The 55,855-nt window shown below is 63.2% G+C and carries 55 protein-coding genes; 24 read left to right on the plus strand and 31 right to left on the minus strand.

Features of this window, described 5'->3' with window-relative positions; genetic code table 11:
- Positions 1-349: 349 nt before the first annotated feature.
- The 4 genes from A3AU_RS0123455 to A3AU_RS0123470 form a co-directional block, all read right to left on the minus strand.
- Positions 350-1,372: a glycosyltransferase family 4 protein gene (locus tag A3AU_RS0123455; RefSeq protein WP_027055056.1), complete on the minus strand. Its 1,023-nt coding sequence runs from the start codon at positions 1,370-1,372 to the stop codon at positions 350-352.
- A gap of 209 nt (positions 1,373-1,581) precedes the next feature.
- Positions 1,582-2,997, minus strand: coding sequence for an ATP-binding protein (locus A3AU_RS0123460; RefSeq protein WP_027055057.1), 1,416 nt, complete (start codon positions 2,995-2,997; stop codon positions 1,582-1,584).
- A 101-nt stretch (positions 2,998-3,098) separates the two neighbouring features.
- Positions 3,099-3,818 carry a response regulator gene (locus A3AU_RS0123465; RefSeq protein ID WP_027055058.1) on the minus strand — a complete coding sequence of 240 codons (720 nt, stop codon included), beginning with the start codon at positions 3,816-3,818 and terminating at the stop codon, positions 3,099-3,101.
- Positions 3,805-4,338, minus strand: coding sequence for a MarR family winged helix-turn-helix transcriptional regulator (locus A3AU_RS0123470; protein WP_027055059.1), 534 nt, complete (start codon positions 4,336-4,338; stop codon positions 3,805-3,807). The genes A3AU_RS0123465 and A3AU_RS0123470 overlap by 14 nt, the downstream gene beginning before the upstream one ends.
- 259 nt (positions 4,339-4,597) lie before the next feature.
- Between A3AU_RS0123470 and A3AU_RS0123475 the strand changes: the two genes are divergently transcribed.
- The 3 genes from A3AU_RS0123475 (at position 4,598) to A3AU_RS0123485 (ending at position 6,732) form a co-directional block, all read left to right on the plus strand.
- Complete coding sequence (locus A3AU_RS0123475; protein ID WP_027055060.1) at positions 4,598-5,491, plus strand: branched-chain amino acid aminotransferase; 894 nt, start codon at positions 4,598-4,600, stop codon at positions 5,489-5,491.
- A gap of 145 nt (positions 5,492-5,636) precedes the next feature.
- Positions 5,637-5,951, plus strand: coding sequence for a hypothetical protein (locus A3AU_RS0123480; RefSeq protein ID WP_027055061.1), 315 nt, complete (start codon positions 5,637-5,639; stop codon positions 5,949-5,951).
- A 142-nt stretch (positions 5,952-6,093) separates the two neighbouring features.
- Positions 6,094-6,732, plus strand: a complete 639-nt coding sequence (locus tag A3AU_RS0123485; RefSeq protein WP_027055062.1) for an MBL fold metallo-hydrolase — start codon at positions 6,094-6,096, stop codon at positions 6,730-6,732.
- Positions 6,733-6,839: 107 nt separating this feature from the next.
- Here A3AU_RS0123485 and A3AU_RS0123490 read toward each other — a convergent pair whose 3' ends face one another.
- The 3 genes from A3AU_RS0123490 to A3AU_RS0123505 form a co-directional block, all read right to left on the minus strand.
- On the minus strand, positions 6,840-7,265 hold the full coding sequence (locus A3AU_RS0123490; protein ID WP_027055063.1) for a BA14K family protein: 426 nt from the start codon (positions 7,263-7,265) through the stop codon (positions 6,840-6,842).
- Between the two features lie 194 nt (positions 7,266-7,459).
- Positions 7,460-7,672: a cold-shock protein gene (locus tag A3AU_RS0123495; RefSeq protein WP_008877668.1), complete on the minus strand. Its 213-nt coding sequence runs from the start codon at positions 7,670-7,672 to the stop codon at positions 7,460-7,462.
- A gap of 322 nt (positions 7,673-7,994) precedes the next feature.
- Positions 7,995-8,207, minus strand: a complete 213-nt coding sequence (locus tag A3AU_RS0123505) for a cold-shock protein (RefSeq protein ID WP_006202520.1) — start codon at positions 8,205-8,207, stop codon at positions 7,995-7,997.
- Between the two features lie 585 nt (positions 8,208-8,792).
- Between A3AU_RS0123505 and A3AU_RS0123510 the strand changes: the two genes are divergently transcribed.
- A complete protein-coding gene (locus tag A3AU_RS0123510) occupies positions 8,793-9,215 on the plus strand; it encodes a Kazal-type serine protease inhibitor domain-containing protein (protein ID WP_027055064.1) in 423 nt (140 codons plus the stop codon).
- Positions 9,216-9,222: 7 nt separating this feature from the next.
- On the opposite strand, the gene A3AU_RS0123515 is transcribed toward A3AU_RS0123510, so the two are convergent.
- The gene (locus tag A3AU_RS0123515) at positions 9,223-9,840 is read right to left on the minus strand and encodes a flavodoxin family protein (protein ID WP_027055065.1); all 618 of its coding nucleotides are present in this window, start codon (positions 9,838-9,840) and stop codon (positions 9,223-9,225) included.
- 244 nt (positions 9,841-10,084) lie between these two features.
- On the opposite strand from A3AU_RS0123515, the gene A3AU_RS0123520 reads away from it, so the two are divergent.
- Both A3AU_RS0123520 and A3AU_RS1000000139070 read left to right on the plus strand, forming a co-directional pair.
- Positions 10,085-11,719, plus strand: a complete 1,635-nt coding sequence (locus A3AU_RS0123520) for a tetratricopeptide repeat-containing sulfotransferase family protein (protein ID WP_027055066.1) — start codon at positions 10,085-10,087, stop codon at positions 11,717-11,719.
- Positions 11,720-11,813: 94 nt separating this feature from the next.
- Entirely contained in the window at positions 11,814-11,969 is a 156-nt protein-coding gene (locus A3AU_RS1000000139070; protein WP_154674646.1) for a hypothetical protein, read from the plus strand.
- On the opposite strand, the gene A3AU_RS0123525 is transcribed toward A3AU_RS1000000139070, so the two are convergent.
- The 9 genes from A3AU_RS0123525 to A3AU_RS1000000139075 form a co-directional block, all read right to left on the minus strand.
- Positions 11,956-12,309 (minus strand): DUF1428 domain-containing protein, encoded by a 354-nt coding sequence (locus tag A3AU_RS0123525; RefSeq protein WP_027055067.1) that lies wholly within the window; start codon positions 12,307-12,309, stop codon positions 11,956-11,958. The two genes, A3AU_RS1000000139070 and A3AU_RS0123525, sit on opposite strands and share 14 nt — an antisense overlap.
- 110 nt (positions 12,310-12,419) lie before the next feature.
- Positions 12,420-12,842: a VOC family protein gene (locus A3AU_RS0123530; RefSeq protein WP_027055068.1), complete on the minus strand. Its 423-nt coding sequence runs from the start codon at positions 12,840-12,842 to the stop codon at positions 12,420-12,422.
- A 154-nt stretch (positions 12,843-12,996) separates the two neighbouring features.
- Entirely contained in the window at positions 12,997-13,179 is a 183-nt protein-coding gene (locus tag A3AU_RS0123535) for a hypothetical protein (protein WP_032917983.1), read from the minus strand.
- A gap of 93 nt (positions 13,180-13,272) precedes the next feature.
- Positions 13,273-13,659, minus strand: coding sequence for a nuclear transport factor 2 family protein (locus A3AU_RS0123540; protein WP_027055070.1), 387 nt, complete (start codon positions 13,657-13,659; stop codon positions 13,273-13,275).
- 135 nt (positions 13,660-13,794) lie between these two features.
- A complete protein-coding gene (locus tag A3AU_RS0123545) occupies positions 13,795-15,321 on the minus strand; it encodes an ABC-F family ATP-binding cassette domain-containing protein (protein ID WP_027055071.1) in 1,527 nt (508 codons plus the stop codon).
- A gap of 241 nt (positions 15,322-15,562) precedes the next feature.
- Positions 15,563-16,468: a DMT family transporter gene (locus A3AU_RS0123550; RefSeq protein WP_027055072.1), complete on the minus strand. Its 906-nt coding sequence runs from the start codon at positions 16,466-16,468 to the stop codon at positions 15,563-15,565.
- Positions 16,469-16,637: 169 nt separating this feature from the next.
- Complete coding sequence (gene uvrB, locus A3AU_RS0123555; RefSeq protein ID WP_027055073.1) at positions 16,638-19,805, minus strand: excinuclease ABC subunit UvrB; 3,168 nt, start codon at positions 19,803-19,805, stop codon at positions 16,638-16,640.
- Positions 19,806-19,921: 116 nt separating this feature from the next.
- On the minus strand, positions 19,922-21,550 hold the full coding sequence (locus A3AU_RS0123560; RefSeq protein ID WP_027055074.1) for a DUF2778 domain-containing protein: 1,629 nt from the start codon (positions 21,548-21,550) through the stop codon (positions 19,922-19,924).
- Positions 21,551-21,763: 213 nt separating this feature from the next.
- Positions 21,764-22,051 (minus strand): hypothetical protein, encoded by a 288-nt coding sequence (locus tag A3AU_RS1000000139075; protein ID WP_154674647.1) that lies wholly within the window; start codon positions 22,049-22,051, stop codon positions 21,764-21,766.
- A gap of 17 nt (positions 22,052-22,068) precedes the next feature.
- On the opposite strand from A3AU_RS1000000139075, the gene A3AU_RS0123570 reads away from it, so the two are divergent.
- Genes A3AU_RS0123570 through A3AU_RS0123585 form a run of 4 tightly spaced genes read left to right on the plus strand, consistent with a single transcriptional unit; the run spans position 22,069 to position 26,939 of the window.
- A complete protein-coding gene (locus A3AU_RS0123570; protein WP_027055076.1) occupies positions 22,069-22,938 on the plus strand; it encodes a protein-L-isoaspartate O-methyltransferase family protein in 870 nt (289 codons plus the stop codon).
- Between the two features lie 54 nt (positions 22,939-22,992).
- Positions 22,993-25,701: a spermidine synthase family protein gene (locus A3AU_RS0123575; protein ID WP_027055077.1), complete on the plus strand. Its 2,709-nt coding sequence runs from the start codon at positions 22,993-22,995 to the stop codon at positions 25,699-25,701.
- Positions 25,701-26,636, plus strand: a complete 936-nt coding sequence (locus A3AU_RS0123580) for a hypothetical protein (RefSeq protein ID WP_027055078.1) — start codon at positions 25,701-25,703, stop codon at positions 26,634-26,636. The genes A3AU_RS0123575 and A3AU_RS0123580 overlap by 1 nt, the downstream gene beginning before the upstream one ends.
- A 24-nt stretch (positions 26,637-26,660) precedes the next feature.
- Positions 26,661-26,939 carry a hypothetical protein gene (locus A3AU_RS0123585; RefSeq protein ID WP_027055079.1) on the plus strand — a complete coding sequence of 93 codons (279 nt, stop codon included), beginning with the start codon at positions 26,661-26,663 and terminating at the stop codon, positions 26,937-26,939.
- A 28-nt stretch (positions 26,940-26,967) separates the two neighbouring features.
- Here the strand turns inward: A3AU_RS0123585 and A3AU_RS01000000135915 are convergent, their stop codons facing one another.
- Positions 26,968-27,897, minus strand: coding sequence for a LysR substrate-binding domain-containing protein (locus tag A3AU_RS01000000135915; protein ID WP_081709640.1), 930 nt, complete (start codon positions 27,895-27,897; stop codon positions 26,968-26,970).
- A gap of 99 nt (positions 27,898-27,996) precedes the next feature.
- Between A3AU_RS01000000135915 and A3AU_RS0123595 the strand changes: the two genes are divergently transcribed.
- Positions 27,997-29,202, plus strand: a complete 1,206-nt coding sequence (locus tag A3AU_RS0123595) for a clavaminate synthase family protein (protein WP_027055080.1) — start codon at positions 27,997-27,999, stop codon at positions 29,200-29,202.
- Between the two features lie 193 nt (positions 29,203-29,395).
- Here A3AU_RS0123595 and A3AU_RS0123600 read toward each other — a convergent pair whose 3' ends face one another.
- The gene (locus tag A3AU_RS0123600) at positions 29,396-30,667 is read right to left on the minus strand and encodes a hypothetical protein (RefSeq protein WP_027055081.1); all 1,272 of its coding nucleotides are present in this window, start codon (positions 30,665-30,667) and stop codon (positions 29,396-29,398) included.
- Positions 30,668-30,825: 158 nt separating this feature from the next.
- Between A3AU_RS0123600 and A3AU_RS0123605 the strand changes: the two genes are divergently transcribed.
- Together A3AU_RS0123605 and A3AU_RS0123610 are read left to right on the plus strand one after the other, a co-directional pair.
- A complete protein-coding gene (locus tag A3AU_RS0123605) occupies positions 30,826-31,851 on the plus strand; it encodes a CapA family protein (protein WP_027055082.1) in 1,026 nt (341 codons plus the stop codon).
- A gap of 134 nt (positions 31,852-31,985) precedes the next feature.
- A complete protein-coding gene (locus A3AU_RS0123610; RefSeq protein WP_027055083.1) occupies positions 31,986-32,960 on the plus strand; it encodes a DUF3137 domain-containing protein in 975 nt (324 codons plus the stop codon).
- 16 nt (positions 32,961-32,976) lie between these two features.
- On the opposite strand, the gene A3AU_RS0123615 is transcribed toward A3AU_RS0123610, so the two are convergent.
- Complete coding sequence (locus tag A3AU_RS0123615; protein ID WP_027055084.1) at positions 32,977-33,471, minus strand: YegJ family protein; 495 nt, start codon at positions 33,469-33,471, stop codon at positions 32,977-32,979.
- Between A3AU_RS0123615 and A3AU_RS1000000139080 the strand changes: the two genes are divergently transcribed.
- The 4 genes from A3AU_RS1000000139080 (at position 33,470) to A3AU_RS0123630 (ending at position 36,690) form a co-directional block, all read left to right on the plus strand.
- Complete coding sequence (locus tag A3AU_RS1000000139080) at positions 33,470-33,811, plus strand: hypothetical protein (protein ID WP_154674648.1); 342 nt, start codon at positions 33,470-33,472, stop codon at positions 33,809-33,811. The genes A3AU_RS0123615 and A3AU_RS1000000139080 overlap by 2 nt on opposite strands.
- A 96-nt stretch (positions 33,812-33,907) precedes the next feature.
- A complete protein-coding gene (locus A3AU_RS0123620; protein WP_027055085.1) occupies positions 33,908-34,150 on the plus strand; it encodes a DUF1344 domain-containing protein in 243 nt (80 codons plus the stop codon).
- A 202-nt stretch (positions 34,151-34,352) separates the two neighbouring features.
- Positions 34,353-35,975 carry an FAD-binding oxidoreductase gene (locus A3AU_RS0123625; protein ID WP_027055086.1) on the plus strand — a complete coding sequence of 541 codons (1,623 nt, stop codon included), beginning with the start codon at positions 34,353-34,355 and terminating at the stop codon, positions 35,973-35,975.
- Positions 35,976-36,066: 91 nt separating this feature from the next.
- Entirely contained in the window at positions 36,067-36,690 is a 624-nt protein-coding gene (locus tag A3AU_RS0123630) for a hypothetical protein (protein WP_027055087.1), read from the plus strand.
- A 415-nt stretch (positions 36,691-37,105) separates the two neighbouring features.
- On the opposite strand, the gene A3AU_RS0123635 is transcribed toward A3AU_RS0123630, so the two are convergent.
- The 3 genes from A3AU_RS0123635 to A3AU_RS0123645 all read right to left on the minus strand — a co-directional run bounded on the left by A3AU_RS0123635 (position 37,106) and on the right by A3AU_RS0123645 (position 39,346).
- A complete protein-coding gene (locus A3AU_RS0123635; protein ID WP_027055088.1) occupies positions 37,106-37,627 on the minus strand; it encodes a hypothetical protein in 522 nt (173 codons plus the stop codon).
- Positions 37,628-37,774: 147 nt separating this feature from the next.
- Positions 37,775-38,905, minus strand: coding sequence for a hypothetical protein (locus A3AU_RS0123640; RefSeq protein ID WP_027055089.1), 1,131 nt, complete (start codon positions 38,903-38,905; stop codon positions 37,775-37,777).
- Positions 38,906-38,911: 6 nt separating this feature from the next.
- Positions 38,912-39,346 carry a hypothetical protein gene (locus tag A3AU_RS0123645; protein ID WP_027055090.1) on the minus strand — a complete coding sequence of 145 codons (435 nt, stop codon included), beginning with the start codon at positions 39,344-39,346 and terminating at the stop codon, positions 38,912-38,914.
- Between the two features lie 872 nt (positions 39,347-40,218).
- Here A3AU_RS0123645 and A3AU_RS0123650 point away from each other — a divergent pair.
- A complete protein-coding gene (locus A3AU_RS0123650) occupies positions 40,219-41,157 on the plus strand; it encodes a diacylglycerol/lipid kinase family protein (protein ID WP_027055091.1) in 939 nt (312 codons plus the stop codon).
- 336 nt (positions 41,158-41,493) lie between these two features.
- Here the strand turns inward: A3AU_RS0123650 and A3AU_RS0123655 are convergent, their stop codons facing one another.
- The 3 genes from A3AU_RS0123655 to A3AU_RS0123665 are packed head-to-tail and all read right to left on the minus strand — an operon-like array spanning position 41,494 to position 45,235.
- Complete coding sequence (locus tag A3AU_RS0123655) at positions 41,494-42,411, minus strand: NAD(P)-dependent oxidoreductase (RefSeq protein WP_027055092.1); 918 nt, start codon at positions 42,409-42,411, stop codon at positions 41,494-41,496.
- Entirely contained in the window at positions 42,408-43,622 is a 1,215-nt protein-coding gene (locus tag A3AU_RS0123660; protein WP_027055093.1) for a mandelate racemase/muconate lactonizing enzyme family protein, read from the minus strand. Before A3AU_RS0123660 ends, A3AU_RS0123655 begins: the two co-directional genes overlap by 4 nt.
- The gene (locus tag A3AU_RS0123665) at positions 43,619-45,235 is read right to left on the minus strand and encodes a GMC family oxidoreductase (RefSeq protein WP_027055094.1); all 1,617 of its coding nucleotides are present in this window, start codon (positions 45,233-45,235) and stop codon (positions 43,619-43,621) included. The genes A3AU_RS0123660 and A3AU_RS0123665 overlap by 4 nt, the downstream gene beginning before the upstream one ends.
- Before the next feature lie 224 nt (positions 45,236-45,459).
- On the opposite strand from A3AU_RS0123665, the gene A3AU_RS0123670 reads away from it, so the two are divergent.
- From A3AU_RS0123670 to A3AU_RS0123680, 3 genes are all read left to right on the plus strand, one after another.
- A complete protein-coding gene (locus A3AU_RS0123670; protein ID WP_027055095.1) occupies positions 45,460-46,401 on the plus strand; it encodes a phosphoribosylaminoimidazolesuccinocarboxamide synthase in 942 nt (313 codons plus the stop codon).
- A 147-nt stretch (positions 46,402-46,548) separates the two neighbouring features.
- The gene (locus tag A3AU_RS0123675) at positions 46,549-47,766 is read left to right on the plus strand and encodes a hypothetical protein (protein WP_027055096.1); all 1,218 of its coding nucleotides are present in this window, start codon (positions 46,549-46,551) and stop codon (positions 47,764-47,766) included.
- A 133-nt stretch (positions 47,767-47,899) separates the two neighbouring features.
- On the plus strand, positions 47,900-48,295 hold the full coding sequence (locus A3AU_RS0123680) for an acyl-CoA thioesterase (protein WP_027044112.1): 396 nt from the start codon (positions 47,900-47,902) through the stop codon (positions 48,293-48,295).
- 501 nt (positions 48,296-48,796) lie between these two features.
- On the opposite strand, the gene A3AU_RS0123690 is transcribed toward A3AU_RS0123680, so the two are convergent.
- Positions 48,797-49,165, minus strand: coding sequence for a winged helix-turn-helix transcriptional regulator (locus A3AU_RS0123690; RefSeq protein ID WP_027055098.1), 369 nt, complete (start codon positions 49,163-49,165; stop codon positions 48,797-48,799).
- Positions 49,166-49,256: 91 nt separating this feature from the next.
- On the opposite strand from A3AU_RS0123690, the gene A3AU_RS0123695 reads away from it, so the two are divergent.
- Positions 49,257-49,862: an NADPH-dependent FMN reductase gene (locus A3AU_RS0123695; protein ID WP_027055099.1), complete on the plus strand. Its 606-nt coding sequence runs from the start codon at positions 49,257-49,259 to the stop codon at positions 49,860-49,862.
- Positions 49,863-50,164: 302 nt separating this feature from the next.
- On the opposite strand, the gene A3AU_RS0123705 is transcribed toward A3AU_RS0123695, so the two are convergent.
- Complete coding sequence (locus A3AU_RS0123705; RefSeq protein ID WP_154674649.1) at positions 50,165-50,851, minus strand: hypothetical protein; 687 nt, start codon at positions 50,849-50,851, stop codon at positions 50,165-50,167.
- 225 nt (positions 50,852-51,076) lie between these two features.
- Positions 51,077-52,075 carry an AraC family transcriptional regulator gene (locus A3AU_RS0123710; protein ID WP_245235554.1) on the minus strand — a complete coding sequence of 333 codons (999 nt, stop codon included), beginning with the start codon at positions 52,073-52,075 and terminating at the stop codon, positions 51,077-51,079.
- On the opposite strand from A3AU_RS0123710, the gene A3AU_RS0123715 reads away from it, so the two are divergent.
- Complete coding sequence (locus A3AU_RS0123715) at positions 52,053-52,787, plus strand: SDR family oxidoreductase (RefSeq protein ID WP_027055102.1); 735 nt, start codon at positions 52,053-52,055, stop codon at positions 52,785-52,787. The genes A3AU_RS0123710 and A3AU_RS0123715 overlap by 23 nt on opposite strands.
- A 144-nt stretch (positions 52,788-52,931) precedes the next feature.
- On the opposite strand, the gene A3AU_RS0123720 is transcribed toward A3AU_RS0123715, so the two are convergent.
- The gene (locus A3AU_RS0123720; protein ID WP_027055103.1) at positions 52,932-54,188 is read right to left on the minus strand and encodes an RNA polymerase sigma factor; all 1,257 of its coding nucleotides are present in this window, start codon (positions 54,186-54,188) and stop codon (positions 52,932-52,934) included.
- The gene (locus tag A3AU_RS0123725; protein WP_027055104.1) at positions 54,185-54,589 is read right to left on the minus strand and encodes a YciI family protein; all 405 of its coding nucleotides are present in this window, start codon (positions 54,587-54,589) and stop codon (positions 54,185-54,187) included. The genes A3AU_RS0123720 and A3AU_RS0123725 overlap by 4 nt, the downstream gene beginning before the upstream one ends.
- A 197-nt stretch (positions 54,590-54,786) precedes the next feature.
- Here A3AU_RS0123725 and A3AU_RS0123730 point away from each other — a divergent pair, with 197 nt between their 5' ends.
- Positions 54,787-55,701: a DMT family transporter gene (locus A3AU_RS0123730; protein WP_027055105.1), complete on the plus strand. Its 915-nt coding sequence runs from the start codon at positions 54,787-54,789 to the stop codon at positions 55,699-55,701.
- Positions 55,702-55,855: the final 154 nt, after the last annotated feature.

Consider the following 55,855-nt stretch of genomic DNA (forward strand, 5'->3'; position numbering starts at 1 on the left):
CGATGCGCTGGCACCGACTGCTTGTCTCATCAAAAAAATCGAGCCACTGCTTTGAGATATCGCAGCCGACATAGTTCTGCATTATCATGTCCCACGCCTCTTCCTGTGGTGCGGGGTCTGCTTGGAACAGCCCCGTGCAACTGTTCAGGTTGATGGTTCACCGGTGGGAAGGGACCGAGCCATGCCGCGGCCTGTCCTCAAAAAGACGACCAGGATCCTCTCGGTCTCCTTCCCACTTCAATCATAGCATGGGAACAACACACAGGATCCTCGGGTCTGCGCGCCGGCTTCGCCGACGCTCCGCCCGTGGATGACGAAGGAGGGAGGCCCGCCATCCTGCACGTCAGGCCTAGGCCGCCAGCTTGCGCGTCCTGCCGAGCGCTTCCTCGACTGTGTCGAGGAACATCTCGGCGCAGGCCTTCCAGCTGTAGCGCATGGCACGCTCGCGAGCCTGGGTGCGGTCGACATTGAGCGCCGCCAGCGCCGCCTCGCGCAGGTCGTTTGACACCGCGCCGCCAAAGCCGTCGCCGACAATGTCGATCGGCCCGGTCACCGGATAGGCGGCGACCGGCGTGCCGCTGGCCAGCGCCTCGATGATGACGTTACCGAACGTGTCGGTGCGGCTGGGGAAGACGAAGACATCGGCCGAGGCATAGATCTCCGCCAGTTCGTCATTCGGACGGTGGCCGAGGAAATTCGCCTTGGGATATTTTGCCTTGAGCTTGGCAAGCTCGGGCCCTTCGCCGACGATCACCTTGCTGCCGGGCAGGTCGAGGTCGAGGAAGGCGGGAAGGTTCTTTTCAATGGCGACGCGGCCGACACAGAGGAACACCGGGCCGGGGAAGCCGAGGTCCTTTCTCTTGTCCGGGCGGAAATGGTCGGTGTCGACGCCGCGCGTCCATGGCCGCAATTTGTTGAAGCCACGCGCCGAAAGATCGTCGGCGAGCGACTGGGTGGCGACCAGCGTGCCCTGGCCGGAATTGTGGAAATCGCGCAGCCAGCGATAGGCCCAGCTTTCCGGCACCGGCAGGCGGGCGCTCAGATATTCGGGAAAGCGCGTGTGATAGCTGGTGGTGAACGGCCGGCCGGCATTGCGGCAATAGCGCCGCGCCATGATGCCGAGCGGGCCTTCGGTGACGATGTGCACGTGGTTGGCCTTGTAGCCGTCGATCAGCCGCGCGACATGGCCGGGCGTGGTCAGCGCCAGGCGGATGTCGGGGTAGGTCGGCAGGGGCAGCGTGCGAAAGATATTGGGGGTCAGGAAATCCACCGCGACGTCGAAGGATTTCAGCGTTTCGGTGAGCCGCTCCAGCGTGTGGACGACGCCATTGACCTGCGGGCGCCAGGCGTCGGTGACCATCAATATGCGCATGGCGGCCCTTTGCTCCGGAGGTCGACGGTTGCGTTGAGGCGATGCCGGAACGGCGACCACCCGGATGCCCTCGCTTCGCTCCAGCGCACCCGGGCGGGTACGGCGTCGAAGTGAGGCGGCAAGGCCGAATCAACTGTAGTCGCGCGTTTCATGCGCGCTCTTCACCATGATTTCATGACGAGCGGATGAAGCTTGATATCTGGCCTTGCCTAGGCCGGAACCTTGATGATGGCCCGCAGGCCACCGAGCGGGCTGTCGTCGAGGGTGATGTCGCCGCCATGGCTGCGGGCGATGTCGCGGGCAATCGACAGGCCGAGCCCGGTGCCGCTGGCATCGAGGTTGCGGGCCTCGTCGAGCCGCACGAACGGCTTGAACACATCCTCGCGTTTGTCGTCCGGGATGCCGGGACCGTTATCGTCGACGGTGACCACCAGCGATCCGCGGCCATGATTGGCGCTGACCTCCACGGTCCTGGCGTAGCGGAAAGCATTGCCGATGACGTTGGACAGCAGGCGGGCGAAGGCGTTCGGCCTGACATGCACGGTCGGATCGCCGGAAAGCGTCGTCGACAGCTTGCATTTGCGCAAGGCCGCTTCTTCGCCGAGCTTCTGGAAATAGGCTTCGAGGTCGAAACGCCCCGGATCTTCCGAGGCCTCGCCGCGAGCAAAGGCGAGATATCCCTCGAGCATCGACTGCATGTCGTCGATGTCCTGGTTGAGCGCCGCCTTGGTCTCGGTCTTGCCGCCGGCCAGTGCCAGCTGCAGCTTGAAGCGGGTGAGGATGGTTCTCAGATCATGGCTGACGCCAGTCAGCATGGCGGTGCGCTGTTCGATCTGGCGCTCGATGCGCTCGCGCATCTGGATGAAGGCAAAGCCGGCGCGGCGAACCTCCTCGGCGCCGCGCGGGCGAAAATCGCGCGGCATCGGCCGGCCCTTGCCGAAGCTTTCGGCGGCCTCGGCCAGCGTCAGGATCGGCCGGATCTGGTTGCGCAGGAAAGGGATGGCGATCATCAGGAGCACCAGCGAGGTGCCGACCATCCAGATCAGGAAGATGTGGGTGTTCGAGGCATAGGCCTGACTGCGGCGTACGAAGACGCGGAGCACCTTGTTCTCGAGCTGGACGCGCACCTCGACGATGTTGGAATTGCCGACCGTGTCGATCCAGAAAGGCCGGTTGATCTGGCGGGTGATCTCGGCAGACAGAACGTCGTCGAGGATCGAGAAGAACGGTTTTGGACCCGGTGGCGGCAAGGGGTCCGGCGGCAGCAGATCGACCTTCAGCTGCATGCGGTCCTGGGCGATGCGGATGATGTTGGCGTAGTCGGCGTCGTGCGGGTAGGTCTCGATCAGGTCGATGATGGCGGCGATGTCGCGCACGGTGGCTTGCGACAGGCGCTGCGTCACCGTCGCCCAATGGCGTTCCATGAAGACGAAGGCGACGACCGATTGCAAAAGGATCATCGGCGCGATGACGATGATCAGCGAGCGCGCATAGAGGCGCTTTGGCATATAGAGCGAAACGAGGCGCCAGAACCGGTTCCAGATGCGCGACACTGCCTTGAGCGTTCGCGTGGCGCGTGCGCTCAAGCCGTCATTTCCCGGCTGTTCCAGTTCCGTGGTCGCCATTTGGCTCTTTTCATTTCGTCCGCGGCACTAGATGGAGCATGACTTTTTCGAAAGCCGGTTTCCGCTTTTCGGGATCATGCTCTAGCGCCGCGTCCGCTACTCTATTCCACGCTGAGCCGATACCCAATACCGCGCACCGTCTGCAGCCAGACGGGGTTGGACGGATCGCGCTCGATCTTGCGGCGCAGCCGGTTGATCTGGACGTCGATGGTGCGCTCGCCGACCTCCGAATCGTCGCCGACCAGCTCGTGACGTGGGATGGTCTCGCCGGCGCGCGCGGCAAAGATCGCCAGGATCTCCTGCTCGCGGTCGGTCAGCTTCAGCGCCTCGCCGCCACGCTTCAGTTCGCGCCTGGCGATCTGGAAGGTGTAGGGGCCGAAGACCAGCTGTTCGACCTTGGGCGTTGTCGCTGGGCCGCCGCGGCGCAGAATGTTGTTGATGCGCAGGATCAGCTCGCGCGGGTCGAAGGGTTTGGGCAGATAGTCGTCGGCGCCGGCCTCGAGCCCCGAGATGCGGCTGTCGGTTTCCGACAGCGCGGTCAGCATCAGGATCGGTACGTTCTTTTCGGCGCGCAGCGATTTGGTGAGGTCGACGCCGCTTTCGCCAGGCATCATGACATCGAGCACGAGGAGGTCGAAATCGAGGCCGATGAGCTTGCGCCTAGCCTCGCCGGCATTGCCGGCGACCGTGACGCGAAAACCGTTCTCGGTCAGATACTGTTTGAGAAGATTACGGATGCGGGTGTCGTCATCGACCACGAGCAGATGCGGCGCGTCGTCGTCCGGTGCGGCTGCCTGATCGACCCTCTCAGTGCTCTCCATGGCTTTTCCCTGACATTTTCGCGGACCCAACGTCGATTTGAGCTCTCAGTTCCGGATTGACCATCGCTTCGAGGAAGCGTTCCACCAAGGTCCGTTCGGTGGCGCCGGAATCCTCCAATGCAGCACGGATGCGGCGCGACTGTGGCCGTGCCAGGGCCAAGGCCAGCGCGCGGCCCTTGGCCGTCGGGTAGAGTTCGCGCTGGCGACGGTCGCGCGGACCTTGCAACTGCACGACATGGTCGGTGTCGATCAGCTGCTTGAGCACGCGCGCCAGGCTCTGCTTGGTGATCTTCAGCACGTCGAGCAATTCGGCAACTGTCAGTCCCGGCCGGCGGTTGACGAAATGCAGCACCCGGTGGTGGGCACGGCCGAAGCCATAATCGGCCAGCATCTGGTCGGGATCGGAGGTGAAGTCGCGGTAGGCGAAGAAAAACAGTTCGATGATGGCGAAGTCGATGCCGTCCTCGACTGACATCGCGGTCCTGATCGGTTTTCCGGCGGCTGAGCTTCGATCCGTCATCATTTCTCCATGGGAACGGGAGATTATGTCAGTACTATTGACGTAATTTCCCCGCAATGGTAATTTTTGACAAGCTTTTGGGCGGATTGCGAACGAAAAGGCAAGGCAGGCCGGTTTTTCCGGAACTTCCTGAGTTTGCCAGAGCGCGATCATCCGCTTACGCTTTGCAACCCGGCCGGCGTCGCCAATCATCCGGCGCGGTCAAAAAGAACAAGCAACGACACAAGGACATGCGGGCCGCGGCCCGCGGGAGGTTACCATGGCATCCGTTCCCTTCGATCAACTGGACGGCTTCATCTGGATGAATGGCGAGTTCGTTCCATGGGGCGATGCCAAGGTCCATGTGCTGACGCACGGTCTGCACTACGCCAGCGCGGTCTTCGAGGGTGAGCGCGCCTATGGCGGCGAGATCTTCAAGCTCAACGAGCATACCGAGCGCCTGCATGAGTCGGCGCGCCTGCTCGGCTTCAAGATTCCCTATTCGGTGGCCGAGCTCAACGACGCCTCGACCACGTTGTTGAAGAAGCAGGGTTTCCAGGATGCGTATGTCAGGCCGATCGCCTGGCGCGGCAGCGAGCAGATGGGTGTTTCGGCGCAGAACAACCGCATCAACTGCGCCATCGCCATCTGGCAGTGGCCGAGCTATTTCGACCCGGCACAGAAGCTGAAGGGCATCCGCCTCGACATCGCCGAATGGCGCCGGCCCGACCCGCGCACGGCGCCATCACGGTCGAAGGCCGCCGGCCTCTACATGATCTGCACCATGTCCAAGCACGCCGCCGAAGCGAAAGGCTATGCCGACGCCATGATGCTAGACTGGCGCGGGCAAGTGGCGGAGGCTACGGGCGCCAACATCTTCTTCGTCAAGGACGGCAAGATCCACACGCCGAAGCCCGACTGCTTCCTCGACGGCATCACCCGCCGCACGGTTATCGGGCTGGCCAGGGATCGCGGCCTGGAAGTCATCGAACGTGCCATCCTGCCGGAAGAACTCGAAGGCTTCGAACAATGCTTCCTGACCGGGACGGCAGCGGAAGTAACGCCGGTGTCGGAGATCGGCCCTTACCGATTCGAGGTCGGCGAGATCGCCAAGAACCTTATGAACGACTATTCTGCCGCGGTTCAACCCAAGCACGCCATCGCCGCAGAATAACGATAGTCACAGCTTTTCACGCAAGCAGGGGCGGTTTTCGAACCGCCCCTTTTATTTAAGCGTTTCTGCATTTGACTTTCATCCAATTCGGCGTCTCATGATCGTGTCGGCCCGGGAGGCTGGCAGCTATGGAGGGACTCATCATATGGACATGAACACGCTTCTTCCGATCATCATTCAGATCATTACAGGCATCATCGGTGGTCAGGCGGTCGGCGCGGCAATCAAGACGGCGGCGATGGGGCAGCTTCCCAAAATCCTGGGTGGAGCCGTTGGCGGCGTCGGCGGCGCGGCGATCCTGGGCAGCCTGCTCGGCCACGGGATCGATCCGGCCGCGGCCGCGGCGGCAACGAGCGGCCTCGGCAGTTCGCTCAACCTGCAGAACATCGTCGGTGGTGCCGGCGGCGGCGCGATTCTGACCGGCATCATTGGCGCGGTCATGGGTGCCATGAAGAAGTAGACCTGGACGGTCCAAGGTTGTTCAAATGGGCGGCTTCGGCCGCCCATTTCCATTTCTGGGATGACTGACTGTTCGTCTTTCGGGGGGTGGACGCGTTTCGCCCGCGCCTCTACATCACCGCGTGAACATCGAAAGGACGATCATGGGTCAGCTCAATGCAGGCATCGTGCCGGTCACTCCGTTTCAGCAGAACTGCACCATCCTGTTCGACATGGACGACAAGCATGGCGTCGTCGTCGATCCCGGTGGCGATATCGACAAGGTGCTGGCAGCGCTGAAGGACAATGCGATCACGGCCGGGGCAATCTGGATCACCCATGGCCATATCGACCATGCCGGCGGCGCGATGGATTTGAAGGAGGCACTCGGCATCGAGATTGTCGGCCCGCATGAGGCCGACAAATTCCTGCTCGACAATCTGGAGAACCAGGGCAGGCGCTACGGCATTGCCGGCTCGCGGGACTGCGTGCCCGACCGGTTCCTCACCGAAGGCGAGACCGTGTCGTTCGGCGCGCATGTCTTCGAGGTTCTGCATTGCCCCGGCCATGCGCCGGGCCACGTCGTCTACTACAACCGCGCGGCCAAGTTCGCCCATGTCGGCGACGTGCTGTTTCGCGGCTCGGTCGGCCGCACCGACCTGCCGGGCGGCGACCACGCGACGCTGATCGCCTCGATCAAGGAAAAGCTTTTACCGCTCGGCGACGATATCGGCTTCATCTGCGGCCACGGCCCTGGCAGCCGTTTCGGCGATGAGCGCAGGACCAATCCGTTTCTGACCTGATTCCGGGATCGTGTGGTGCCGGTCTGTGAAAAGTCCGGAGGCTGTCGCTCAAAACAAAAAAGCGCTGGCCTCGCGGTCAGCGCTTTTTCGTATGGGGCAGGGAAGCCTCAGTTCGCGGTGCAGAAATGCTGCTCGCCGTCATTGCCGGTGAACGTGCCGGTGCGGCTGTTGAAGGTGCGGTAGCGGTCCGAGCAGTAGTTGTACCAGTCACGGGTCCACGGCTCGGCATAGCGATCGGCATAGACGACCTGCGGCTCGGCGTAATAGCGACGGACCGGGGCCGGGCGCACCACGACCTCACGGTCGTAGCTGTCATCGTAGTAGCGGTCAGCGTAGGCCGGGGGCTGGTCATTGGCCAACGCGCCACCGATCAGCGCGCCGGCCGCGAGGCCGAGGACGCCGGCGGCAATGGCGTCGCCATTGTGGTGGCGGCGGTGATGACCCCAGTCATCGGCGTTGGCCGCGGGCAAGGCCGCAAGCATGGTGCCGGCCACGGCGGCGGACAGCACGGCAGTCTTGAAAATTCTGTTCATCTTGGTCTCCTTCGTACCGGGCCGTGCGGTTTTGCAGGGGATGCGGTCCGGCTTTACCCAAGACTAATATGCGACCGTGGCTGAACGGGGGCTGAACGGATTTCGACGTGTCTATCTAAAAAAGGCACCGAGAAATCGCACGCCGCTCAATGAGCGGAAGTGCCGGCCGGTGGCCTGCCTTGTCTGAAGCCGGCTCAGCCGACCGACAGGTTGACGGCCTTGGGTCCCTTGCCGCGCTTGTCCGGCTCGGTGTCGAACGTTACTTTCTGCCCATCTTCGAGACCGGGAAGACCCGACGCCTGCACGGCCGAAATGTGGACGAAGACATCCTTCGCGCCATCGTCCGGCGTGATGAAGCCGAAGCCCTTGGCATGGTTGAAGAATTTCACGGTGCCGGTCTGCGGCATGGGAAGCTCCTTTGATCCCACAGAGTCCAGTCTCGGGTCGGCAAATGCCCGAGAGGAAATTTGTCCTTTATTTTAGCGTCATCGGCAAGAGAAAGTTTTGCGGGCACTTAAAGCGCGTTGCGCTTTAAGCCCTTGTTATGATGCGTGTCGTTGACCTGGAACCGGATCCACTTTTGGACGACATGCATTCATGCCGCGCCGCGCACATGAAAAAGGCGCGACGAAAATCGCCGCGCCCTTTTAAAAATCTGTCGGCGTGCCCGGAGACTGGGCAAGCTCGCAACCTCGTTCGCGCGCGTCAGGAACGCGGCGCGTCGACGGTTCAGGCCGCGCGGAGGTTGACCGCCTTCGGGCCCTTGCCCATGCGGTCCGGCTCGACGTCGAAGGTGACCTTCTGGCCATCGACGAGCGTACGCAGGCCCGATGCCTCGATCGCGGAAATATGGACGAACACGTCCTTGGCGCCGCCGTCGGGCGTGATGAAACCGAAGCCTTTGGTCGCGTTGAAGAATTTAACGGTGCCGGTCTGGGCCATTGGGGAAACTCCTTCACCCGTTCAGTCTTTGGTGGTCCTGCCCGCCACCTGGCGTCGAGGGCAGTTCCCGGTGGTTGCTTCGGCAGTCATGCATTGGCGCATGGTCAAACCCCCCGCCGAAAACGGGGCCGTCAGAGATTCACAGTATCGGGGAAAGGTCGTCCAAAACGTTCCGCTCTCCGGGTCGCAAATGCCCGAACACGGAATTTATCGCACGGAAACGTGAAGGTTGCAAGATAGCGCCGCGGGCGGCCACACGGGGCGCATCCCGACGCAAGAATCGACCGATCTGAGCGTCGACCGGCCGCAAATAGGCCTCGTTGCCTGGGGGGTCATCGGCCCACGGGGCAGGTCACGCATGGGCCAGAGGCGATGATTGCCCGCCGACCCGCCTGGCGTCGCGGCAGATCCATCTGTCATCTTCCCGCCGCTCCCGCGAACGGGGATTGCAATTGGCGGTGGAATGGCGAGGATCGCACCGCAGGGTGCTGATCTAAGCTTTGTTTTTGATTGATTTCATTGTCCGCGACCACTGCACTCTCTTGAGCGAGATGCATGGCGAAAGACATCGAGGGAGAGATGACCATGAAATTTCTCGGGGCGGTCTTTTCACGGCAAATTTTTACAATCCTGTTCCTGTCGGCACTTCTGGCCGCCTGCACCGTTGTCGTCGATGACGGACCGGGGCCGCGCCCGCGTCCGCCGCGCCCTGAACCGCAATATTGCGCCAGGCAATACGAGCCGGTCTGCGCCCGGCGTGGCGGCGACCGCCAGACCTTCGCCAATGCCTGCCTTGCCGACCGTGCCGGCTACCGCATCGTGCGCGACGGCCCTTGCCGCGACAGTGGTGGCGGTGGCGGTGGCGGCGGCGGCGGGGAAGAGCAGACGTTCTGCACCCGCGAATACGCGCCCGTCTGCGCCCGCCGGCACGGTGAGGAGCGCACTTTCTCCAACGCCTGCGAAGCCCGCGCCGCGGATTATCGCATCGTTGGCGATGGGCCGTGCTGAGAAGGCGTTACTTGGCCACGCCGGTATAGGCCCTGGCCTTCAGCAACCCAGCCAGATGGGCGGCGTTTGATGCGGCCATCTCGATCATGCCGGCGACCTTTTCGGGGGGGCTCTGCAGGTCGACATAGTTGATGTCGCCCATGGCCTCACCGACCCAGTAGACGCCGCCATTGGCCGGGATGGTAAAGCCGACGTCGTTGAGCGCCTGGAAGCATTCGGCATGGCAATGGTGGGCGCCGTCCTCATTGCCGACGATCGCCACCAGCGCCACCTTGCCGGCGGCCGGCATGCGGCGCTTGTCGTCAGCCTCATCGAGGAAGGCATCCATGCGCTCCATGACGCGCTTGGCGACGCTGGAGGGCTGACCCATCCAGATCGGCAGGCCAAGGATGAAGATATCGGCGGCAACGATCTTTTCGCGCAGCTTTGGCCAGTGGTCGCCCTTGCCCATGTCGGAGAGCACACCGGGCTTGATGTCATGATCGAGTGCGCGCACGACCTCGCCCTTCACGCCATGCGGTTTGAGCGCCGAGAGCAGATCGGCGATGATCTTGTCCGTGGAGGATTTTTCCTTGTCACCGGAGGCTTTCAGGGAACAGTTGATGGCAAAGGCGGTGAGGGGCATGGGTCGACTCCTGCATTTGGCTGTGCGGGCTCAACGTCGCGAGATGCTTCTGGTTGCGCACTTCCCGGGCGGCCTTGACCGTTCGCCTCCGGTCCACACTCTTGAATCTCTCCTCGCCATGGCTTAGGTCCCGCAGGCGCACAAACACGGCAGGTGTCCCATCAACAGAGATCAGAGAAGAGCAGCGGGTGCTGGAGCCAGGTCTGGCGCGGGGGGACAGCCGCCGCTGGGCCTCGACCAGTATGTGCAGCAGGCACTGCAGCTGCACCAGGCCGGACGCCGGCAAGAGGCAGAGGCGATCTACCGGCAAGTCCTGGCGCGCCAGCCCAAACACGCGGCGGCTGCCCATTTCCTGGGGCTGCTGCTGCATCAGACCGGACGCAGCGAAGAAGGGCTGGACCTCCTCGAGCAGTCGGTGAGCCTGCAGCCGTCGAACGCCGATTTCCTCAACAATTTCGGCACGGTGATGCGCGACCTCGGCCGTGTCGCGGCGGCAATCGACTTCTTCCGTGGCGCGGTGGATCTGCGGCCGGAGCAACTCGCCGCGCGCGACAATCTTGGCTCGTCGTTGAAGCAACTCGGCCAGTTCGAGGAGGCCGAAGAGATCTATCGCGGCACGGTCGCGCGCAATCCCTTTCACGTGCGCGCCCGCACCGGGCTTGCCGAGACCCTGCAGGAAGCCGGACGGCTGGACGAGGCGCTGGCGGTTTTTCGCGAGGCGCTGGGCATTCGGCCGAAGGATGCCGACCTGTTGCACGGGCTCGGCGTCGGGCTGATGGAAAAGGGCAAGCTCGACGAGGCAGCCGATCTGTTCCGGCAGGCGCTGGCGATCAATCCCGGCATGGCCACGGCCTGGCTGATGCTGACACAGGTTAAGCGCCAGAAGGAGCGCGACACGGAATTGGCCGGCATGGAAGCCCAGCATGCCAAGGCGCCGCAGGACAGCCTGGCCCGCATGCAGCTGTCCTTCGGCCTCGGCAAGGCCAATGACGATTTGAAGGATTACAACAGGGCTTTCGACTATTTCGCCGAAGGCAACGCCATCCGCCGCAAGTGGATCAACTATGATCCCGTCCGGACACGCGCGGAATTCGAGGCGATGAAGACGGTGTTCGATGCCGGCTTTTTCGAAAGGCACCGGCCTAGCCCGATCACCGATGACGCTCCGATCTTCGTCGTCGGCATGCCGCGTTCGGGCACGACTCTGGTCGAGCAGATCATCGCCAGCCATCCCAAGGTCTATGGCGCCGGCGAGCTCAGCATCCTGAAGAAGGTAGTCGGCAAGCAGTTTCCGGCCAACATGCCTGGCGGCTTTCCCTGGGGCGTATCGGATACGGACGATGGGGATTTTGCCGAGGCAGGCCAGGCCTATCTCGACATGCTGCATGCCCGCTATCCGCATATCAGCCACGTCACCGACAAGATGCCGGGCAACTTCCTGCTTGTCGGCTTCATCCACATGATGATGCCCAAGGCAAAGATCATCCACTGCGCCCGCGACGCGGCGGCAACCTGCCTGTCGATCTACAAGGTGCATTTCCGCGGCGACAGCCACCGCTATGGCTATGATCTCGGCGAACTCGCAGACTTCCACAATCTCTACACCGACATCATGGCGCATTGGCACAAGGTGCTGCCCGGCGTCGTGCACGACGTGCGCTACGAGGATTTCGTCGCCGATCAGGAAGGCCAGAGCCGGGCGCTCATCGATTATCTAGGCCTGCCGTGGGACGATGCCGTGCTGTCCTTCCACCAGACCGACCGGCCGGTGCGCACGGCGTCCGCCGCGCAGGTGCGCCAGCCGATGTATCAAGGCTCGGTCGATTTGTGGAAGCGCTATGGAGACCGGTTGAAGCCGCTGCTGGATAGGCTGGATTAGCATAGAGGTCGCGGATAGCCGAGGCCTCTCAGCTTCGTCATCCTAGGGCGGAGCAGTCGCGCAGCGACGTCGCGGAGACCCTAGGATCCATGCCGTGACCTTGATCGAAGGATGCAGCGGAGCAGAATTCGTCACCGTTATCAACACTTTAAAGTCGCGGCATGGATCCTATGGTCTGCGCCGCGTCGCTTCGCTCCTTGCTTCGCCATGGGATGACGAAGCGATGGACCAGCGGTTCAAAGTTCGATGAAGGGCTGGAAGCCGCCGAAGATCATGCGCTTCATATCGAAGGGCATGGGTCCCCAATCGGGTGTCAGTCTCGGGTCGGCCAACACCTTGGCCATCACCGCGTCGCGGCTTTGTCTGGATTCGTAGACCGCCCAGGCGAAGACGACGGTCTCGTCGTCCTTGGCCTGAACGGCGCGCGGGAACGAGGTCAGCTCGCCATAAGGCACGTCGTCGCCGATACATTCGACATAGGCGAGCGCACCGTGTTCCTTCCAGATGGGACCTGCGAGGTTGGCGAGCTTTTTGTAGTCATCGAGTTTGGCCTTGGGCACGGCCAGCACGAAACCATCGACATAGGACATGGTGGTTCTCCTTCTGATGAGAAAGAAGCGCCGGGTCGGCGGGGATACGACCCGGCGCGGTGAGCGCGTCAGCCCTGCCATTGGCCGGCGACGGCCGCTCGCCAGGAAATCTACTTGACCGGCGCGTTCATCGCCCAGGCGACACCGAACGGATCGTTCAGCTGGCCCCAGCGGTCGCCCCAGAACATCACCTGCAACGGTGTGGCTACTTCGCAGCCGGCATCGACGGCGCGCTGCCACCAGCTGTCGATCTCGCCATCGTCGAGATGGAGCTGCAGCGTATAGCCTTGCGCCGCCTTGTGCGGATGGCCATGCTCGGGGTAGGCGTCGCCCAGCATCAGCGTCGAGCCGTTGACGTGGAGATGGATGTGCATGGTGCGGCCTTTTTCGTCGGCCGGATAGGCAAACACCTGCTTGGCGCCGAAGGCCTTCTTGTAGAATTCGGCAGCCTTGAAGGCGCCATCGACCTGAAGATAGGGGGTCAATCCGCCAAGCACTTCTGCCCTTGGCTGAACGGGGGTCTGGTCAGTCATGTCATGCTCCTCTTTGCGTTTGCTGGCCTTGCGAACCAAAGGACGCACGAGGTGACGGCAATCCTACATCGCCGGGACTTTTTTCAAAGACGGGCCGGACAGGCCGGGCGACCGGCGGTTTTGCGCGACAATCGCATGGACCGGCTGGTCGCGATCATATGACCTTGGCCGTGAAGGTGGTTGCACGACGGCGGTCTTGCGCGTCGAAGATTTCCGGAAAGCCGATGTCCTTGCGTAGCTCGGCGGGCAGGGAAAGCAGGATGCGCTCGCTGCGATGGCGGGCACGTGCCGCCGCATACCGGGTTGCGATGCGACCGATGGATGAAAGGACGGACATAACAAGTTCTCCCTGGGTTGGTGCCGGCATCATCATGTCGGCATCCCAAGGACGCGGCCGGTTCAGGCGATCCGACAGACCGTCGAAATTATTTCAGATGACCGCGGCGGCGAGCGCCGTGTCATAATACTCCACCATCTCGGTGATCTTGCCGTCGCGAACCGTCCAGAAATCGGCGGTGCGCATGACAAGCTCCTGGCCGGTGGTTCTGCGCGTCAGATGGATTTCGACCTGCGCCGCGATCTTGTCGCCGCCGTCGACCAAGTCCACCGGAACGAAGCTGCGGTATTCGAAATCACGGTCAAGCGCCACGAGGCGGGCCAGGAACTCTTCCTTGCCGTTGCCGGCTGCTATGAACGGTGCCTGCGGTTCTGCGACCCAGCGAAAGACAACATCGTCGGAGCAGTGCGCCAACGCGCCCGCGATGTCACGTTTTGCATAGGCCTCATAAAGGTTCTTGACGAGATCCACCCCGCGCATGACCGGTTTCCTCCCTCGGTTCGCGACCCTGAGAATGCGCCTTTTTGGGCGGAGGGGGAAGTATGGTTCATTGCCAGTACTTTTACCGGGGCCGGCAGTACTTTTTGATGCCGGCCCGACCGATGTAATCATTACTTAATCATGGGTCTCGGTCACCGAACGGAAGAATTGTTCGGGATCCTCGACTTCAGTCAGCCGCCGCTTCTCGATCAGCCAGAAGCGGTTGCCGACGGCGCGGATGAAGGAGCGGTCGTGCGAGGCGAGCACCGAGCTTGCCTGGTGCTTGAGCAACTCCTCCTCCAGCGCTTCCTGGCCGTCTATGTCGAGATGGTTGGTCGGCTCATCGAGCAGATAGAAGTTGGGATTGGCGAGCCTCAGTGCGAGCATCATCAACCGCGCTTTCTGGCCGCCCGACAGCGCGCCGATCTTCTTCTCCTGCATTTCGATGACCACGCCGGCGCCGGCAAGCAGCGAGCGAGCGCGCTGTTCGCCGACATCGTAGTGGCGCGACACCATCGCCAGCGGCGTGTCGTCGCCGCTGATGCCGGACAGCGCCTGGTCGCTGTAGCCGAGCACCGTCGACGGCGTCACCTTCACGTTCGGCACCGTATCCGGCTCGAGGATGGCGTTGCGGATCAGGCTGACGAAGCGCGACTTGCCGACGCCGTTGCGGCCGAGCAGGACGATGCGATCACCCTGGCAGATGTGGCGCTTGCCGGTCCTGAACAGCAGCGTGCCGTCGGGCGTTTCCACCGCCGCATCCTCGAGCGTGATCAGCACCTTGGCATGGGTGCCGCGGTTGGCCAGCCGGATCGCTCCGGCCGAGCGCTCGCGATGCGCTGCTACCGCCGCATCTTCGAGCTTCTCCGCCCGTTCCTTGAGCTGCTTGGTCTTCACCGTCAAAAGGTCGCTGCCGGAATTGATGCCGATGTTGTTGAGCTTGGCGGCCTGCTTGCGCAGCTGCTGGGCGACCTTCATGTCGCGCTCGAACTTGCGCGCCGTCGAGGCATCGAACTCGTCGAGCGCCTTCCTGGCACGGGAGTAGGGCAGTGCGAACACCGGCGATTGTTCCGGGCGCAGGAACAGCGTCCGGTTGGTGGTGGCGTCGAGGAAGGCGCGGTCATGGCTGGCAATGACGACGGGCACCTCGCGCGGCAGCGCGTTCAGCCAGCTTTCCAACTGGCTGATGCGGGCAAGGTCGAGATGGTTGGTCGGTTCGTCGAGCAGCAGAACGTCGGGATCGGTGACCCAGACGCGGGCGATCAGCGCCAGCCTCTGCCAGCCGCCGCTCAGCGCCTGCATTTTCCGCTCGCGCATCGCCTCCGGCACGTCGAGCGAATCCAGCACCACGTCGACGCGCCACATCTCGCTGTCGGCCTGCTCGGTGGGCAAGGCATCGGCCACTACTTGATGGAAGCTGCGGCCGAGCAAAGCAGGGGCAACGGATTGTTCGACATGGCCGACGCGCAGGCCGCGCGTGCGGGTGATGTCGCCTGATGTCGGCTCCATCCCGCCGGTCAGGCATTTGAGCAAGGTCGTCTTGCCGCGGCCGTTGGCGGCAACGATGCCAAGGCGGTCGCCGCTTCCGATGGTAAGATCGAGGTTGGAGAACAGCGGCGCACTCATGGTGACGCCGAGGGATTTGAGGCTGAGAAGGGCCATTTTTGATTTCTCTGGTCTTGCCGGGAACCGGCTCAATGCACTTTGACGGTGCGCGCCATCAGAACAGGCGTTGCGCACCACGAAGGGCAGACCAAAAAATCGAAGCGGGAAAAACCCGGACCGTCCTGGTCAGCCCTGCAAGCTCACCTGCAGGGCAGAAATCGGGCCACGCTGACGGTGGTGACGAAAAAACGCAAACACGTGAGCCCTCCTTTCAAGACGTTCGAGTGTTGGGAACTGGCTACACCAAAGGCGGGGCCGATGGCAAGGGTGCGGCTTCCACGCGGCGGGGGAACGGGTCCAGCACCAATATGCAACCGCCGATGATCGCCACCGCGCCGAAGCCCTGGATGACGGTCAGCGACTCGCCAAGCAGCACCGTGCCAACCAGCACCGCGATAGTGGTCACGGCGAATTCGACGCTGATCGTCCGGGTCGCGCCGATGCTGGCCACCAGGCGGAAATAAACGACATAGGTCAGCGCGCTCATAACGCAGGCGAGGAGGACGAGATAGAGGAAGTCCATGGCGTTCGGCATGGCCGGCACCGGCACGGCGAAAAGCAGCGGCAGCGTCATCAGCCCGCCGAACAGGAAGGCCGCGCTGGTTAGTTCGAGCGAACCGGCCGAGCGCAGATGGCGGTTGGCGTAATTGCTGCCGAAAGCGGCGGAGAAGGAACTGAACAGCGAGGCGGCACAGCCGAATGCGAAGGAGGGCGTGATTGGCACGGCGGGGAAGCCGACCAGAACGATGATGCCGGAGGCGCCGAGCAGCAGGCCGGCCAACCCGCGAAGGGTGATGCGTTCAAGCCCCCATAGCTGGCCAAGGATCATCGAGAACAGCGGGATCGCGGCGACCAGGATCGCGGCCATCGCCGTGCCGATGCGCGGGGTGGCGTAGGACAGGCCGATCAGCTGCGCCGCGACCGTCGTCGCGCCAACCATCGCGAAGTGCTGCAAGCCGGCGCTGAAATCGAGCCGTCGCCGCATCGCGGCGGCGAGCAAGAAGAGCGTGCAGCCGGCCATCAGCGACCGCAAGGTCACCGCGCCGACCCAGCCGAAGGCATGGACGACCTTGAGCAGGACAAGAAAAGACAGGCCCCAGGTGACGGCCAGGAAGATGTAGGCGGCAATATCCCTGGGTTTCATGAACGGCGGCCGGCGGCGGTTTGTTTCCGGAGCGGAAAGGCAGGACTGCAAGGCCCGTACAGATTCCACCGGCGGCTGGCAAGGACGGGTGCGTGGTCCAGGAGCGGTTGCCGGTGAAGTTGGTCGAAGAAGAGCTTTATGATGGAGCGACAGAGAGGGCGGAGGATCGCTACCGTCCTGGCCTGCCGGTCTTGCCCGGCCGACGCTTCTCCCGACGCGCGTCGCCTGGATCCTCGTAAGAACCGATGCCGGCGCGCTGGCGAACGATGGGCTTGCCATCGCGATCTTTCGCGCCCTCTGCCCTGCCGGGCATCTCTCCCACTTGGGGGGAGATCGGCTGCGGCTTCGTCGGCACCTTTCCTTCGACTGGCTTTTCCGTCCGCCGCACCGTCATCTCGTCGAGGGAGTTTTTCTTGAACAGCGGTTTGACCGGCTCGCCCGGAATGCCGAAGTCGGAGCCATGCGCTTCGGATGCCGACTGTTTCTTGAACAGCGAACGCGACACAGCACCCGCCGGCGTCGGCATGTCGGTGCCCGGGCCCATATCGTCAATCGAGGGCTTGGCGAACAACGGCTTCTTCACAGGCACGGCGCCGTCGGCGCCCATTTCGTCGAGTGCCGGCTTGCGGAAGAGGTTGGGCCGGGCGGCCTTGGCCGCTTCTTCGGCGGCGCGGACTTCGTCGAGCTTGCGGAAACGCTCCTGTTCCTCTGCCGTTCGATGCTTGGCCACGCCCTTGTTGTGCTTGCCCTTTTCGCGGCCTGAAGCGGGGCTTTGGCCTTCCACCTCGCGCGCCAGCGGGTCGTCGGAGATGGACAGCTCCATTTCGCGCAGCCGCTTGATCTCGTCGCGGATGCGGGCCGCCTTCTCGAAGTCCAGATTGGCGGCGGCGTCGCGCATCTGCTTGTCGAGCGCATCGAGATGGGCCTTGAAATTGTTGCCCATCATGGCGCCGGCGCTGTCGGTGAACTGCGAGATGTCGGCGCGGACGTGGTCCTTTTCGTAGACCGAATCCAGAATGTCGGAGATGCGGGACTTGACCGATTCCGGGGTGATGCCGTTGGCTGCGTTCCACTCCATCTGCTTTTCACGGCGGCGGTTGGTCTCGGCCATCGCCCGCTCCATCGAGCCGGTGACCTGGTCGGCATAGAGGATGACCTTGCCGTCGACGTTTCTGGCGGCGCGGCCGATGGTCTGGATCAGCGACGTCTCGGAACGCAGGAAGCCTTCCTTGTCGGCGTCGAGAATGGCGACGAAGCCGCATTCGGGAATGTCGAGGCCTTCGCGCAAAAGGTTGATGCCGACCAGCACGTCGAAGGCGCCGAGGCGCAAGTCTCGCAGGATCTCGATGCGCTCCAGCGTGTCGATATCGGAGTGCATGTAACGCACGCGCACGCCCTGTTCGTGCAGGTACTCGGTCAGGTCCTCGGCCATGCGCTTGGTCAGCACGGTGACCAGCGTGCGGTAGCCGGCCGCCGTGGTCTCGCGGATCTCGCCGACGACATCGTCGACCTGGCTTTTCGCCGGGCGTACCTCGACCGGCGGGTCGATCAGGCCGGTCGGGCGGATGACCTGCTCGGCGAAGACGCCGCCGGCCTGCTCCATTTCCCAGCCGCCTGGCGTCGCCGAAACAGCAACCGAAAGCGGGCGCATGGCGTCCCATTCCTCGAAACGCAGCGGCCGGTTGTCCATGCAGGAGGGCAGGCGGAAGCCGTATTCGGCCAGCGTCGCCTTGCGCCTGAAGTCGCCGCGATACATGCCGCCGATCTGCGGCACGGTGACGTGGCTTTCGTCGATGAAGACCAGTGCGTTGTCGGGAATGTATTCGAACAGGGTCGGCGGCGGATCGCCTGGCTGGCGGCCGGTGAGATAGCGCGAATAGTTCTCGATGCCGGCGCAGGAGCCGGTTGCTTCCAGCATCTCGAGATCGAAGCGGCAGCGCTGCTCCAGCCGCTGTGCCTCCAGCAGGCGGCCGGCGCGCTCCAGTTCGACCAGCCGGTGCTTGAGCTCCTCCTTGATCGACTTGATCGCCTGGTTCAGCGTCGGGCGCGGCGTCACATAGTGCGAGTTGGCGTAGATCTTGACGCTCTTCAGCTCGCCGGTCTTCTGGCCGGTCAGCGGGTCGAATTCGGTGATCTGCTCGATCTCGTCGCCGAACATCGAGATGCGCCAGGCGCGGTCTTCCAAGTGGGCCGGGAATATCTCGATCGTGTCGCCGCGCACGCGGAAGGAGCCGCGCACGAAATTGATGTCCTGGCGCTTGTATTGCTGGGCGACGAGGTCGGCGAGCAGCGCGCGCTGGTCGAGCCGGTCGCCGATCTGCATCTGGAAGGTCATCGCCGTATAGGTCTCGACCGAGCCGATACCGTAGATGCAGGACACCGAGGCGACGATGATGACGTCGTCGCGTTCGAGCAGCGAGCGCGTCGCCGAATGGCGCATGCGATCGATCTGTTCGTTGATCGAGGATTCCTTCTCGATGAAGGTGTCGGTGCGCGGAACATAGGCTTCTGGCTGGTAATAGTCGTAATAGGAGACGAAATACTCCACCGCATTATCGGGGAAGAATTTCTTGAACTCGGAATAGAGCTGTGCCGCCAGCGTCTTGTTGGGCGCCAGGATCAGGGCCGGGCGCTGCGTCTCCTCGATCACCTTGGCCATGGTGAAGGTTTTGCCTGAACCGGTGACGCCGAGCAGCACCTGGGTGCGGTCGTTGTTGTCGACGCCTTCGACAAGATCCTTGATGGCGGTCGGCTGGTCACCCGCCGGTTCGAAGTCGGACACCATCTTGATGGCGATGCCGCCTTCGGACTTTTCCGGGCGGGCAGGGCGGTGCGGGGTCCACAACACGCCATCCTTGTGCAGCGGATTGCCGGATTCGATCAGCGCCGACAGCGCGGCGACCGTCGCGGTGACGCCACTCGACGTCATCGTCTCGGCTTCTTCCAGCGAGATGTCTAGGCCGGCGACCGGGTTGAGGCCGGCTGCCGTGCGTTCACGCGCGGTTGCAGCGCCGCCCATCGAGGTGCCGCGCGCCGTGCGGCCGGGCGCGGCGGAACGCTCTGGAATCTTCTTCGACGGCTTTGGCGCTTTGCCGCCGTCGCCCTTGCCGGCCTGGCGGCCTTCGCGCTCTGCTTCCTGTTCGATCTGCTCGGCCCAGTCGGCGATCGAACCGGTCAGCGGCGTGCCCGACAGTTCGGCCTGTGGCACCTCGGCGAAGCCGCCTTTGTGCAACGGCTCCGAGGCGTCGAGGAAATCGGTCAGCGGACTGCGCCGCTTCGGCGCGGCGCGGTCGTCATTCGCCGTCGGCGGCGTTCTCTTGTTCGGGGATTTGGCCATGCCCCAAATATGGGATCTCTCGGCCAAAATGGAAAGAGCGCGATGAGGGCGTGCCGGCGGCCCGGCGATGCTCCTGACAGAAGGCTGTCAGGAGGTGGCGGGGGGTGCGCCTTGTCTCAGGCGCCGTTTCCGTTCGACGCGACCCGGGTCAGCGATCCGTTCAGGCGATCCACCACGACGAGGCGTGTAACCTTGCCCTTCTTGAAGGCCGCGAGGAAGCGGGCGTAGTCCCTGAAGACGACGCAGCCATTGGACTCGGCGCGGCCGCCGCGCAGCATATAGGTGTGGGCGAGCAGGCCGTCGCGGTTGTACTTGTTGCCGCCGCCGACCGGGGTCAGGCGCAAAGCCTCGACGCCGTGGAAGCGGGATTCGCGCAGCGACAGATTGTAGGTGTTGGGCGGCGTCGGGCCACGATCCTTCACATGGACATAGCGCGGCTGATCGACCATGGAGCCGAGACCGGAATGCGCCTCGAGCCGCTGGCCGTCCGGCATGTAGACGGTCTTGGCGCTGATGTCATAAACGGCCACGCCATGGCCGGCGCCGCTTCCGCCGCTCGGCCCGTTGAACAGGTTCCTGAATGCCTGGCCAAGGCCGCCCGAAGGCGTGTCCGGCTTGGCATAGGCCAGCACGTCACCGCCTTCGCCAGATCGACCTTGCCGCGCCGGTCTTGCTGGCTGGGCTTGCTGAACCGGCTTCGTCTGTGGCGCCGGTTTCTGCTGAGCAATCTTGGGCTGAGCAATCTTGGGCTGCGGAGCCGGTTCATCCTGTTCAACGGCCTTGGGCTGTCGTGGCGCGTCATATTGCGGGCGGCGGCTCGGCAACGGCACGTCGTCGGTCAGCGCATCCGGCAGCGAAGCGGCATCGCCGGGCTGTTCCGGCTGGGTCTCGACTGACGCAACCGCGACATCGGCCGAGGAGTCCTGCATCGGCAGCGGCGCGGCGAATGCCTCGTCCTCGACCGGCATCGACTCGACGAGGGCCAACGCCAGCTGGGTGTTGTCAGGTGTCTGGGACTGGGCGAAGCCCTGCGGGGCCGGCGCGGTCTGCACGACAGCGGACCCGGATTCGACGCGGGCGAAGCGTTCCGCCGTCGGAGCCGGCATGGCGTCGGACAGGCTGGCCACGACCTGGACGGACGGCACCAGCGATGCCTGGGTGATCTGTGCTCCGATGCTGGAAATCACCGGACGGGCATCGGCCGTGGTGACAGGCTTGCCTGCGCCGGCAAAGGCGGCGGCCAGTCTGGTCGGCGACAGCGACGCTTCCATACGTTCGAAACGCTCCTGCGCCTTCGACTTCAGGATTGGCTGTTCCGGCCTTGCCCGCGCCGCGAGGCGGGAGGATTTCTCCGCCAGCGGGCTGACACTGGCCAGCCTGAAACAGTTCGCACCGCATTGCACGGCATGATCGTGCAGGGCCTGTGCACCGCCATGGGCATTGGCCAGCACGAATGGCGCCGAGGACCTGAGGAAATGCTGCTTCAGCGGGTCGGCCATTGCCAGCGAGCCCGGCATGGCCAGCGTCTGCGGCAGACCGCCAGACGTTGCCGACAGCGAGGCGCCGACGGAGCTGAGGCCAGCCATGGTGCCGATCAGCCAAAGGCCCACGGCAGCACCGGCGCCGGGCACCGCGACCCAGCGGACGATCCGTTTCGGGTTGAGGAAAGGGGCACGCTGCGCATCGACGAACTCGCCGCCCTCGCGCTGGTCCCAGCTTATTTTGTGTTTACTCGACAACGCCATGCAACCAATCTCGCTCCAATCGGTTTTCCCCGTACGTGGCCTTGTCAGCCGCGACGACCATTCTGCGAGTGATCCCAGGGTGGTCCCCGACGCGTTTGCCGCGTCTGTCGTTGATTGCCGATTGCTTCAAAATATGGACAAAGTTGGTTAACCAATCCCTCTCAAATCCAACTTTGAGACGTGGACTTTGTGCCAAAAAAGGCTCGTCCACGATCATGCACGCGGTATTTCAGCCCTTCCGATGTAGGTTTGCTGCCTGTTTTTGGTGACCGAGTCAAGCAAAACAGCCGTCTCTAATACAAGGCAAAGGCACTCCAGCGGGCCCTGCGGCAATGCGGCGCGCCATTTCGCGGTGCTGAAAAAGCCGATGGCATCCGCAAAACTGTTGCCCGCTTGCCACAAAATTCCGGCCTGGGCGGCCGCCTCCTGACGGCCATTGACTCGTTTTGGGAGGCGGTGCAATCGGGTTGAAGTGCTTGGTTTGGGGGTGGCAAAGGCCACTTTTGGAGGCTTTTTGCATGAAGCGTCGGGATTTCTTGGCGCTGTCGGCAGGTGCGGCGGCGTTTTCCATTCTTCCGGCCACCGTCAGGGCTGCCCTGCCGGTGCCTTACGACCGCAACGCCGAAGTCCCGTTCAACGATAAAAAGTCGTTCATCGACTGGATGGTCGCCAATCGCGGCGAGGATCCGAAGTTTCTGGCCGAGCGATTCGATCGCTTCCAGATCATGGTCTACAACAAGGACGTGCTGGACGACCGCAACAAGCGCGCCTTCCTTTCCACGCCGCGTGAGGAATTCGTGCTGCCGCAGAATCTGGGGCGCGCCTACGACCACGCCTTCCTCGACATCGGCTATGGAGTGACCATCTCGGGTCCGCATCTGGTCGGGCGCATGACGACGGCGATCGACGTACAGTTCGGCGAGGCCGTGCTCGAGATCGGCACCGGCTCCGGCTACCAGTCGGCCTATCTCGCCAACCTCACCGACAAGGTGCATACGATCGAGATCATCAATCCGCTAGCACAGCGCACGCGGCGCACCTATGACGCGCTGATCGGTCGCGGCTACAGTGTGTTCGGCTCGGTCACCAGCCGCAACGCCGACGGCTATTATGGCTGGGAGAGCGTTGGTCCGTTCGACAAGATCATCGTCACCTGCGGCATCGACCACATCCCGCCGTCGCTGCTGCAGCAGTTGAAGCCCAATGGGGTCATGGTCATTCCGGTCGGCCCGCCGGGCGCCCAGCACGTGCTCAAGGTGATCAAGCAGCAGCTCGCCGATGGCACGTTCAACATCGTCCGCTCGGACATTTACAATGGCAAGGTGGTGCCGTTCGTGCCGTTCACCAAGCTGGAAGGCGACCAGATCGTCGGCACGCATAACGGCTGAGTTTGGGCGCCGGTCCAAGCCCGCCGAGCTGAACCGCCGCATCAAGGGGGCTGAATGACGGCTGTCGTATCGACCTCTCGACCGGGCATCGCCTCGCTGGAGGCGCCACGGCTCGCGCATTACCTGGCGGTCGGGCTGATCGCCGGCGCCATCATCGCGCTGCAGATCGCGGTCATGCGGGTGTTCGCCGTCGGCAGCTGGTCGCATTTCGGTTCGCTGGTGGTCAGCCTCGCCATGCTCGGCTTCTCGCTGTCCAGCGTCGTCATCTTCGCCGGCAAGGGCTGGTTCGACCGCCATTGGCAAGCTGCCGCCACCGCGGCCCTGCTGCTGATCGGCCCGCTTGCCGTCGGATCCAACCTGGTTGCCCAGACGGTGCCGTTCAACGCCATCTTCCTGGTTTCCGACCCCGCGCAGAAATGGCGGCTGCTCGCCAATTTCCTGCTCTATCTCCTGCCGTTCCTGGCCGGCGCGTTCTTTCTCGGCATCGTCTTCCTGAAAAGCCGCACCGCCTTCGGCCGCGTCTATTTCGCCGACCTCACCGGTTCGGGGCTCGCCGGCCTCGTCGTGCTGGTGTCGCTGTATCTGTTCGCGCCGGAAGCCATCATCGTCGTGCCGCTGCTGCTTTGGGCCGCCGGCTCGCTGCTCTGGTTCCTTGCTTTCGGCGCCTGGAAGAGCGTTGTCGCCGTCGTCGTCGTCGCGGCGCTGTCGATATCAGGCTACCTCATGCTGCCCAGCCTGCTCGGCATCCCCGACATTGCCGTGTCGCAATACAAGGGCGTCGCGTATGCCCGCAACTTCCCGGACGGCAAGCGCATCTATCGCAGCGTCTCGCCCTTCGGCGACCTGCAGGTCTATGCCAGTTCCTACATGCATTTCGCGCCTGGCCTGAGCGACAATGCCGCCTTCGGCATGCCCGAGGTTCCGGCCAACACTTATGTCGGCATGTATCGCGACGGTGATGGGCCGGAAGGCATCATGCGCAACCTGGCGCCGGCCGAGCAGGTTTATTTCCGCTATCTGCCGATGCACTATCCCTATGTCATCAAGGAGAAGCCCAAGACATTCGTCGTGCAGTTCGGCGGCGGCATCTCCACGCAGGCCGCGCTCAATGCAGGTTCGACCTCGGTGACCGTCGCCGAGAGCAATCCGATGACGTTGCGGGCGTTCCGCGATCCGATCCTCAGGGATGTCACCGGCGATATATTGGCGGAGCCGCGGCTCAAGGTGATCGACTATGACGGCCGCCTGTTCCTCGCCAACACGGCGGAGCGCTACGACGTCATCGACCTCAGCCTTGCCGACAGCGTCGGCCTGTCCAATCCGGGCGGCTTCGCCATCTCGGAGAAATACGCCTACACGCGCGAAGCGATGCTGAGCTACATGCACGCGCTCGCCGATGGCGGCGTGCTGTCGGTGACCCTTTGGAACAAGGAAGAGCCACCGAAATCGGTGCTGAAGCTCTATTCGACCATTGCCGAGGCGGCGAAGGCGTTCGACAGCCAAGGTGCCGCCAACGATATCTTCGCGGTGTCCAGCTACCTTTCGACCACGACGGTGCTGTTCAAGCGCGGCGGCTTCACCGATGCCGAAATCAAGACCTTGCGCGACTACACCAAGTCGATGTCGTGGGAAGAGGTCTATTATCCCGGAATGGCTTATGACGGCACGGGCGCCCAAAAGGTGCTCGATGATTACCGTGCCTCGATCTTCGGCAGCGGACAGGATGCGACGCTGACGCAGCAACCGGCCGCCGATGCGACCGCCCCGGCCGATCCGACTGCGCCTGCAAATCGCGATTGCGACCCGACAGCGCCAGCCGATCCGACGCTCGATGCCTGTGCGGACGCCGGCAGCGATGCCGGCCCGCAAGTGCTGCCGGCGACGGCGCTGCAACGCATGACGTGGCACGCGCTTCTGACCGGCGGCTGGGAAAAGCTTGCCAGCAATTATGTCTTCGACGCGCGGGCGCTCAGCAACGACCAGCCCTATTTCGCCGCCTATGTGAAGGTCGCCGACCTGCCGCGCACGCTCGACCGCCTCGACCTGTTCCAGGACGATTGGGGTTATCTCTTGATCTGGGCGACGCTCGGCATTGCCTGCATCACGGCCGCCTCGCTGGTGCTGCTGCCGGTCCTGTTCGGCTGGCGCATCGTGTTCTCGCGCTCGCGCGGCAAGCTCGGCACCATCCTCTATTTCGCCTGTCTCGGCCTCGGCTACATCATGGTCGAGGTCGGGTTGATCAGCCGCTTCACCGTGGCGCTGGCCAATCCGACTGTGTCTGCCTCGGTGTTGATCTCCTCGATGCTGGTGTTTTCGGGGCTGGGCAGCCTGTTTGCCGAACGCATCTTCGACCGCGCCAGGACACTGCTGCCTATCGTGCTGCTGGCGGTCTGTGTGCTGCTTTTGGCCTATGGCTTCTATCTGTCGCCGGTGCTCGACTGGATCGGCGCCTATCCCTATGCGGTGCGGCTGCTGCTCTGCTTCCTGCTGGTGTCGCCGCCGGCCTTCCTGATGGGCATGCCGATGGCCACCGCCATGACCTGGCTGGCGCGGCTCGGCAAGGAGCATCTGTTTGTCTGGGCCTGGGGCATCAATGGCTGTTTCTCTGTCATCGGCTCGGCCGCCGTGCCGATCGTCGCCACCAGTTTCGGGTTGAGCGCCGTGCTGCAATGGTCGGCGATAGCGTATCTCATCGCCATCCCGGCGTTCTTCGCCGTGCTGCTGCCGTCTAAGGCGCCGGCTGTGCGGCTGGTGGCTGCCTGATGCCCGACCGGCGCGCCATCGTCGCCGGATTGCTGGCCACGGCGGCCTTTCCGGTGGCGAGCCAGGGGGCGCGCTTGCGCAAGGCCATGTCGACTATCGTGCCGTTCAAGGCGTCGCCCTTTCCCTACCGGGACAAGCTGCCCGATGGCTCGGCGCCGTTTCTCGACGTCACGGCGGCGGATGGCAGGCGCGGCCATACCTCGCCGCGCGGCGGCATCTATTGGGAAGACGAGACCTATTCCGATCGCTCGACGCTGCTGGCCGTGCCGAAAGGGTTCGATCCGGCCAAACCGGTTGTCATCGTGGTTTTCTTCCACGGCAATGGCGCCACCTTGCAGCGCGACGTGGTCGGCCGCCAGCGTGTCGTCGCGCAGGTAGAGGCATCGGGCCTCAACGCCGCGCTGGTGGCGCCGCAGTTCGCCAGCAATGCGCAGGATTCCAGCGCTGGCAATTTCTGGACTCCGGGTTTTTTCGCGAAATTCATGGCCGAAGCGGCGCAAGGCCTGGCCAGGCTGACCGGCGCCAAGGCGGCAAAATTCGACGCCATGCCGGTGGTGCTGGTCGCCTATAGCGGCGGCTACAATCCGGCGGCTTTCGTGCTCAGGAATGGCGACATCGATGGCCGCCTGCTTGGCGTCATCCTGCTCGACGCCGTCTTTGATGACTCAGACGTCTTCGCCAACTGGATCGCGCGGCACCGGAAGAGTTTCTTCGTCAGCGCCTATGGCAAGGCGTCGGCCTCAGGCAACGCCGAGATCAGGCAGTTGCTGACGGGGCAGGGCATCGTGCCCAGCTCGGATCCACCACGCCGCCTCGACGCCGGCACCATCGCCTTGCTTGCGTCCGATGCCGCCCACGACAGCTTCGTAACCCGCGCCTTCGTCGGCAATCCGCTGCAGTGGTTGCTCGCAAGGCTGCACGGGTTCCAGCGCTAGATTTAGAGGTTTCAGTTCCCGGCCATGCTTTTGACCGCCATCGTCATTGCCCAGATATTGGACCCGCTTAGGATACTGCTGGTCGGGATCGCCTATTTCCTCAGCCGAGTGGCCAAGCGGCCAAACGTCGGCTGGCTTGGGTTGATGGTGGCGATTGTCGTCATCGCCGCCGGGTTTCCGTTTTTGGTCTTTGGCCAGTCCGGCGACATCGCCTGGACGACCGCTGCGATCGGCGTGATCTCGAACGCGCTCATTGCTGGCGCATTGGCCGCGCTTCTGCGGATACAGCGGCTGTTTTTCTAAAGCGCGCCGGGCGACATGGATCGGAGTTTCATCGCGGCAGGGCGCCATCAATGCCGTTGTCGGCCGCCGCCAGGAGTGCCGCCGCGACCGCGGCGGCGTGGCCCGCCTTCGGGCCGTGTTCGGGCCAGACGATACGGCGCTTGATGGTCAGGGCCGGGACGTCGCGCGCGATCTCGACGAGATGGCCCGCGTCAAGATGGCGGCGCAATACGAGTTCGCTGGCCAGCAAGGCGCCCATGCCGGCGATCGCCGCCTGTGCCGCGACGATGGTCAATCCGAAGCGCGGACCTTGGTCGATGTCCTTCCTTTGCCGCGTTGCCGCACTGAACCAGTCCCGCCAGTTGGGATAGACATCGTCGCCCATCATAGGGTCGATGTGCAGCAGCGGCATCCGGTCCAGGACTTCGGCCCTGTCCGGCCCGGCATGACCCTCGACCAGCGCCGGCGCGCAGGCTGGAATGACCCGTTCGGTGAACAGGTCGAGCGCCGCAATATCAGGTGTCGATCCCTTGCGGTAGCTGATCGCCAGGTCGACGCCTTCCTGCGCCATGGCGCCGAGCGCGACGGAAGCGACGATGCGGACCTCGAGCCGCCGCAGAGCGGGCCGCACCCTGTCGAGCCGGGGTGCCAGCCAAAGCGACGCGAAGGAAGGATCGGCCGAAATGGTGAAGGTCTCGGCCTGGCGCGCGAAGCGCAGCCGGCGCATGCCGGAGGCAAGCGCGTCGAAGCCGCGGTCGATGTCGGGCAAGGCGGCCTCGGCGGCGCGGGTCAGCACGATGCCATTGCCCTCGCGCCGGACGAGCTTGACGCCGAGCCGCTCCTCCAGCTGCCGGATCTGGTGGCCGATGGCGCCGGGCGTTGCCCCCAACTCCTCGGCGGCGCGCGTCAGGCTGCCGGCCCTGGCGGCAGCCACCAGCGCCCGCAAACCCGACAGCGGTAAATCCCTCAACGTCGTCATGTTTTGAATTTACCTCAAAACCTGGAGAAGGGAACTCGTTTGAGCGCGGGATTTTCCTTGCCTAGGTTGGTCGAGGAATTCAACCGCAGGGGACACCAGATGCTCGACACGCCAAAGCAAGCAAGCCAGCAAAGACAGGATGTCGCGCCAATCCGCGCGATGCGCGCGGAGGGTGCACGTATTGCCGTCGAACTGGCGGATGGCCGCTCGGCAAAACTCTCGACGCGCTGGCTGCGGCTGGCCTGCGAATGCGGTGAATGCGGCGACACCGTCTCGGGCAAGAGGTGGCTGACGCCGGCTGATGTCGACAAGGCGATCCATGCGGAAAGTTTTGACGTCTCCGTGTCCGGGCAGGTCACGGCCATCTGGCAGGACGGGCATGTGTCGCATTACGACGCGGCTTTCCTCGCCGGGCATGCCGGTGGCTCGGGTCCGGCCCGTTTCCGGCCGCAACTTTGGAACAACAACCTCACCGCACGGCTAGGTCGCTTCGCTTTCGGCGCGGTGGTGGCGGATGACGAAGCGCTGTTCCAGTCGCTCCGGGCGCTGCGGGATCACGGCATCGCCATGCTGACCGGCGTTCCGACCGAGACCGAGGCGACAGCGCAGGTCGCCGGCCGCTACGGGCCGATCCGCGAGACCAGCTACGGCAAGGTGTTCGATCTCATCTCGCGGCCGGATGCGCGGGTGGCGGGCGAGACGGCGCGGGCGCAGATCCCGCATACGGACGAGCCGTTTCGGTATTCGCCGCCGGGCTTCATCTTCTTCCACGCCATCCGTACGGGGGCGGGCAGCGGCGGCACCTCGCTGATGGTCGATGGTTTTCATGTCGCCGAGCGGATGCGGACGCACACGCCCGACCTGTTCGAGCTGTTGACGCGGCATGGCGTGACCTTCCACCGCGAGCATGAAGGGGAAGTGTTCTTCAGCGCCGAGGCGCATGTCATCAGCCTCGATGCGGCGGGCGCGGTCACCGGCATCCGCTACAATGACCGGTGCCTCGCGCCGCAATGGGCGCCCCTGGAGCGGATCGATGGCCTGATCGAGGCGCTGGCCGAACTGACGCGGCTGATCCGCGATCCACAGAACCAGTTCCAGCACCAGTTGCAGCCGGGCGAAGTGCTGGTCTTCGACAATCAGCGCGTCCTGCACGGCCGCAGCGCCTTCGATCCGACGCTGGCGGTGCGCCACCTTCGGAGTTGCAACATCGACCGCGACGGCGTGCACAGCGCGTTTCGGACGCTGGCCAGGCGGTTCGCGCCGGAGGAGGCGGAACAGGTGCTCTATCAGGGGGCGATTTTTTAGGGTGTATTGATATTCAGGTGATGCCGGTCTGCAAACGACGGCTTCCTGCGCTTCCCCGTTCTACTGCGTCGCAGTAGAACGGTGCTCACGTACCCAAAAGTACGCTCCGCTCCGGTTCTCGGAACCCATCGTTTTCGACTCGGCCTGACCTGAATCTCAACACACCTTGCGCACTGCTCAGTGCGATGGCGGCTCAGTTAAACCACAGCGCGAACGTCAAAAACCCGCCGCCGCCGAACTCGCGCTGGATCTGGTCGAAATCCTGGCTGTTCAGGATCTTACCGGTTTCCAGATAGGGCGCGATGCCGGGGCCAGTAATCGACAGGACCAGGTCGAAGGGCTTGGGTTCGTCGAAGAAGCGCTTCATGTTGATGCCCTTGCCGGTGATACGGAAATGCGGCAGCAGCACACGGCCTTCGAGCAGGTCCTCGGCCATGGTCAGAGTGGCTAGCCAGGCCTGTACCTGTTCCTCGCCGACTTCGAGGCCGGTGAGCGGGTTCTCGCCCTTCTGCTGCGGGCCGGGCAGCCATTCGCGGTCATTGTCGGTCTCGGCGCGGATCGCCTTCCAGTCCTCGCGCGACAGCCGGATCATTTCCAGGAGTTCCCGGCGCGCCGCCTTGCGGCGCTCAGGCTCGACCACCGGCCAGTTGATCATGTGCACCATCGAGATGAAATCGGCGATGCGCCATTCCGAGGAGAAGATGCTCGAGCCCATCTCGCTCGGCGGTGGCACGAGGATGTCCTGCAGCGGCAGCTTGGCGCGCGGGAACAGCATGTGGAAGGAGCCGTCGAAAGTGTTCCTGAAATCATGCGCCAGCCAGAAATCGGCCTGCGCCATCAGGAATTCGGCATAGCCCTGCAGCCAGTAGCCATCGGCGCGGTCGAAGCGGAAGGTCAGCGCTGGTGCGCTATCGCCTTGCGAGATACTGCCACGCGACAGCGCGGCCATGATCGCCGCCATGCTCTCATCCGGGGCGATGGTGCCGTCCTCGTTGAGGTCGATGCCGACATGGGTGAGGTCGATGACCATGCCGATATCGGCATTGGCCGGCACCGAGCCCAGCGTGGTGGCGGATTTCTCCAGCCGGTCGCGGAAGGCGACCAGTATGGCGCGGAACTCGTCATAGGTCAGTGGCTCGGGATTGGGGTTGGCCGGCACCGGCAACTGCATCAGCGGCAGCATGAAGGATTGCGGGCTTTCGAAACCGTGGCGGTGCAGGCCGCTGGCGAGCAACTCCAGTGCGGTGAAGAACTCGCCGGCGCCGGCGGCATAGGACGATGCCGGATCCTTGGGCGCGGCGGCCTCCAGCGTCGACAGGGCACTGTCGCGTGCGGCGACTGTCTTGGCCTCGAACAGCGCGGTCGCCGCTTCGGGCATGGCGGCGCTGGCGGAAGTTGCACTGGCGGAAGATGGGGGCACAAGCACGATGAAGGCGGATGCCAGCAGGCCAGCTATTCGTGTCATTCTTTCCCTCCCAGGTATTTGTCACCAGCGACCATACACCGATTTGCGCCTATTTGAGGCGTCGCGCCTTAGGTCTTGCTTTGTGCTTGTCGTTGCCACAAAACCGCTGCGCTTTTTGGGACGACGTGCATTAAACAGGGCAAACGATTGGGCATCGCGTGTCGAACTATCCGCTCTCCTACAAATTGTCCTGGCTGCCGCGTTTCCTGAAGCCGTCGCTTAGCGGGAACGCAAGCGGGTTTGCGCCAATCGCGGGGACGCTGATGGAGCCGCCGCCGAAGCGGACGGTGCGGCTTGCCTTCATCGGCGACATCTCGGCGGTGGCCAACAGCCATGCGCCGGATTGCGATCCGGCGATCCAGGCGCTGCTTGGTGGTGCCGATCTGGTGATCGGCAATTGCGAAAGCCCCGTCGTGGACAGGCCAAGTGCGGTGCTTGGCGCGAAGCTCGGCACACACCATGCAATGAGTGAGCGATTCCTGGCCGAAGCGCTCGCCGCGGCCGGTCTAGCGCGCGAAAAACTGGTGCTGTCGCTGGCCAACAACCATGCCCTCGACCAGGGCATCGCCGGTTTCGACGAGACGCTGGCGGCACTGAAGCGCCTTGGCATCGGCACCATCGGCCTTGCCTGCGATGGCCCGGTTCGGCCGGTCGAGGTCGGACCGCTGACTATCGGCTTCGCCGCCTTCACGCTATGGCGCAACGCGCATGAAGATCTGTTTACCGGGCGCGTGTCGATGGACAGCGACGCAGAGCAATGGCCGCGCCGCCTCGATCTTCTTTGCGCCGTGCCGCATTGGGACTGGGAGTTCCGGCACTTTCCGCGCGCCGGAACGCGGGCGCTGGCCAGGCGCCTGGCCGGGCAGGGCGTCGGCCTGATCGCCGGCCATCACGCTCATGTCGTGCAGCCGGTGGAGCGGATCGGCGATGCGGTCGTCGCCTATGGGCTCGGCGATTTCCTCGGCACCGCCCTTGCCCGGCAGCCATGGCCAGGGCGCATTGGCGGGATTTTCGTCGTCGATGTCAGCACGGATGCAGGGACGCGCGGTGCCGTTGCTGCTTACCGGTTGCACCCGTTCGTGCGGTTGCGGGACGGGGATCATGAGCGGCTGCTGCCGGTGGAAGGGTTGGCGGGGGCGATGAGGGGGAAGGTCGAGGGGCGGCTCGGCGCGATCTTTCGGTAGTGTTGCAGCCGAAGGGTGGGTTGTTTGCCAATCACCTAATTACGGCGCCGGCGTTATAAGGCAGGCGCCGTCTCGCTGCGTCACGGTCGATACATCGGATGAAACCAGCTATCATGAACTCGTCTTGCGGGGGGATGATGGTGGAAACAGCGGATTTCATGCCGAGCGAAACGGTCCTCGCCGGCATCCGCAGGGACATCGAGGCCTATGAGGCGGCGCGGGCTTTGGCGGTGCGGCAGGTGCGCTGGCGGGTGCCGCTGTTCGTCGGGCTGACCCTGGTCGTCGTGGCGCTGATCGCCTGGCTGTTCAACAAGGTCGCCGACCCCAACGAGCAATGGCTCTCGACGCCGCATGTGTTTCTCTATGTCCTCGGTTTCGCGGCTTCGATCCTGCTCTATTTCCAGGCCATGAAACCGGCGACACGGCTGCAGCAATCCTTCCGGGACACGCTGCTGCCGATCATCTTCGGCTTCATCCGCGACGTGCGATACCAGCATGGCGGCAGGCCGAATTCGTTCGACCGTCTGCCGCGCGAGGCGGTCGGGCCGTTCAACCGGCAAGCCTTCGACGATGTCGTTTCAGGCCGCTACGAAGACTTTCCGTTCGAGCTCTACGAAGCGGAACTGCGGGAAGGAACGGGCAAGGGCTCTTCGACGGCCTTCAAGGGCGTCATCGTCGCCTTCGAGGCGATCGATCCGTTCCCGGGCATCCTGGTGGCGACGCGGCGCACCAATGCGGTGGTCAGCTTCTTCCGCGGCATGTTCGCCAGCAGGATGCAGGAATTGTCGTCGGGCGAGCCGCTGCTCGATGCGGCCTACGAATTCCGCACCGACAATGTCGAGGCGGCGCGGCCGCTGGTGACGGGCCGGCTGGCGCAGGCGCTGAAATGGCTGGGCGAAACCTGGCCGGACGATCCGGCTCGCGTCGCGCTCAATGGCGGCGACGGTTTCCTGCTGTTGCCGCAGGCGAAGAATTTTTTCGAACTGCCCGAGATATCGGTGCCGCTCGACTACACCAGGCATGTCGCGCCGATGATCTCGGACATGGGCGCGATGCTGGCGACGGCGGCGCTGGTGCGCAAGATCGGCGCGAAGGACGGGGCGCGTTAGTCCGGCCGGCACACGATCAGCAGTCGAAGCCGTATTTACCGCGCATATAGTCGGCCTCTTCTTTCGGCATTCTCTTGAACATTACGCAGACGGTGAAGCTGCCGATCTGCCGCCCATCCCTGGTGTATCCCCAGTGGGAAATGTCGTCCCTGGTGAACTTTATGTTCTGGCCGAGGACGACGTTTTTCACCTCGTCTGGCTGGTTTGCCAATATGCCGACGAACCCTGTCTCGGTCCGGCGAAAGGGGATCACCCAGAAGTGCTCGGTGACGTTGCCGTCACGTACCTTGACCTTCAATTTGAATCTGTCCGCACCGGCGGGCGGGGCCTCGGCCAGGGACAGGAATTCATCAAGTCGGGCGAGAGCCTTCGCTGTCGCCATCTTCATCTCTGGATCGCCGGGAGTGAATATGACCGTCTTGTCGTCGCCGGGATCGGTACCTTGCGCGCCAGCCAGGCCGGAAAGAAGCGTCAGCATCAGGGATAAGATGGCCCGGACGGCGAGTTTCATGGAAGTCCCCCTTTATTCAACGACCCGACAATGCTGTATCCGTCTTGAGTTTGCAACCTTAACGGGAATTACGGATTCTTTTCAGGAGCTGTTCCTGCCGATCAACGACACAAAACTTGTGGCGGGGAAAAATAAGCGGGCGTTTCGTGATGCCGCAAGCGACGGATTGCGGCGGCCGCGTGATAGACGATGGCGGTTCGCCGCAATCCGTGCAAGTGACTCTTTTCACGCTGAAAAGGACCGTCCCTGGGGGGCGGATCAACTCGTCGAGGTCCTGCCGCGCAGACAATGTGTCAGAATTAAGCCTATGATTTCCTTTGCAAAAAGTCATCCAACGTGATTTGCGAAGAGCAAGACTTGCATTCCAATTTCGGGTCGTCCGGCTCCATCGTCTCGGTGGCTACCCGGAAAACCGAAACAACACGGAGTGCATCCGATGAAGAAGACCCTCGCAACCACCGCCGCTCTGCTCGCCTTCCTCGGCACCGCCTATGCCGCGTCCGTTCAGGGCACCATCCAGGCGGTCGATCCGACGACCAAGTCGATCACGCTCGATGACGGCAAGATCTACCAGCTGTCGCCGGATGCGAAGATCGGCAAGCTGAAGGTCGGCGCCAAGGTGGCGGTGACCGTCGATGACAAGACCGGCATGGTTACGTCCATCAAGAAAGCTTCGTAGCCACGAGCGTCATGCGTCGGCAGACCTGCCGACCGGACTTTCAGACCTTGCTCTAGTCTTGGCCGGTTCCTTTGGGGATCGGCCATTTTCATGCTCCTGATCACTCACCGCCAGGCGACCAGGGTGGCGGAACGCTGCCCCGACAGCCGCCTATGGTTTTTGCCAAAGAGCCGCGCTATCCCTTGGCTAACGGGGGATGTGCATGGCCGAGGAACAAAAAGGGTTCCGCCTGTCGCGGCGCCTGGTGCTCGGCGCGGCGGTGGTCGGCGGCGCGGTGCTGTGGGGCGAAACCACCATGGCGCGGCTGGCACGCGGGCCTTCGGGGCCGAAGAACGCCGGCCGCATCGCCGACATCGATGGCATTGCCCTGCCGCTCAAGCCTCTCGCCAGCCCGCCAGCTTTCGACCCTTTGCTGCCCTGGTCGGCCAAGGGCGGCGACATCAACGACGCCAGCGGCCTGTCGCGGACACCGGTCTATGGCGTGGTCGAGGTCAGCGAGGAGGACCACATCGCCAGGGCGCTGGCCTTCGCCCGCGCCAACGGGTTGAAAGTGTCGCTGGCCGCCATCCGCCATTCGATGGGCGGCCATGCCTTCGACGACAATGCGCTGGTGCTCGACCTCAAAAAATTCAACAAGGTCAGCGTCGATGCGGCGGCGAAGACCATGACGTTGCAGCCGGGCGCGCGCTGGCACGACATCCAGAACATGCTGCATCCGCGCTTCGCGGTGAAGGCGATGCAGTCGACCGACATCTTCTCGGTCGGCGGCTCGCTGTCGGTCAACGCACACGGCATGGACCACCAGGCGGGCTCGGTGGCGGGTTCGATCCGCTCGATGCGGGTGATGCTGGCTGATGGGTCGGTGACGACCTGCTCGCCAGCCGTAAACACCGAGCTGTTCCGTCATGTCGTCGGCGGCTACGGCCTGTTCGGCGTGGTGCTGGAGGCGACACTCGATATCGTCGACAACGCCGTCTACCGCACCTCGCGCGAAATCATCAAATCCGACGATTTTCCGAAATTCTTCGCCGAAGTGCTGGAGCCCAACAAGGATATCGGCCTGTTCTACGGCCATCTGTCGACGGCGCCGGGCAATTTCCTCGAGGACATGATCGTCTATCGCTACGACAAGGTGGCCGAGCAGCCGCCAGCCGATCAGCCCGCGATCGGCGAGCCGGAGGGCGTCGGCCTGAAGCGGGTGATCATGAACCTGGCGAAATGGGGCAGCGTCTTCCAGGAGCTGAAATGGTTCACCGAAAAGACGCTGGAGCCGAAATTCGAAAGCTGCACCGTGGCGCGCACGACGGCGATGGCGCAAGGCGAGGCCTGCCTCGTCACCCGCAACAACCCGATGCACGATTCGGTGCCATACCTGTTCAACGATTTGATGGACGAGACGGACATATTGCACGAATATTTTATTCCGCGCGCTGCGTATAATTCATTCATAGCCGAGGCCCGGGAGATCCTGCGCAATCAGTCCCTGCCGGTGCTCAACGCCTCGGTGCGCATCGTCCACAAGGAGGATGTGGCGCTGACCTATGCGCCGAAACCGGCTTATTCGCTGGTGCTCTACATCAACCAGCCGACCGAAGCCGGCGGCAATGCGAGGATGCGGGCGCTGACGCGGGCGTTGATCGATGTGACGATCAAACATGGCGGGCGCTTCTTCCTGCCGTACGAGCTGCATTATACGGCCAAGGAGCTGCTGGCCTCCTATCCCGAACTGCCTGCGTTCCTGGCGGCGAAACGGTGGTATGACCCGACGGAACTGTTTTCCTCGACGTTCTACCGTGCCATCAAGGCGCTCAGCGGGGTGGTGTAGGAAGCAGTTCCAGGAAAGTGTGAGGCGGTTGTCCGGGAAACCGCACAGCGCTTTCCCTATGGAACTGCTCAGGAATAGAGCAGGAGACTTCATGCGGATCGTATCAGCGGCGGCACTCACCTTCATCGCGCTGTGCGCTGGACCGGCCGGCGCCGAGGACCTCAAGGCTTTCAGGCTGACCATCGACGGGGTGGCGGTCGACATCGATCCCGGCGAGAGCGCCGACGTGACGCTGCCCGGGGGCAAGAAGAGCAAGGTGACGCTCGAACGCAATGATTTCGCCACCTTTTCAGGCGGCAGTTTCTCCTTCAACCATCCAAGCACCATTTCGGTGACCAAGACCGATCTTGGCGAAAACATCACGCAGTATCTGATGGCTTCGGCGCTTGGGACGATCGTCGTGGTGCAGGAATACGGCAAGCTGAACCCGGTGGCGCTCAACCAGATGATGCTGCAGGAGATGACCAAGGAATCGGTTCAGGCCGGCGCCGAACTGACGCAGCAGCCGACGACGCGCAAGCTTCCCGACGGCAAGGAACTGACCGGCATCCGCGCCGAGGTGAAGACGCGCACCGATACCGCTTATTTCGAGATCGTCGGCTACGGCCTCGCCGACCAGGGGCTGTTGTTCATCACGCGCGTCGGCAGCGAGGATCTGGGCACCGAACAGCCGCTGATCGACAAGTTCTGGGAGAGCCTGAAGGTCAAGATGTAGGGTCGAGGTGGTGTCTCAGTTTGGATTTCGGCTGTGGGTTGAAGCCGCCTCGATCCATTGACATATTCTCAAGAACGAATTGGTCAGCATTGGTGAGCTATGAAGCGAATCGCCAAACCGGACTCACAGATAGATGAGTAGCTCCCAAATGGAGAAATATGTCTGGGCCTCGATCTTATATTATGTCGTGGTTGCTGCATTTTGTTTATTAGCTATTTTTATCTCAATAAACGGGTTTGGAATTTTTTGGGGTCTGGTTGCACTGTTCGGGTGTTTGGCGGTGGTCATATCGCTCAACGCATGGCGACTGAGACGGCATCCGCGAAGCGTCTATCAAGTCGAATTGGCCAAACGGAGAGTGGGCGGCTGATCACCGCTGGATAGAACCGGCCAGCGGTCGAGACGCTGACGAAGCCTAAAGCCCCGTCGGCATCAGGCCGGCCAGCCAGTTCACGGAACGCTTTGCCGCGTCGGCGGTGGCCGAGGCGGCGCGGCCGAGATCGGTCTTGACCACGGCATAGCCGTTCTTCGTGCGGTAGAGCACGCCGGTTCCGCCATCGACCACCTGTTCATAGGCGACAGGGCGGGCGGCGTCCGCTTCGACGGCCGTCGTCGGCGAGCCGACCGGGACACTCGGCCGATGGCTCAGTTCCGGCGGCAGCGGGCTTTCCGTCCGAACGATCTTGCTGGCGGGCTTCAGGTCCGGGCGGGACGCGATCGCGGCCAGTTGCGAGGAGGTCGACGAGCCCTTGGTGCGGCAGATGCCGGACACCAGCGGATAGTCGAAATTGCGCTCGTGCAGGATCTGGCTTTTCATCGCGGCCTCGCACTCGGCGATGGTCGACCATTTGGCCGGCGTCTCGCCGATATATTCGCAGAGCTTGGCGTCGCAGTCGCAGCCGACAATGGTCATGGCGACAAGGGCGGTCTTGATCACGGGTCTCGTCCCTTCGAGATGCCCCCCGGCAGCCCATTCAGGTAATACTGCCTCATTCCATCGCGCGCGAACAAGGCTGGATTTGGCCGCGATTATGGAATGAGCGTGGCGAAGTCTCCGATCTCGGCCGTGCGTGGCCGAAAGGCCTCAATAATCGTAGACGTGTTCGAGCCTGGCGCCGGCCTTCATCAGCGACGGCAGCACCAGATGCAGCTTGCGCACGGCGACGACCATGCCGGTGCGGCGTGTCGAGGGATCGGCAGGCAGCGGATAGCTGAACAGGATGCGCATGCCTTCGGGAATGGCGATCGCGTCGGTCGACAGCATGGTGACCATGATCTCGTCATTGCCGCCGATCTCGACGAAGGAGACACCCTTGTCGATCAGCCGCGGGATCATGTCGGTGAAGACCTGGTAGCGCCTGGTGACGAAGATGGTGCCGTCGGCGCCGTAATCGCGCTCCAGCAAGGTGTCGGGCTCGTTGCGGGTGGCTTCGCCGACCGGACCCTTGGCCCAGACATGGACATCGAGGAAGGCCGGATCGGAGGTGGCGGCGAGGGCCTTCTTGATCAGGCCGGCATAGCCTTGCTTGATGGTGTCGGCGAGACCAAAGGCGAGCTTGCGTTCGCTGGTGCGGATGGAACTGTCGCCCGGCGCCGGTTGCACGGCAAACAGACCGGCGCGCTTCTCGGCATAGGGGAACTGGTACCACGGCACCTGGTCGAGGAAAGCAGCATAGTCCGCCGCCACCTTGGCCTGATAGATGTCGGCGGCGGTGCGCTTGGCCGATGTCGCCTCGGTGATGCGGCCGACCGTGTTCTCATAGGCCCACTGCAAGATATGCTCGATCGAGTGGCTGGTGCCGATGATGACCAGCATCTGGTGGTTGGCATAATTGAACTTGTAGGGAGAACTGGCGCGGATCACCGTCGCGTAGTCCTGCCAGAAGCGGCCGACATAGGACCAATAGGGAAAGCCGCTCGGCTGGTCCTTGGCGACGAAGCCTGCATATTCGCGCGCGGCGTAGACGATCGCCCATTCCGGATAGGTCAGGAAGGTCGATTCCTCCGGCCTTTGATAGCCGGGGATTTCGGCGCGCACCTTGTCCGCCAGTGCCTTGGGCGGCGCGCCGTCGGCAATGCCCGGCAGAGGCGTCTTGTCGAGCGATGGCGTGGTCAGGAAGCCGTAGCTCAGCCCGACGACCGGGATGAGGACGACGATGACGATCAGCCACACGATCGTCTTGATGAGGCGCTTTATCAAGCGGAACAGGAACATGGCCGGTCAGGCCGTGGCGAAGTGGTCGTATATGCGCTTCGACAGCCAGAAGCCGACATAGACGGCGAAGCCGCCAATGACGAGATGCGGCAGGTTGGCGAAGAAGCGGGTGGGGAACTCGATGTCGTTCAAGGAGCGGAAGCCGTTGATGAAGATGCCGGCATCGAGGCAGCCGGAGCCGGTGATCAGACCGAGCACGCCGTCGAACAGATAGACCGAGCCGAACAGCTTGAAATAGAACACCGCCTGGCGGTGCGAGATGAAGGCGGCGGCCAGCGCCCAAACGCCGGAGAAGGCGTGCAGCAGGTCGTCGTACCATTGCAACGAGAACAGGCCGAACAGATTGCCGTTGGCGTCGTTGAACGCCGGTATTTCGCCGATGGCTACGACGGCGAAGAACAGGAAAGCATAGGCAACGGCAAGCTTCTGGATCAGTGTCATGAAGTATCCCCCTTCAAGGGAGTCCATTCGCTAACGCTACTCTGCCGGTCGCCTGACGAGGTTTTCTGCACTTCCGATGCTCACGGACCTATGTCCGCTCCGCTTCGGTTCTCGAAACCCACGCCATGCGCCTCGGCAGAGCGCGTTATCAAACGGGCTCCGACACCTTCAAACGTTAGCTGATTTTGCCGCCGGTTGCAGCCCCGACGGAAGACACCATAAAAATGCGGGGAATAGGCCACAAAAGACAGTCGGCGCCGGGATTTCTCCCAGCGCCTCCCTGTCAGATCAGGACACGGTCGCGGCAGCAACTTCCGTAAAGTCGTCGCGCCATGCCGGCCTTGATTTTGACGGTCCTGCCAGTCACCACCCGAGGGCAGCGTCCGTTCGGGACCTCGCCGGTCTCAACCCTTGCGGGTTTTGCCCTGCGGCCATCGAAGGTTTTTGCCGTTCTTCATGGCAGCATCGGTCCGCCGTCGGCGTTGGCACGCTTTCCGCGGCCCCGTAGGTCTCGGCATCCACCCCTCGAACAGGCGAGCCTGCTCTCGATCTGGGCCGTACGGGCCTCAGGAAATCTGCCTTTCACTTCCGCCTTTCGGCTTGGCGATCGGTAGCCGCCTGAGATGGGTTGAACTTACGCCGGGTAAGGGATTTGGGGAATGGCCCCGGTCCTGTGGATAACGGGATTATCGGGGACCGTTTGCCAACGGCCCCGGAATTTCGGCGCCGACTGGCTTAGACAGCCTGCCCCCGCTTTTCGCGGCTCCGACCGACAGCACCCCTTGCTCCGCCGGCGGGGTCAGGTTTCAATGCCGTTAAAGAACTGGGCCGGCAAAGGGTCGCCTATGGCTCGGCGCCGGGGAGGGTGCGTGTTGAAAGTCGGGGTGGTTCTCAATCCGATTGCCGGTGGCGGCCGGCTGAAACGGCATTGGCCTGAAGTCGCTGTTTCGCTGAAGAAGCACTTCGGCGATTTCGAGTTGCGTGAGACGCAAGCCGAGGGCGATGCCGAACGGCTGGCGATCGACCTCGCGGCCAGTGGCTTCGACCTGGTGATCGCGGCCGGCGGCGACGGCACGGCGAGTGAAGTCGCCGATGGCCTGCTGCAGGCCTTCGAGGAGAGCGGCCGGATGACCGAACTTGGCCTGCTGCCATGCGGCACCGGCATCGATTTCGCGCGCGGGCTCGGCCTGCCGAAGGCGGTGGACGCGACCCTGGAGCGGATTGCCGGGGCGAAGGCAAGAGCCGTCGATGCCGGCCGCATCTGCTACATCGACGACCATGGCGCGCTGGCCAGCCGCCACTTCATCAACATTGCCAGCCTTGGCCTCTCGGGGGCGACGGACCGGGCCGTCAATGCCGACAAGCGCAAGGGCAAGATGTCGGCCAAGGCGCTGTTCCTGTGGCGCACCGTGGTCGAGTTCATCCGCTACCGCTTTCAGGATGTGCGCATCACCGTCGATGACGGCACGCCGGTCGAAGCGCGCATGGCGCTGGTGGCGGTGGCCAACGGCAAATTCTTCGGCGGCGGCATGATGATCGCGCCGGACGCCGAACTCACCGATGGAGAGTTCGACATCGTCATCCTGCGCGCGGCGGGCAAGCTGAAGCTGATCTGGGACATCCGCCTGCTTTATGGCGGCCGCCACCGCAACCATCCGGCGATCACCATCCTGCGTGGCCGAACAGTGGTGGTCGAACCGCTCGGCGACGTGGAAAAGAATGGCGCGCTGGTCGACATAGACGGCGAGTCGCCCGGACGCATACCGGCGACTTTCGAGATCCTGCCCGGTGCGCTGACGCTGAGGTACTGAGCCGTACCTCGTCACCCCAGGGCGGAGCGGCCGCGCAGCGGCGTCGCGGAGACCCTGGGATCCAGCCGCGACTCCGAAGCGGCGCGGCGCTGCAGAATTCTGCCTGTTGCATTCTTCGTCTGACATCACGGAATGGATCCTCGGGTCTGCGCGGTCGCTTCGCGTCCGCTCCGCCCGTGGATGACGAAGTGATTGGTGTTCCGGCCAATCGCCAGGGCATACGGTCCCGTCAGGCTCTACCAGACAAAACCAGTTACAGTTCCGATTCAAGTTCCTACGGCCTTGATTCTGAATGTTCGCCTACATTGTTGATTTTACTAATTAATTTTGTCGGCTTCAAATCTCCAGCTTGGCCGGGAAACCGGGCGCGCGCAGGTCGGTGCCAACGGCATCCTCAAGCAATTTGACGATCTGGGTCGACCAGGCGCCGCCGCCATAGGTTTCCTTGCCCTGCTCAAAAATTGCTTTGACGCCTGACGCCAGCTCGAGCGGCACGCCGAAATCCTTGCCCATGCCCAGCGCGAAGCCGAGGTCCTTCAGCGCCAGGTCCATGGTGAAGCCGATGTCGTAAGAACCGTTGAGGACGAGCTGGCTCTCGGTCTCGTGGACGAAGCTGTTGCCGGAGGAGGCAACGATGGCATGGTAGGATTGGGCGAGGTCGAGCCCGCCCTGCTTGGCCAGCATCAGCGCCTCGCCGGCGGCGACGAGATGGATGAAGGCCAGCATGTTGGTGATCACCTTGATGACCGCCGCCGAGCCGATCGGCCCCATCAGGAAGGAGCGCGCGCACATTGCCTCGATGGCCGGGCGATGGCGTTCGTAAAGCGCGGCATCACCGCCGACCAGCGCGGTGATTTTACCGACCGCCGCCAGATGCACGCCGCCGGTGACCGGGCATTCCAATGTCTCGACACCCTTGGCCGAGGCGAGCGCGGCGAGCCGCACGATCTCGTCGCGGCCGTTGGTCGACATCTCGATCCAGGTGCCGCCCTTGGGGAGGCCTTCGAGCAACCCGCCGGGTCCGGCCAGAACGACCTCGCTGACCTTGGGCGAGGGCAGGCAGGTTACGGCGTTGCCGGCGAGGGCGGCGGCCGCGGCCGGGCTGTCGGCTGATGTGGCGCCGAGCGCGACGAGGCGTTCGACCGCGGCCGGGTCGCGGTCGAAGACCGTCACGGCAAAACCGTTGCGGATCAGGCTGGCGGCAAGGTTGCCGCCGAGATGGCCGAGGCCGATGAAGGCGTAGCGTTCGCTCATGGCATCAGCGGCGTCTGCATCATCTGCAGATGCAAATCCTTGCCGGTGTAGGGATGCGCGTCGCAGACCGCTTCGTTGAGCTCGACGCCCAACCCTGGTTCCTTCGACGGGATGACATTGCCGTCCTGCCACTCGATCTTCTTCTTCAACAGCGTGGCGTGGAAACCGTCCCACTGCTTCAGCGATTCCAGGATGAGGAAGTTGGGCAGCGTCACCGCCAGCTGGATATTGGCGGCACCGACGATCGGCCCGCAATAGCAATGCGGGGCGACCTGGATGTGGTAGGCCTCGGCCATCGCGGCGATCTTCTTGGTTTCGAGAATGCCGCCGGAGCGGCCAAGGTCCGGCTGCAGGATGGTCGCGGCGCGGTTCTCGATGACGCGTGCGAATTCGGATTTGGTCGTCAGCCGCTCACCGGTGGCGATGGGGATCGAAGTCGCGCGGGCCACTTGCGCCATCACCTCTGGCATGTCGGGCGGCACCGGCTCCTCGAACCACAAGGGATCATAGGGCTCGATGGCGCGCGCCATGCGCAGCGCGCCCGAAGCGGTGAACTGGCCGTGCGTGCCGAACAATATGTCGGCGCGGGTGCCGACCGCCTCGCGGATCGCCTTGATCATGCGGGTGGAGATGTCGATGTCGAGCAGGCGCGGCTGATGGCCGTCGAAGGCGGTGTAGGGGCCGGCCGGGTCGAGCTTGACGGCATTGAAGCCCTGCTCGACATATTCGAGCGCGCAGGCCGCCGCCATTTCGGGGTCGTTGTAGACATTCCTGCCGTCCGGCGCGTCCTCGGAATGGACGCTGCCGGTGTGCGGGTAGAGGTAGGTGTAGGAGCGCAGCGTCTCGTGCACCTGGCCGCCGAGCAGCTTGTAGACCGGCTTGTTCGCTTCCTTGCCGACGATGTCCCAGCAGGCCATTTCGAGCGCCGAAAAACAGCCCATGCCGGAAACGTCGGGGCGCTGGGTGAAGCCTGACGAATATGCTCGGCGGAAGAAATTCTCGATGTCGTGCGGATCGCGGCCGACGAGATAGCGCTCGGCCATGTCCTCGACCATCTTGGCCGTGATGTGGGCGGAGAAGGTGGCGTTGTAGGCTTCGCCGTAACCGACGACACCGCCATCCGTGGTCAGCTTGACGAAGATGAAATACTTGCCGCCGATGCCGGGCGGCGGGTTGCCGACAACCCAGGTCTTGACGTCGGTGATCTTCATTTGTGGTCCTCCAGAACCAGTTCGGCGCCCTTCCACCCGGTCATGACCGAGGCGGCGTTGGTGTTGCCGGTGATGTTGTCGGGAAAGATCGAGGCGTCGATGACGCGCAAGCCTTCAATGCCATGCACTTTGAGGCGCGGATCGACGACGGCGCGCGCGGGGTCGGGACCCATGCGGCAGGTCGACACCGGGTGATAGACAGTGCCGGAGCGCTTCCTGAAATCGGTGATCAGGTCGGCGTCCGACTGGATCGACGGGCCGGGCAGGACCTCTTCCTTGATGATTTCCGCCATGGCAGGCATCGAGGCGATCTTGCGCACGAACTTCACCGCCGCCAGCATTTCCTCGACATCGGCGTTGGTCGAATAGGCGTTGGCGACGATTTTGGGGTAATCCAGCGGGTTGCTGGAGCGGATCATGATCTCGCCGCGGCTCGACGGGCGGCAGTTGGACAGGCCGATGGAAAAGCCCGGCCACGGGTCGGGCGTCAGGATCGGGCGTTCGCCGCTCTTCGGGATGACGGTGGAGAAGGCCTGGAAATAGAGCTGCATGTTGGGGCGCGAGAAGGCCGGGTCGGTGCGGAAGAAGCCGCCGCCATGGTTCATCGACAGCGACAGCGGCCCGGAGCGCGTCAGTATGTATTGCATGCCGACCAGGAGCTTGCCCCACCAGGGACGCAGGATCTGGTTCAGCGTCGGCACCTTGCCCTTGAAGGTGTAGTTGATGCCGACATGGTCCTGCAGATTGGCGCCGACATTTTCGTTTGCGTGCAAGATCGGAATGCCCAGGCCTTGCAAAAGTGCCGAGGGGCCGACTCCCGACAATTGCAGCAGCTGCGGCGAGTTGATCGAGCCTGCCGAAAGAATGATCTCGCGGCCGGCACGGACCGTCTTCGTCCGACCGTTCTGCAGATACTCGACGCCGACGGCACGCTTGCCTTCGAACAGGATTCTGCTCGCCAGCGCGTTGGTCTCGACGCGGACATTGCCGCGCCTCATCGCCGGGCGCAGGAAGGCGCGTGCCGCCGACATGCGGCGGCCGTTCTTGGTCGAAATCTGGTAGGTGCCGACGCCTTCCTGGGCGGCGCCGTTGAAATCGGGATTGAGCGGCAGGCCGGCCTGCTGGCCGGCGGCGAGATAGCGCCTGGTCAGGGGGTGGACGGCGTTCGTCGTTTCGCTGATGTGCAGGGGGCCGCCGGTGCCGCGCCATCTGTCGGCGCCGGCCTCATTGTCCTCGAGCGCCTTGAAGGCAGGCAGCAGATCGTCATAGCCCCAGCCGGGATTGCCGGCGTCGCGCCAGTCGTCGAAATCCTCGCGTGCGCCCCTGATCCAGACCATGGCGTTGATCGAGCTCGACCCGCCGAGCAGCTTGCCGCGCGGCCAGTGGTCGACATTGCCGCCAAGGCCGGGATCGGCTTCGGTCTTGTAGTTCCAGTTGACGGCCGGATCGAAGAAGGTCTTGCCGTAACCGAGCGGCATCTGCACGTAGAAGCGGCGGTCGCTTCCGCCCGCCTCAAGCACCAGCACCGAAAAGCGGCCCGAAGCCGACAGTTTGTCGGCGAGCACCGAGCCGGCCGAGCCGGAGCCGACGATAATGAAGTCATAGGTCTGCATGATGGGTCTGGGCGGTTCCTGAAATCCGGCCGCAGCCTAGACGCCACGGGTTCATCGCGTCGCCGGGCCTTCCGGCATCGGTTGTGAAAAAAGCGACTGGCATATCTGGCCGGTTTGCGGGGAATCCCGACAATCGCGCTTGATATGCACCGGCCCGGCAGCCTATGCGGTGATCTTGTTTTTCGGAATCATGCTCTGGCCAACTGCGGAAGGCAGGAAATCATATGCGTGTCCTGTCGGATGCTTTCATTGCCGAACTGCCGGGCTACTACAAAGGCAAGGTCCGCGAAAACTACGATTTGGCCGACGGGCGGCGCATCATCATCGCCACCGACCGTCTCAGCGCCTTCGACATCATCCTGACCTCGATCCCGTTCAAGGGCGAGATACTGACGCAGACGGCGCGCTACTGGTTCGAGGAGACCGCCGATATCTGTCCGAACCATGTGCTCGAATATCCCGACCCCAACGTCGTCGTCGGCACGAGGCTCGCGATCCTGCCGGTCGAGATCGTCGTGCGCGGTTATCTGGCGGGGACCACCAGCACCTCCATCCTCACGCGTTACAAGCGTGGCGAGCGCGACATGTACGGAATGCGCCTGCCGGACGGCCTGCGCGACAATGAAAAGCTGGCCGAGGCCGTCATCACGCCGACGAGCAAGGCAGCGGATGGCGCCCATGACGAGCCGCTGTCCAGGGCCGAGATCCTCGAACAGGGATTGCTCACGCAGGGGCAGTGGGACACCGTCTCGGATTACGCCTTGCGCCTGTTTGCCCGCGGCCAGGCCCGCGCCGCCGAACGCGGCCTGATCCTCGCCGACACGAAGTACGAATTCGGCACCGACAAGAACGGGACCATTATCCTGGCCGATGAAATTCACACGCCGGACAGCAGCCGGTACTGGATCGCCGGGAGTTACGAACAGGCCCTGGCAAACGGCACGCGGCCGGAGAGCTTCGACAAGGATTTCATCCGCTCGTGGGTGACGGCCAGATGCGACCCCTACAAGGACCCGATCCCGAAGATTCCGGATGAGATTGTCGAACAGGCCTCCGGGATCTACGCCCGGGCTTATGAGGCGATTACAGCCAAGGCGTTCGTGCCGGATGTTTCCGGAGATACCGTTCTCGATCGCATCCGCTCGAACCTCAAGCGCTATTTTTGACGTTGGCGCAAGTCCTTTTGCGAAGCGTCTCCCCCAGGTAGCGCGTCTCGAAATCGATGCGCATGGGGCATGCCGTTTGACGGAAACTCTTTTCTAACTGGTCGGCCGACATATTCTGGGAATACCTGAAGAAATTTGTAAGTACCGATGCGGTCAAAGGAATTCCTTTTCGGATTTTTCAAAAGCCTTCTTGTTTCCGGAGGCATACTTTTATTTGTTTGGACGTTGGCCGCCGGCATGATGTCCGGCGAGGCGTTTATGATCCTCAGTCCGTTTATCATAGGCCCGGTGATAATTGGATTTTGGGCGATTATCGTCCCAATAATTGTCCTCTTGACGTTCGCCACCATCGATCGCTCCAGCGCGGAAGTATTCGGGGCTCTAGCGGTATACCCGGTTCTTGTAGCTGCCTTCTTTGGCTTTCAGACGGTTCATTCTTCTCTTGAGAAGGAACGCGTGCAAACTGCTATCGAAGCCGCGCGTGCGGCTCTCGATCCGAAATATCTCCAGCGCAAAATCGACAATCCCATCGGCAGAATCGAAACCTTGGCACTAAAGGGCCCAGACTTATGCACAACAGGTATTTGCCCGATCGCGCTTGCCGACGGCATGGCTGGGCGCGTTGCAATTCTTGGACCGCCGCCAGGTACCATCCTAGACAATCGATATGAGGATAACCCACTCAAAACCGAAACTTTATGGGTCGAGAAAACCTATCGTGCGGCGGAAGGGAAGGCTTGCCTTTTGCCGGACAGCAAACACCAGGTTTATTGGGTGCAGAAGGTCGGCCTGTTTGGAGCCTGCATTGAGAAAAGCGACCTGCAGTTCCCCTTGGAAGATGCCATCCTTGTTCTGGATGAGAGTACCGGCAACGTGAATCGCCCCAATGGTCTCAGGGGAGGTGACATCAGCGCCGCTTACCAAATCAAGGGAAAGACCCTTCACGAGATCGCCAGGTGGGAAGCGGGCGCCCTAAGCTGGCATGGTCCAATGGTAGGTGAACGGTTCGATACGATTGACTTCCTGCGTACCCTGACAGGCTCGAGCACAAATGGCGTCAGTGAAGCCGCCAAGTTGACGCTGCAGCAACGTATCGATGCGGCATATGACGGAATTGGCAAGACTCGTATCGATGTGGGCGCCGTTGTTGAATATCTGAAAAGCACACCTGAAAAAGATCACCGTAAGACCGAGCTTGATAATGAAAGAGTGAGCCGTTTGAGGGCATTAGTTATCGAAGGCTGCCCTTTGAAGACCCAGCAAGCGTCGAAGAATCCCTACTATATGGCGCAATGCCGGGGATCATACGATAGATTTGTCGATTGGTACTTTGGTTCTGCGACTGCGGCTGCCCTCAAGTTTTGATATGACTTTTCGGTATGCTTCTCCTCCATCGGAAGCCGAGTTCCAAGGGCCACATCATTCGGTTCTGGATGCGTTGACGCGTCATATCCATATCGCTACGTAGTCGCGGCAATCGACCTCAGGGATTTCTCGCATGGTGCAGTACGCGGAAGGACGGCCGATCGGAGACCTGACGCTGCGCACGCTGGCCATGCCTTCCGACGCCAACGCCGCTGGCGACATCTTCGGCGGCTGGGTGATGGCGCAGATGGACCTTGCATGCGGCATCCGCGCCGCCGAGCGCGCCAGGGGCCGCGTGGTGACGGCGGCGGTCAAGGAGATGTCCTTCGCCAAGCCGATGAAGATCGGCGACACGCTGTGCATCTACACCCATGTCGAGCGCGTCGGCCGCACCTCGATGACGCTCAAGGTCGAGGCCTGGGCGCAGCGCTATCTCTCGGACCTTATGGAAAAGGTCACCCACGCCGATTTCGTCATGGTGGCGCTGGACGGCGAGGGCAAGCCGAAGGCGGTTCCGGCCGAAGGCTGACAAGCCCGTTCCCGCAATCTCCGTTGTGCCGATCAGGGGCATTGTAACATCGCCGATGCAGGCGGTGCGCTCCGCGACATCCTATGGTTGCCTTCGCGCCCGATTCTGCCGGCGCGGAGGGGGAGACAATGCGTCAACACATGCTGAACGGCTGGCTCGTGGCAGCCCTTGTCGCCGTGGTCTGCCTGCTCGGCGTAACCGCCTATGCCGAAGTCAAACAGGACCTTCCGCGCTCCACTTGCCTGCAAGACAAGAAGGGCGTCAGGCAACCAGCCGCGATATGCGCGCCTTGCAGTCCGGCTGCTTGCGAGAGCCTTGCGACGAGAACCTGAATTGGCCGCTTCCGGTGCGCGATTGTCGTCTTCAAAGTAGCGCGGGCGTCGATCGGCCTCGCTTGCCATAAGACAAAGTTGCCAAGCCTCGTTCGGCAGGCACGCGTTTTCCTGTCGTCAGCCGCCTTCACCCATCGCGAAATGCCCGAAACCTTGCCGTGCAAGGGCTTCAGCCATGCATGTCGTCGAATTTTTCGCGCGCCTCGCGCACGCGCTGCGTGTTCCTGCGCGCCCATTCGCCAAGTGCGCCGACCGGGATCAACAGCTCGTGGCCGAGCTCGGTCAGTTCGTAGTCGACGCGCGGCGGGATGGTCGGGAACACGGTGCGGGTGACGAAGCCGTCGCGTTCCAGGCCGCGCAAGGTAGTGGTCAGCATCTTCTGCGAGATGCCGCCGACAGCGGCGCGCAACTCGTTGAAACGCAGCGGCCCGTCGCCAAGCTTGCCGACCACGAGCACGGTCCATTTGTCGCCGACGCGCTGCAGGATTTCCGAAACGGCGCGGCAGTCTTCGGTGTTGTGAGGGTGCCTCAGTAACAAAACGGTGCCTCCTTGCGTCGGCAATTGACAGTATCTCATATAGCGCCGGTATCTAAACGATACCAGCTTTTTACTGGAATGGAGAGCCCCCATGTCAAAGCCGAAAATCGCCATCATCGTCGGTTCGACGCGCGCCGCGCGCTTCGCCGACGTTCCCACCCAATGGATCGCCAAGATCGCCAAGTCCCATTCCGACATCGATGTCGAGATCGTCGATTTGCGTGACTTCCCGTTGCCCTTCTTCGACGAGGTGGCCTCTTCCGCCTGGGTGCCGTCGACCAACGAGGTGGCGCAGCGCTGGCAGAAGAAGGTCGCCGAATTCGACGGCTTCATCTTCACCGCCGCCGAATACAATCACGGCCCGACGGCCGTGCTGAAAAACGCCATCGACTACGCCGCCAACGAGTGGAACAAGAAGCCGGCCGGCTTCGTCGGCTATGGCAGCGTCGGCGGCGCCCGCGCGGTCGAGCAGTTGCGTCTCCATGCCGTCGAATTGCAGATGGCGCCGGTCAAGTCGGCGGTCCATATCGCCTGGGGCGACTTCCTCGCCGTTCGCCAGGGCGAGAAGAAGCTCGAAGACCTCGAGCACCTGAACCAGGCCGCCACGGCGCTGGTCAACGACGTCGCCTGGTGGGCCAAGGCGTTGAAGAAGGCACGCGATGCCGACGTGCTGGCCGAGGAAGTCAAGGCGGCCTGATCGACTTTCGAGATTATCCTCCCAAGGGATATGGGGCGGCGCTTGCGCCGCCCTTTTCAATTACAGCGGTTATGCGGCTCGTCGACAACGTTGCGATGCGTTACGGCCAATTGCCCGGCGCCGTCGCCGACGGCCACACCGCCTCGCTGGAGCAGTCGTGGCGCTCGCCTGTCGCGAAGCGTCCACCATGGCCTGGTGATCATGACAGCGTTCGTCGTCGCGACCGCGCTGGCGCCGTTCCTGCGCGATGTCACAACGAAGCCTCTGTCTCCGGGGCCCACTGAAGAGACCGAGGCGGCTGGCTAGCCAGTCGCCGTCTTCTTGCCGAAAGCGTGCCAACGGGCCTCGACTTCGACGCGAAGCCGGTCGCGGTCGACCGAAAGCACGCTGTGGGGCAGCGCAACATACCGCTTGCCATCCTGGGTGGGGAAAATGTTGCTCAGGCGCGAGGCCGTGGCGTTCTGGGCGAGCGTGAAGGTCGCCATGCCGATGCCGAACCGTCTTAATCCTCTGCTGTTTCGGTTGACGGCCCGCCATAGGGGCAGGATCGTCTTATCCGCGAACGCCTCGGAAACCTGCAGCGCGGTGACATCCCGGTAATGGTCTTTGTCCAAGACATATCCTGGCCTGTCTCCCTGGATGTCGTACCATCGCTTCTTCAACGCCTCGTAGGTAAGGGTGAGTGAGGAAATGTCCTCCACCTCCCGCCACGGGATGTCGGCGAAGACATAGCCGTCGAGATTGAGCCGCAATCCGGCCGGCGATAGCAGCAACAGTGGTTCGGCGGTCAGCAATCCGTTGATTTGCCAGACAATCGTGACGGCGGCCACAACTGCCAAGGGACCACCCAACAGCCAGTTATCCCTGCCGAAGGCGACAACGAGCCCGACAACGAGAACAAGCGCCGAGAAGGCGATGAATTTCAACGCGGTCCTGCCGCTGCCAAAGGCAATGATCTGGTTGACGTCTTGTGCCTGGCCCGAACTCAACGGTTCGCCTCCCGTCGTCGGCACTACTCTTGCAGGCGAGAACTGCCGCCGAGACTGTCATGGACGATACAGGCTGACCATCTGCCGAACAAGGCCGACAGTGAAGCCCGCCCAGCGTCAATGGTGGCGTTCGCGACCCCGCTCCGGCGAGACGGCAATCTTCGACCCAATTCGGACCTTCAGCGCTTCCGCCATTGGGATCGAAAACTGTAGCCACGCAGGTCCTCACGCTCGCGCAGCAGCTTTCGGCGTCGTGCCGAAGGCGCATCTAAAAGCGTGTGTGAAAGCGCTCTGCGACGTGTAACCGAGTCTGCTACCGATACTGGCCACGTCAGCATCACCACGCGCCAGCGCCGCACGAGCGAGGGTGAGACGCCACGCGCGCACATAGCCGAGCGGCGGCTGTCCCACTTGGCGGGTGAACACCGCGGCGAATGCCGCCCGCGACATACCGGCCAGACTGGCGAGCCGCGCCACCGTCCATGGCTGGCCGATATCCTCATGAACGGCTCGAAGCGCACGACCGAGCCGTGGGTCCGTGAGCGCGCCAAGCCATCCAGCCTGGCCATTCTCAGGGCCTTCCGCATAGGCTCGGATCGCTTCCACCAGCAGCACATCGGCGAGGCGGGCGGTCACGATCTGACTTCCCATGGCGCCCCGCTCCACTTCACCACTGAGCAGCGCGAGGATCGTCGTCACCGCACCAGATGCCGCCGAGGATCTGGGAACCAACAGGAAGCCTGGCAACATATCGAGTAGGAATTCTCCATTTCCCTGCGAGAAGGTGACGGTCCCCCCGAGTGCGATCGTATCGTCACCACCAAGCCGCGCCACGTCAGAGCCGTCGTAAAAGGTCTGACCATCGGAGAGGGGTAACTTCGGATCGCTGGCGACCGCATAGGGCGTGCGTCCGATCAGGCAAACATCACCCGCGCTCATGGGCTGCGGATCTCGCCCCGGTGCCATCAGCCAGCCGGTCCCCCGCAACAACGCAACGAACTTAAGTCGGTCAAGAGCCGGGAATTCGAGCGCCCACTGGCCTGCGGCTTCCAGCCGCGTGAGGCGGCTGACCTTGGCGCCAAGCACCGACAGAACGTCCGACAGCGGGTCGGTTTTAGACGATTGCGATAAAACCATGGACGTTGTGATATAGGAAATCTTGCATTGATGCCATATCTCCCTCGCCGAAGGAGAATTGCAAATGGGCATCACTGGCAAGGTCATCGCCATCACCGGCGCGAGCAGCGGGATTGGGCGCGCGACTGCAAAGCTTCTTGCTGAACGCGGCGCTTTAGTCGTGCTGGGTGCTCGTCGCGAGGATGCGCTGGCCGCAGTCGTCGACGAGATAACGGCCGCAGGTGGGAAGGCGGTGCACAAGATTACCGACGTTCGAGATCGAAACCATCTTGAAGCGCTTGTCGATCTGGCGATCGAACGAGGCGGCAAGCTCGACGTCATGGTGAACAATGCCGGGATTGGGCCCATTTCGCGCTTCGACGCCCTGCGCGTGGAGGACTGGGACGCTATGATCGACGTCAATCTGCGCGGCACACTCCATGGCATCGCCGCGGCGTTGCCGGTGTTTCAACGTCAGCAGTCGGGTCACATCGTCAATGTTGTCTCGACAGCCGGCATCAAGATCCTCCCGACCATGGGTGTCTATGCCGCCACAAAGAACGCCGTGCGGACTATCACCGAAGCCCTGAGGCAAGAGTCAGGTCCCCACCTGAGAGTTACAGAAGTATCGCCGGGCATGATCTCCACCAACTTTGGAGACTCGGTGACTGATCCGGACGTCAGAGAGGCGCTTGAACAGCGCCTGGGAAAGGTCGCCATCTCACCGGATTCGATCGCTCGCGGCGTCGCATACGCGATCGAACAGCCAGCCGATGTGGATGTAGGTAGCATCGTCATACGACCCACCGCTCAGGATTGAAGGTTTGACTTGCGCAGGTTGACGGACGTCTGCGGACCGCCCTCAGCACGCTTTCGGAACATCTGGTTTCGGGCAACGAGGGGCGCTCTTCCAAGAACTGCTTTATCGTACGTCGGGCGGCTACCGGGCGTCGGGTTCAATCCCCTAGCCACCCGCACGGGCGAGCAGCAGCGCGCGTTCCCTTTCATTGCCGGTCAGTTCCGCGGCCTGGCGGAACGCGGCGCGGGCTTGCGCCTTGTGTCCCAGTTTCTCAAGAAGATCGCCGCGCACCGTGAGCAGGAGATGCGAATCCTTCAGGCGCGGCTCGTCCTTCAGCGCCTCGACGATGGCGAGGCCCTGCGCCGGTCCGAACGCCATGCCGACGGCCACCGCCCGGTTGATTTCGACGATGGGCGAGGGGGCCGCCAAGGCAAGGGCCTGATAATAGGCCGATATCGCGATCCAATCGGTGTCGGCGGCGGTTGCCGCCCGGGCATGGCAGGCGGCGATCATCGCCTGCAGCAGATAGGGCCCCGGTGTCGGCGTGAGGGCCAACGCCCGGTTGAGGCCGTCGAGGCCACGCCGGATGAGCGACCAGTTCCATCGGCCGCGGTCCTGGTCGAGCAGCAGGATCGGTTCGCCAGCTTTGCCGATGCGGGCGGGGAAGCGCGAGGCGCTGAATTCCATCAGCGCCACCAGCCCGTGCACTTCGGGCTCGTCAGGCATCAGCGCCGCCAGCGAACGGCCGAGGCGCAGCGCTTCGCCGCAGAGATCGGCGCGCAGCCAGTCCGGCCCCGTGGTTGCCACATAGCCCTCGTTGAAAACGAGATAGACCACCTCCAGCACGGCGGCGAGGCGTTCACGCCGCACCTCGCCGCGCGGCGTCTCGAACGGGATGGCGGCATCGCGAAGGGTTCGCTTGGCGCGCACGATGCGCTGGGCGATGGTGGCGTCGGACACTAGGAAGGCGCGGGCGATCTGAGGCGTCGACAGCCCGCCGAGCAGCCGCAGGGCGAGTGCGGCGCGCTGTTCGGCCGGCAACAGAGGATGGCATGCGGTGAAGATCAGCCGCAAAAGATCATCGTTGATGTCCTCGTCGAGCGCGGCCTCGATGTCGGGCATCTCGCGTTCCAGCTCGGCAAGGTCGACGGCCAACTCGCGATGCTTGCCGTCGATCATGGTGGTGCGGCGCAGCCGGTCGAGCGCCCGATTCCTGGCGACCTCGGTCAGCCACGCGGCCGGGTTGCGCGGGATGCCGTCCCGGGGCCAGCGTTCCAGCGCCAGCAGGAAGGCGTCTTGCGCGATCTCCTCGGCCAGCCCGATATCCCTGAGATAACGGGCGAGCCTGGCGGTGAGCTTCGGCTGCTCGATCCGCCAAACCGCCACGATGGTGACCGCTTCGATGGTCGCGTTGGCCGTCAACCCTTCAACCCGTCAAAGCCTTCCGCCACCTTCTGGACATCCTCGGGGAAATCGCTCATCTCGAAGACGCCGCGCACTTCGATCACGTCGTTCTCCCCAGCCGGGCAACGGCGGGCCCATTCGATGGCCTCCTCACGCGAGCGCACGTCGATCACCCAATAGCCGCCCAGCACTTCCTTGACCTCGGCGAAAGGCCCGTCGGTGACGACGGGCTTGCCTCCCTTGTAGCTGACCCGCGCGCCGGATGACGGCGGATGCAGCCCGTCGAGCGCCAGCAGGACGCCGGCCTTCTTCAACTCCTCATTGTATTTCATCATCCCCTCGACCGCCTCGGCGCCGGGCCTGACATCGGGCGCCGCCTCCGCGTAGCCGCCGGGGATCATCAGCATCATGAACCGCATGGTCTTTCTCCTTGGTTGGGTTGGTTCGATGATACGACGAACGGGCAATGGCGAAATCGACACGAATGGCAAAAAAGTTCAAATTCCCGGTCGCCAAAGACCTGGGTGTTGGACCGCCATATCGGCGAGGCTGCCATCTGGCCCCGCCGGTGTGCCCTGATATGTCAGCGTGTATCCGTCACCTCGAGTAAGTCAGCGTGAAATCATCCAGCCTGGCCGGCGCAATCTCCCCCACGATCCCGGTGCTCGTCTGTGTGTTCGCAATATTCCTGCTGTCCGGCATGGATGCGGCGATGAAGGTGCTGGTCATCGCGGTCGGCGTCTACAATACGGTGCTGTGGCGCAGCATGCTGGCGACCGTGGTCGCGGGCACTGGCTGGCTGGCGGGGCCGCGATCGCTGCCTGTTCCCTCGGTGCTGAAGTTACATGCGCTGCGTGCGGTGGTCGTCAGCACTGTCCTGTTGTGCTTCTTCTGGGGGCTTGCGAGGCTGCCGCTGGCGGAGGCGATCGGGCTCAGTTTCGTGGCGCCGCTGTTTGCGCTCTTACTGGCCGCGCTGCTTTTGGGCGAAAGGATACAACGTCAGGCGATCTGGGCCTCGCTGGCCGGCATTGCGGGCGTCGCAATCATCGTGGCCGGCCAGTTCGGGCAGAAAACCTATGGCGGGGATGCCCTGCTCGGCACCGCGGCGGTGCTCGCGTCGACGGTCTTCTATGCCTACAATCTGATTCTCGCCCGGCAACAGGCGCTGGTAGCCAAGCCAGTCGAGATCATGCTGTTCCAGAACCTTGGCGTCGCTGTCACCCTCAGTCTTGCCGCACCTTGGCTCGCCGTTGCGCTGCCCAGCAAGCTCTGGCTTCCGCTCGCCGGGGTGACGGCGCTGTCGCTCGCCGGACAATTCCTGATGAGCTGGGCCTATGCGCGTGCCGAAGCGCAATATCTGATCCCGACCGAATACTCCGCCTTCATCTGGGCGATGGCGCTTGGGTGGTTCTTCTTCGACGAGGCGGTGACCTGGACCACGCTGGCCGGCGCCGGCCTTATCGTCGCCAGTTGCCTGATCGCGGCGCGCTCAAATCCGAAACTCGCCGAACCGATCGAAGCCGCGGTTTAAAGGGGCGGATCCCGGGAGGCTTCCGGCGCCGTTGCCCTTGCCACCCGCACGGGGAGCAGCCCGGCACGTCGCGGCAATCGAGCAATACATTAGACATATCTAATATTTAGTTGGGTGCAGCGGCATCGCTTCAACAAAATGAACATGGCTGTGC

The organism is Mesorhizobium erdmanii USDA 3471, assembly GCF_000472705.1.
Taxonomy (GTDB): Bacteria; Pseudomonadota; Alphaproteobacteria; order Rhizobiales; family Rhizobiaceae; genus Mesorhizobium; species Mesorhizobium erdmanii.

Excerpts from the sequence above, each read along its gene's own strand:
- A3AU_RS0123505 (WP_006202520.1), bottom strand. The coding sequence starts at position 8,207 with ATGGCCCAGACCGGCACCGTTAAATTCTTCAACGCGACCAAAGGCTTC.
- A3AU_RS0123615 (WP_027055084.1), bottom strand. The coding sequence starts at position 33,471 with ATGAAACTCGCCGTCCGGGCCATCTTATCCCTGATGCTGACGCTTCTT.
- A3AU_RS0123535 (WP_032917983.1), bottom strand. The coding sequence starts at position 13,179 with ATGTCCGTCCTTTCATCCATCGGTCGCATCGCAACCCGGTATGCGGCG.
- A3AU_RS0123495 (WP_008877668.1), bottom strand. The coding sequence starts at position 7,672 with ATGCCGCAGACCGGCACCGTGAAATTCTTCAACCATGCCAAGGGCTTC.
- A3AU_RS0123710 (WP_245235554.1), bottom strand. The coding sequence starts at position 52,075 with ATGACCTTGCCAGTGATGCCCATTTGCAATTCTCCTTCGGCGAGGGAG.
- A3AU_RS0123695 (WP_027055099.1), top strand. The coding sequence starts at position 49,257 with ATGTCAAAGCCGAAAATCGCCATCATCGTCGGTTCGACGCGCGCCGCG.
- A3AU_RS0123560 (WP_027055074.1), bottom strand. The coding sequence starts at position 21,550 with ATGGCGTTGTCGAGTAAACACAAAATAAGCTGGGACCAGCGCGAGGGC.
- uvrB (WP_027055073.1), bottom strand. The coding sequence starts at position 19,805 with ATGGCCAAATCCCCGAACAAGAGAACGCCGCCGACGGCGAATGACGAC.
- A3AU_RS0123485 (WP_027055062.1), top strand. The coding sequence starts at position 6,094 with ATGGGTCAGCTCAATGCAGGCATCGTGCCGGTCACTCCGTTTCAGCAG.
- A3AU_RS0123545 (WP_027055071.1), bottom strand. The coding sequence starts at position 15,321 with ATGGCCCTTCTCAGCCTCAAATCCCTCGGCGTCACCATGAGTGCGCCG.
- A3AU_RS0123580 (WP_027055078.1), top strand. The coding sequence starts at position 25,701 with ATGCCCGACCGGCGCGCCATCGTCGCCGGATTGCTGGCCACGGCGGCC.
- A3AU_RS0123655 (WP_027055092.1), bottom strand. The coding sequence starts at position 42,411 with ATGAGCGAACGCTACGCCTTCATCGGCCTCGGCCATCTCGGCGGCAAC.
- A3AU_RS0123670 (WP_027055095.1), top strand. The coding sequence starts at position 45,460 with ATGCGTGTCCTGTCGGATGCTTTCATTGCCGAACTGCCGGGCTACTAC.
- A3AU_RS01000000135915 (WP_081709640.1), bottom strand. The coding sequence starts at position 27,897 with ATGACGACGTTGAGGGATTTACCGCTGTCGGGTTTGCGGGCGCTGGTG.
- A3AU_RS0123550 (WP_027055072.1), bottom strand. The coding sequence starts at position 16,468 with ATGAAACCCAGGGATATTGCCGCCTACATCTTCCTGGCCGTCACCTGG.
- A3AU_RS0123675 (WP_027055096.1), top strand. The coding sequence starts at position 46,549 with ATGCGGTCAAAGGAATTCCTTTTCGGATTTTTCAAAAGCCTTCTTGTT.
- A3AU_RS0123575 (WP_027055077.1), top strand. The coding sequence starts at position 22,993 with ATGACGGCTGTCGTATCGACCTCTCGACCGGGCATCGCCTCGCTGGAG.
- A3AU_RS0123625 (WP_027055086.1), top strand. The coding sequence starts at position 34,353 with ATGGCCGAGGAACAAAAAGGGTTCCGCCTGTCGCGGCGCCTGGTGCTC.
- A3AU_RS0123570 (WP_027055076.1), top strand. The coding sequence starts at position 22,069 with ATGAAGCGTCGGGATTTCTTGGCGCTGTCGGCAGGTGCGGCGGCGTTT.
- A3AU_RS0123490 (WP_027055063.1), bottom strand. The coding sequence starts at position 7,265 with ATGAACAGAATTTTCAAGACTGCCGTGCTGTCCGCCGCCGTGGCCGGC.
- A3AU_RS0123645 (WP_027055090.1), bottom strand. The coding sequence starts at position 39,346 with ATGACACTGATCCAGAAGCTTGCCGTTGCCTATGCTTTCCTGTTCTTC.
- A3AU_RS0123525 (WP_027055067.1), bottom strand. The coding sequence starts at position 12,309 with ATGTCCTATGTCGATGGTTTCGTGCTGGCCGTGCCCAAGGCCAAACTC.
- A3AU_RS1000000139080 (WP_154674648.1), top strand. The coding sequence starts at position 33,470 with ATGGAAGTCCCCCTTTATTCAACGACCCGACAATGCTGTATCCGTCTT.
- A3AU_RS0123475 (WP_027055060.1), top strand. The coding sequence starts at position 4,598 with ATGGCATCCGTTCCCTTCGATCAACTGGACGGCTTCATCTGGATGAAT.
- A3AU_RS0123585 (WP_027055079.1), top strand. The coding sequence starts at position 26,661 with ATGCTTTTGACCGCCATCGTCATTGCCCAGATATTGGACCCGCTTAGG.
- A3AU_RS0123510 (WP_027055064.1), top strand. The coding sequence starts at position 8,793 with ATGAAATTTCTCGGGGCGGTCTTTTCACGGCAAATTTTTACAATCCTG.
- A3AU_RS0123480 (WP_027055061.1), top strand. The coding sequence starts at position 5,637 with ATGGACATGAACACGCTTCTTCCGATCATCATTCAGATCATTACAGGC.
- A3AU_RS0123470 (WP_027055059.1), bottom strand. The coding sequence starts at position 4,338 with ATGACGGATCGAAGCTCAGCCGCCGGAAAACCGATCAGGACCGCGATG.
- A3AU_RS0123660 (WP_027055093.1), bottom strand. The coding sequence starts at position 43,622 with ATGAAGATCACCGACGTCAAGACCTGGGTTGTCGGCAACCCGCCGCCC.
- A3AU_RS0123610 (WP_027055083.1), top strand. The coding sequence starts at position 31,986 with ATGATGGTGGAAACAGCGGATTTCATGCCGAGCGAAACGGTCCTCGCC.
- A3AU_RS0123460 (WP_027055057.1), bottom strand. The coding sequence starts at position 2,997 with ATGGCGACCACGGAACTGGAACAGCCGGGAAATGACGGCTTGAGCGCA.
- A3AU_RS0123715 (WP_027055102.1), top strand. The coding sequence starts at position 52,053 with ATGGGCATCACTGGCAAGGTCATCGCCATCACCGGCGCGAGCAGCGGG.
- A3AU_RS0123465 (WP_027055058.1), bottom strand. The coding sequence starts at position 3,818 with ATGGAGAGCACTGAGAGGGTCGATCAGGCAGCCGCACCGGACGACGAC.
- A3AU_RS0123640 (WP_027055089.1), bottom strand. The coding sequence starts at position 38,905 with ATGTTCCTGTTCCGCTTGATAAAGCGCCTCATCAAGACGATCGTGTGG.
- A3AU_RS0123620 (WP_027055085.1), top strand. The coding sequence starts at position 33,908 with ATGAAGAAGACCCTCGCAACCACCGCCGCTCTGCTCGCCTTCCTCGGC.
- A3AU_RS0123540 (WP_027055070.1), bottom strand. The coding sequence starts at position 13,659 with ATGCGCGGGGTGGATCTCGTCAAGAACCTTTATGAGGCCTATGCAAAA.
- A3AU_RS0123595 (WP_027055080.1), top strand. The coding sequence starts at position 27,997 with ATGCTCGACACGCCAAAGCAAGCAAGCCAGCAAAGACAGGATGTCGCG.
- A3AU_RS0123665 (WP_027055094.1), bottom strand. The coding sequence starts at position 45,235 with ATGCAGACCTATGACTTCATTATCGTCGGCTCCGGCTCGGCCGGCTCG.
- A3AU_RS0123515 (WP_027055065.1), bottom strand. The coding sequence starts at position 9,840 with ATGCCCCTCACCGCCTTTGCCATCAACTGTTCCCTGAAAGCCTCCGGT.
- A3AU_RS0123680 (WP_027044112.1), top strand. The coding sequence starts at position 47,900 with ATGGTGCAGTACGCGGAAGGACGGCCGATCGGAGACCTGACGCTGCGC.
- A3AU_RS0123725 (WP_027055104.1), bottom strand. The coding sequence starts at position 54,589 with ATGCGGTTCATGATGCTGATGATCCCCGGCGGCTACGCGGAGGCGGCG.
- A3AU_RS0123600 (WP_027055081.1), bottom strand. The coding sequence starts at position 30,667 with ATGACACGAATAGCTGGCCTGCTGGCATCCGCCTTCATCGTGCTTGTG.
- A3AU_RS0123530 (WP_027055068.1), bottom strand. The coding sequence starts at position 12,842 with ATGACTGACCAGACCCCCGTTCAGCCAAGGGCAGAAGTGCTTGGCGGA.
- A3AU_RS0123455 (WP_027055056.1), bottom strand. The coding sequence starts at position 1,372 with ATGCGCATATTGATGGTCACCGACGCCTGGCGCCCGCAGGTCAATGGC.
- A3AU_RS0123630 (WP_027055087.1), top strand. The coding sequence starts at position 36,067 with ATGCGGATCGTATCAGCGGCGGCACTCACCTTCATCGCGCTGTGCGCT.